At 51.6% G+C, this 57,671-nt stretch carries 49 protein-coding genes (2 of these 49 only partly in view); 25 read left to right on the top strand and 24 right to left on the bottom strand.

The window, feature by feature from the left end:
• Window positions 1–1,053, top strand: partial view of a zinc ribbon domain-containing protein gene (locus tag H8K47_RS01425; RefSeq protein ID WP_186879633.1) — the 3' portion only. It extends 33 nt beyond the left edge of the window; 1,053 of the gene's 1,086 nt are visible here — the last part of the coding sequence; the start codon falls outside the window, past its left edge; the stop codon is at window positions 1,051–1,053.
• A gap of 64 nt (window positions 1,054–1,117) precedes the next feature.
• A complete protein-coding gene (locus tag H8K47_RS01420) occupies window positions 1,118–1,540 on the top strand; it encodes a hypothetical protein (protein ID WP_186879632.1) in 423 nt (140 codons plus the stop codon).
• 53 nt (window positions 1,541–1,593) lie between these two features.
• On the opposite strand, the gene H8K47_RS01415 is transcribed toward H8K47_RS01420, so the two are convergent.
• Both H8K47_RS01415 and H8K47_RS01410 read right to left on the bottom strand, forming a co-directional pair.
• Window positions 1,594–4,542 carry a VIT domain-containing protein gene (locus H8K47_RS01415; RefSeq protein ID WP_186879631.1) on the bottom strand — a complete coding sequence of 983 codons (2,949 nt, stop codon included), beginning with the start codon at window positions 4,540–4,542 and terminating at the stop codon, window positions 1,594–1,596.
• A gap of 160 nt (window positions 4,543–4,702) precedes the next feature.
• Window positions 4,703–5,665: a D-2-hydroxyacid dehydrogenase family protein gene (locus tag H8K47_RS01410; protein WP_186879630.1), complete on the bottom strand. Its 963-nt coding sequence runs from the start codon at window positions 5,663–5,665 to the stop codon at window positions 4,703–4,705.
• Window positions 5,666–6,022: 357 nt separating this feature from the next.
• Here H8K47_RS01410 and H8K47_RS01405 point away from each other — a divergent pair, with 357 nt between their 5' ends.
• Window positions 6,023–7,873 (top strand): phosphoenolpyruvate carboxykinase (GTP), encoded by a 1,851-nt coding sequence (locus H8K47_RS01405; RefSeq protein ID WP_186879629.1) that lies wholly within the window; start codon window positions 6,023–6,025, stop codon window positions 7,871–7,873.
• A 178-nt stretch (window positions 7,874–8,051) separates the two neighbouring features.
• On the opposite strand, the gene H8K47_RS01400 is transcribed toward H8K47_RS01405, so the two are convergent.
• Together H8K47_RS01400 and H8K47_RS01395 are read right to left on the bottom strand one after the other, a co-directional pair.
• Window positions 8,052–8,381 carry a DUF2798 domain-containing protein gene (locus tag H8K47_RS01400; protein ID WP_186879628.1) on the bottom strand — a complete coding sequence of 110 codons (330 nt, stop codon included), beginning with the start codon at window positions 8,379–8,381 and terminating at the stop codon, window positions 8,052–8,054.
• Window positions 8,382–8,405: 24 nt separating this feature from the next.
• A complete protein-coding gene (locus tag H8K47_RS01395) occupies window positions 8,406–8,723 on the bottom strand; it encodes a hypothetical protein (RefSeq protein ID WP_186879627.1) in 318 nt (105 codons plus the stop codon).
• 142 nt (window positions 8,724–8,865) lie between these two features.
• On the opposite strand from H8K47_RS01395, the gene H8K47_RS01390 reads away from it, so the two are divergent.
• Window positions 8,866–9,837, top strand: a complete 972-nt coding sequence (locus H8K47_RS01390) for a LysR family transcriptional regulator (RefSeq protein WP_186879626.1) — start codon at window positions 8,866–8,868, stop codon at window positions 9,835–9,837.
• A 295-nt stretch (window positions 9,838–10,132) separates the two neighbouring features.
• A complete protein-coding gene (locus H8K47_RS01385; protein ID WP_186879625.1) occupies window positions 10,133–10,825 on the top strand; it encodes a riboflavin synthase subunit alpha in 693 nt (230 codons plus the stop codon).
• 31 nt (window positions 10,826–10,856) lie between these two features.
• On the opposite strand, the gene H8K47_RS01380 is transcribed toward H8K47_RS01385, so the two are convergent.
• A complete protein-coding gene (locus H8K47_RS01380; protein WP_186879624.1) occupies window positions 10,857–11,243 on the bottom strand; it encodes a carboxymuconolactone decarboxylase family protein in 387 nt (128 codons plus the stop codon).
• Window positions 11,244–11,545: 302 nt separating this feature from the next.
• On the opposite strand from H8K47_RS01380, the gene H8K47_RS01375 reads away from it, so the two are divergent.
• Window positions 11,546–13,057 (top strand): DUF3369 domain-containing protein, encoded by a 1,512-nt coding sequence (locus tag H8K47_RS01375; RefSeq protein WP_186879690.1) that lies wholly within the window; start codon window positions 11,546–11,548, stop codon window positions 13,055–13,057.
• Window positions 13,058–13,090: 33 nt separating this feature from the next.
• Here the strand turns inward: H8K47_RS01375 and H8K47_RS01370 are convergent, their stop codons facing one another.
• A complete protein-coding gene (locus tag H8K47_RS01370) occupies window positions 13,091–15,037 on the bottom strand; it encodes a sensor histidine kinase (protein WP_186879623.1) in 1,947 nt (648 codons plus the stop codon).
• Between the two features lie 11 nt (window positions 15,038–15,048).
• Window positions 15,049–15,507, bottom strand: a complete 459-nt coding sequence (locus H8K47_RS01365; protein ID WP_162019528.1) for an Lrp/AsnC ligand binding domain-containing protein — start codon at window positions 15,505–15,507, stop codon at window positions 15,049–15,051.
• 142 nt (window positions 15,508–15,649) lie between these two features.
• Here H8K47_RS01365 and putA point away from each other — a divergent pair, with 142 nt between their 5' ends.
• From putA to H8K47_RS01340, 5 genes are all read left to right on the top strand, one after another.
• Window positions 15,650–19,306 (top strand): trifunctional transcriptional regulator/proline dehydrogenase/L-glutamate gamma-semialdehyde dehydrogenase, encoded by a 3,657-nt coding sequence (gene putA / locus H8K47_RS01360; protein WP_186879622.1) that lies wholly within the window; start codon window positions 15,650–15,652, stop codon window positions 19,304–19,306.
• Between the two features lie 220 nt (window positions 19,307–19,526).
• Window positions 19,527–20,111 (top strand): OmpA family protein, encoded by a 585-nt coding sequence (locus H8K47_RS01355; protein WP_186879621.1) that lies wholly within the window; start codon window positions 19,527–19,529, stop codon window positions 20,109–20,111.
• A gap of 22 nt (window positions 20,112–20,133) precedes the next feature.
• Window positions 20,134–21,003, top strand: coding sequence for a patatin-like phospholipase family protein (locus tag H8K47_RS01350; RefSeq protein ID WP_186879620.1), 870 nt, complete (start codon window positions 20,134–20,136; stop codon window positions 21,001–21,003).
• Between the two features lie 74 nt (window positions 21,004–21,077).
• On the top strand, window positions 21,078–21,419 hold the full coding sequence (locus H8K47_RS01345) for a peroxiredoxin family protein (protein WP_186879619.1): 342 nt from the start codon (window positions 21,078–21,080) through the stop codon (window positions 21,417–21,419).
• A gap of 31 nt (window positions 21,420–21,450) precedes the next feature.
• A complete protein-coding gene (locus H8K47_RS01340; protein ID WP_186879618.1) occupies window positions 21,451–21,612 on the top strand; it encodes a hypothetical protein in 162 nt (53 codons plus the stop codon).
• Between the two features lie 19 nt (window positions 21,613–21,631).
• Here the strand turns inward: H8K47_RS01340 and H8K47_RS01335 are convergent, their stop codons facing one another.
• Window positions 21,632–22,405: an L-asparaginase gene (locus H8K47_RS01335; protein ID WP_230410132.1), complete on the bottom strand. Its 774-nt coding sequence runs from the start codon at window positions 22,403–22,405 to the stop codon at window positions 21,632–21,634.
• Window positions 22,406–22,506: 101 nt separating this feature from the next.
• Here H8K47_RS01335 and H8K47_RS01330 point away from each other — a divergent pair, with 101 nt between their 5' ends.
• The 5 genes from H8K47_RS01330 to H8K47_RS01310 all read left to right on the top strand — a co-directional run bounded on the left by H8K47_RS01330 (window position 22,507) and on the right by H8K47_RS01310 (window position 28,305).
• On the top strand, window positions 22,507–22,992 hold the full coding sequence (locus H8K47_RS01330; protein ID WP_186879617.1) for an asparaginase domain-containing protein: 486 nt from the start codon (window positions 22,507–22,509) through the stop codon (window positions 22,990–22,992).
• 57 nt (window positions 22,993–23,049) lie between these two features.
• Window positions 23,050–23,553 (top strand): hypothetical protein, encoded by a 504-nt coding sequence (locus tag H8K47_RS01325; protein ID WP_186879616.1) that lies wholly within the window; start codon window positions 23,050–23,052, stop codon window positions 23,551–23,553.
• Between the two features lie 335 nt (window positions 23,554–23,888).
• Window positions 23,889–24,743, top strand: coding sequence for a substrate-binding periplasmic protein (locus H8K47_RS01320; protein WP_212680875.1), 855 nt, complete (start codon window positions 23,889–23,891; stop codon window positions 24,741–24,743).
• Between the two features lie 444 nt (window positions 24,744–25,187).
• On the top strand, window positions 25,188–27,212 hold the full coding sequence (locus tag H8K47_RS01315) for a sensor domain-containing diguanylate cyclase (protein WP_186879615.1): 2,025 nt from the start codon (window positions 25,188–25,190) through the stop codon (window positions 27,210–27,212).
• 223 nt (window positions 27,213–27,435) lie between these two features.
• Window positions 27,436–28,305, top strand: a complete 870-nt coding sequence (locus H8K47_RS01310; RefSeq protein WP_186879614.1) for a Dyp-type peroxidase — start codon at window positions 27,436–27,438, stop codon at window positions 28,303–28,305.
• 15 nt (window positions 28,306–28,320) lie between these two features.
• Here the strand turns inward: H8K47_RS01310 and H8K47_RS01305 are convergent, their stop codons facing one another.
• From H8K47_RS01305 to H8K47_RS01285, 5 genes are all read right to left on the bottom strand, one after another.
• On the bottom strand, window positions 28,321–31,239 hold the full coding sequence (locus H8K47_RS01305) for a bifunctional diguanylate cyclase/phosphodiesterase (protein WP_186879613.1): 2,919 nt from the start codon (window positions 31,237–31,239) through the stop codon (window positions 28,321–28,323).
• 222 nt (window positions 31,240–31,461) lie between these two features.
• Complete coding sequence (locus H8K47_RS01300) at window positions 31,462–32,526, bottom strand: ABC transporter ATP-binding protein (RefSeq protein ID WP_186879612.1); 1,065 nt, start codon at window positions 32,524–32,526, stop codon at window positions 31,462–31,464.
• A 66-nt stretch (window positions 32,527–32,592) separates the two neighbouring features.
• Window positions 32,593–34,371, bottom strand: a complete 1,779-nt coding sequence (locus H8K47_RS01295) for an ABC transporter permease (protein ID WP_186879611.1) — start codon at window positions 34,369–34,371, stop codon at window positions 32,593–32,595.
• A gap of 110 nt (window positions 34,372–34,481) precedes the next feature.
• Window positions 34,482–35,573 carry an ABC transporter substrate-binding protein gene (locus H8K47_RS01290; RefSeq protein WP_186879610.1) on the bottom strand — a complete coding sequence of 364 codons (1,092 nt, stop codon included), beginning with the start codon at window positions 35,571–35,573 and terminating at the stop codon, window positions 34,482–34,484.
• Window positions 35,574–35,672: 99 nt separating this feature from the next.
• Window positions 35,673–36,644: a tripartite tricarboxylate transporter substrate binding protein gene (locus H8K47_RS01285; protein WP_408057810.1), complete on the bottom strand. Its 972-nt coding sequence runs from the start codon at window positions 36,642–36,644 to the stop codon at window positions 35,673–35,675.
• 501 nt (window positions 36,645–37,145) lie between these two features.
• Between H8K47_RS01285 and H8K47_RS01280 the strand changes: the two genes are divergently transcribed.
• From H8K47_RS01280 to H8K47_RS01270, 3 genes are all read left to right on the top strand, one after another.
• Window positions 37,146–37,820 carry a response regulator gene (locus H8K47_RS01280; RefSeq protein WP_186879609.1) on the top strand — a complete coding sequence of 225 codons (675 nt, stop codon included), beginning with the start codon at window positions 37,146–37,148 and terminating at the stop codon, window positions 37,818–37,820.
• A complete protein-coding gene (locus H8K47_RS01275) occupies window positions 37,820–39,271 on the top strand; it encodes a sensor histidine kinase (RefSeq protein WP_186879608.1) in 1,452 nt (483 codons plus the stop codon). Before H8K47_RS01280 ends, H8K47_RS01275 begins: the two co-directional genes overlap by 1 nt.
• 136 nt (window positions 39,272–39,407) lie before the next feature.
• Complete coding sequence (locus H8K47_RS01270) at window positions 39,408–40,220, top strand: substrate-binding periplasmic protein (RefSeq protein ID WP_186879607.1); 813 nt, start codon at window positions 39,408–39,410, stop codon at window positions 40,218–40,220.
• Window positions 40,221–40,240: 20 nt separating this feature from the next.
• On the opposite strand, the gene H8K47_RS01265 is transcribed toward H8K47_RS01270, so the two are convergent.
• The 3 genes from H8K47_RS01265 to H8K47_RS01255 all read right to left on the bottom strand — a co-directional run bounded on the left by H8K47_RS01265 (window position 40,241) and on the right by H8K47_RS01255 (window position 44,672).
• A complete protein-coding gene (locus H8K47_RS01265) occupies window positions 40,241–41,764 on the bottom strand; it encodes a B12-binding domain-containing radical SAM protein (RefSeq protein ID WP_186879606.1) in 1,524 nt (507 codons plus the stop codon).
• A 669-nt stretch (window positions 41,765–42,433) separates the two neighbouring features.
• Window positions 42,434–44,134 (bottom strand): methyl-accepting chemotaxis protein, encoded by a 1,701-nt coding sequence (locus tag H8K47_RS01260; protein ID WP_186879605.1) that lies wholly within the window; start codon window positions 44,132–44,134, stop codon window positions 42,434–42,436.
• A gap of 34 nt (window positions 44,135–44,168) precedes the next feature.
• On the bottom strand, window positions 44,169–44,672 hold the full coding sequence (locus H8K47_RS01255) for a chemotaxis protein CheW (protein WP_186879687.1): 504 nt from the start codon (window positions 44,670–44,672) through the stop codon (window positions 44,169–44,171).
• A 333-nt stretch (window positions 44,673–45,005) separates the two neighbouring features.
• Here H8K47_RS01255 and H8K47_RS01250 point away from each other — a divergent pair, with 333 nt between their 5' ends.
• On the top strand, window positions 45,006–45,308 hold the full coding sequence (locus tag H8K47_RS01250; protein ID WP_186879604.1) for a hypothetical protein: 303 nt from the start codon (window positions 45,006–45,008) through the stop codon (window positions 45,306–45,308).
• A 245-nt stretch (window positions 45,309–45,553) separates the two neighbouring features.
• Here the strand turns inward: H8K47_RS01250 and H8K47_RS01245 are convergent, their stop codons facing one another.
• Together H8K47_RS01245 and H8K47_RS01240 are read right to left on the bottom strand one after the other, a co-directional pair.
• Window positions 45,554–46,591 carry an HDOD domain-containing protein gene (locus tag H8K47_RS01245; protein ID WP_186879603.1) on the bottom strand — a complete coding sequence of 346 codons (1,038 nt, stop codon included), beginning with the start codon at window positions 46,589–46,591 and terminating at the stop codon, window positions 45,554–45,556.
• Between the two features lie 107 nt (window positions 46,592–46,698).
• Entirely contained in the window at window positions 46,699–48,171 is a 1,473-nt protein-coding gene (locus tag H8K47_RS01240) for a glycoside hydrolase family 18 protein (protein WP_186879602.1), read from the bottom strand.
• Between H8K47_RS01240 and H8K47_RS01235 the strand changes: the two genes are divergently transcribed.
• Complete coding sequence (locus H8K47_RS01235) at window positions 48,170–48,334, top strand: hypothetical protein (RefSeq protein WP_186879601.1); 165 nt, start codon at window positions 48,170–48,172, stop codon at window positions 48,332–48,334. The two genes, H8K47_RS01240 and H8K47_RS01235, sit on opposite strands and share 2 nt — an antisense overlap.
• Window positions 48,335–48,351: 17 nt before the next feature.
• Window positions 48,352–48,564 carry a SlyX family protein gene (locus H8K47_RS01230; protein WP_186879600.1) on the top strand — a complete coding sequence of 71 codons (213 nt, stop codon included), beginning with the start codon at window positions 48,352–48,354 and terminating at the stop codon, window positions 48,562–48,564.
• A 17-nt stretch (window positions 48,565–48,581) separates the two neighbouring features.
• Here the strand turns inward: H8K47_RS01230 and H8K47_RS01225 are convergent, their stop codons facing one another.
• The 4 genes from H8K47_RS01225 to H8K47_RS01210 form a co-directional block, all read right to left on the bottom strand.
• Entirely contained in the window at window positions 48,582–49,547 is a 966-nt protein-coding gene (locus H8K47_RS01225) for an MBL fold metallo-hydrolase (RefSeq protein WP_186879599.1), read from the bottom strand.
• A gap of 260 nt (window positions 49,548–49,807) precedes the next feature.
• Window positions 49,808–50,656, bottom strand: coding sequence for an HDOD domain-containing protein (locus H8K47_RS01220; protein ID WP_186879598.1), 849 nt, complete (start codon window positions 50,654–50,656; stop codon window positions 49,808–49,810).
• 119 nt (window positions 50,657–50,775) lie between these two features.
• Complete coding sequence (locus H8K47_RS01215; protein ID WP_186879597.1) at window positions 50,776–52,455, bottom strand: methyl-accepting chemotaxis protein; 1,680 nt, start codon at window positions 52,453–52,455, stop codon at window positions 50,776–50,778.
• A 164-nt stretch (window positions 52,456–52,619) separates the two neighbouring features.
• Window positions 52,620–53,630, bottom strand: coding sequence for a GlxA family transcriptional regulator (locus H8K47_RS01210; protein WP_186879596.1), 1,011 nt, complete (start codon window positions 53,628–53,630; stop codon window positions 52,620–52,622).
• A gap of 131 nt (window positions 53,631–53,761) precedes the next feature.
• Here H8K47_RS01210 and H8K47_RS01205 point away from each other — a divergent pair, with 131 nt between their 5' ends.
• Both H8K47_RS01205 and H8K47_RS01200 read left to right on the top strand, forming a co-directional pair.
• A complete protein-coding gene (locus H8K47_RS01205) occupies window positions 53,762–54,190 on the top strand; it encodes a PaaI family thioesterase (protein WP_186879595.1) in 429 nt (142 codons plus the stop codon).
• 193 nt (window positions 54,191–54,383) lie between these two features.
• The gene (locus H8K47_RS01200) at window positions 54,384–55,784 is read left to right on the top strand and encodes a hypothetical protein (RefSeq protein WP_186879594.1); all 1,401 of its coding nucleotides are present in this window, start codon (window positions 54,384–54,386) and stop codon (window positions 55,782–55,784) included.
• A 69-nt stretch (window positions 55,785–55,853) separates the two neighbouring features.
• On the opposite strand, the gene H8K47_RS01195 is transcribed toward H8K47_RS01200, so the two are convergent.
• Window positions 55,854–56,318 (bottom strand): DUF2721 domain-containing protein, encoded by a 465-nt coding sequence (locus tag H8K47_RS01195; protein ID WP_186879686.1) that lies wholly within the window; start codon window positions 56,316–56,318, stop codon window positions 55,854–55,856.
• Between the two features lie 325 nt (window positions 56,319–56,643).
• Here H8K47_RS01195 and ygiD point away from each other — a divergent pair, with 325 nt between their 5' ends.
• Complete coding sequence (gene ygiD, locus H8K47_RS01190; protein WP_186879593.1) at window positions 56,644–57,447, top strand: 4,5-DOPA-extradiol-dioxygenase; 804 nt, start codon at window positions 56,644–56,646, stop codon at window positions 57,445–57,447.
• Here ygiD and H8K47_RS01185 read toward each other — a convergent pair.
• Window positions 57,428–57,671 carry the 3' end of an ATP-binding protein gene (locus H8K47_RS01185; protein WP_230410131.1) on the bottom strand. Its footprint extends 1,094 nt past the window's final position, so 244 of the gene's 1,338 nt are visible here — the last part of the coding sequence; its start codon lies off the right edge, out of view — the gene reads right to left on this strand; its stop codon occupies window positions 57,428–57,430. The two genes, ygiD and H8K47_RS01185, sit on opposite strands and share 20 nt — an antisense overlap.

Raw genomic sequence — 57,671 nt, 5'->3', positions numbered from 1 at the left:
TTCCGGCTTGGTCAATGGGTAGTTGCATTTTTATTTGCCTTTTTCCTCATCAAAGTCGGTGCGAGCCTGATCGCTGATCTGCCCTTGTTGTCCACAGGTCCGCAGCAAAGTGATTTTTTAGATCAACGCCGGGTTCAGCAGTTACGACTACAGTTACAACCGCTGGAGCAAGAGATAGCTCAGTTGCAAAAATCGGCTGAACTAAGCCAGGAACAGTTGCTGCGTAGTCAGGATGAATATGGCAAGGATAAGCAAAGTTTTGATAACTGGCGCGCTGCACGTGGCAGCACTGAGCAGGCAGAAAACAATCCTGAAGTGATCAGCCGTGTCAGAAAACTGGATGAACAACTCAAAAAACAAACAGCAATCAGTACAGAGTTGCAACAATGGCAGCAAAAAATAGAGGCTCAGCGTGAGCGTTTGCAGCCTCTGCAGGAACAGCTCAGCGCTTTGAACTATCAAGCTGATCAAGCCTTTCAACAGGCGCTATACCAGGCTTCGTTGAAGACATTTGCAATACGCCTGTTGTTTGTCCTTCCTTTACTGATCGCTGCCATTTGGTTATTCCGCCGTCATCGTAATAGTCAGCACTGGCCTTTTGCCTGGGGCTTCATCTTTTTTGCCTTATTCGCCTTCTTTTTTGAGTTGGTCCCGTATTTGCCCAGCTTTGGCGGCTATATTCGTTATGGCGTCGGCGCCATATTGACCTTTCTTGGCGGAAAAGCCTTAATGCGCGCGCTGCAGCAGTACCTGGAAAGAAAACATCAGGAACAAACAGCACCACAAGAAGAACGCAAGCAGGAGATACGTTACGAAAAAGCGTTGGAGTCTATGGCCAAGGGACAGTGCCCAAGCTGTGAGCGCGGTATGCCTGGTATAGAGGGGGCAGTTTTGAACTATTGCATGCATTGTGGCCTGAAAACGCATGAAGTCTGCAACCAATGTGGGTTAAGACATAATGCCTTCTTCCCCTATTGTCCGGCATGTGGTGCGACAGCGGCCGCCCACCCAAGAGCTGTATCTGGCACCCAGGAAAGTAAAAATCAGGTATGAAATCATGAATGATTGACTATACTGTATAGCATTCTTGCAACAGCACCTATGAAAGGAAAATGCAATGAAACAGCGGTTCTTCGTGATATTGGGTTTTGCAGTGAATATTTTATGCCCTGTGCAGGCTTCAGCCTGTGACTTTGCACCAGGGAAATATCAACAAATTAGTGAGTCCGAATTTTCCGTTTCTCTGGAGTTAAACAAAAATGCACAGTTCGTGCTGACTCAGGAACGCTGGTTAGCCGGAGCACATGGGCAACGTGAAACACATATTTATCGCGGAACCTGGAAATGTGATCATGCGCAGCTGGAATTGCACTATTCAACGCAGACAGTACAGGGAATCTGGGCTGAAGAAGACCTCAGTCATTACGGCAAAGTCAAGTCAGCCAAGTCTTTACATTTTGCTGCACAGAAAACAGAAGACCATATATTTAATGGTGTGAGCTTTTGGCCGCAATCGGTCATTCTTAGCTTCAAATCCTAAACAAAACGCCAGCTTCGTGCTGGCGTTTTGCAATGAGATTTTCAGTGAATTTTTTAAGGCGTAGCAGAGGGAGTTCGCTCCGGAATAAAGAATTCACCGATGAGAACTTTGTCTTTTTGTTTGTTCAGCCTGACAGTGATGTATTGATCCTGCTGATCTGGCAGACCAAACTTTGTTGATAAACGCAGCATCAGGGTAATGGCACCTGCGATCAGTTGCTGATTATGTCCAAAGTACTGAGTCTCCACGCGGTAGGTACCAGGTTTAGCGATCTTCAGTGAGAATTCTTCAGGACCATAACCACCGGTAAAGTCACGCGACAAACTGCCTCCCTGATAACTGAGTGGATGGCCATAATAGGTTTTTTCCCCATTCGGATCGGTCACCCACAAATCGATATCAGTATTGTCTGCATCCCAGCTCAGTACCGCGCGTATATCCAGTGGCAGATTACGCAATAAACCTTGATCTATCCGTGAAGTATCTAGCTGCTGTCCACCGGCCTGGCTCAGGATGGCATTGAGTTCGGCCAGCGCGATCAGTTCGATATCTGCAAAGCGTTCATGCCATGGCCGGCTGACGACTTGCCACAACTGATCGATCGCAGCCTGTGACTGACCAGCCGCCGCCAGTGCCAACCCTAAATCGCGGTAGGATTGTGGTTCATCCGGACTTAAGCGTAATACGGTTTGCAATACCGGAATAGCCAGTTCTGGCCGTTTCGCCTGAACCAGCCGGTAAGCCAGCAAACGCAGCACCTGACGGTTTTCCAACTGCATTTCAGCCAGATTTGACAGCACACGCAGACCCAGATCAGTTTGACCGCGTTCCATGAAGAGATCCGCCACATCCAGGTAAAAAGCACTGCTATTCAGATAACTGGGTTTTTCATCCAGATAGATGCGATACATATCGGCGATCGGTGCAGCCTGCAAGCGCCGGTAATAGGCCGCGTCGGGTTCCCATTTTTTCAGTTGTATGGCCGCTTCTGTGCCGGAGCCTGTGGGCTGTGCGGCAAGCGATTTTGCAACAACTACACTGACTTCCGGTGGCGGGGTAAAATTCATGGCTACCGGTGCCGGTGCTGACAATACACGTGGCATCGCAATGCCACGCTCAGCGGCAGCGGGTGCCAGGCCGCTGCCAGTAACCGGAACAGGTTTCGGCAATGCAGGCGTATCTTTAGGGAAATCTTTTTCCCACCAAGTTATTTTCTTTTGAAACCTGGCTCTGACCAGATCCAGCTGATTGGTGTTTTCCCTCAGTTGAGCCGTCGCTTTTTGAGCCAGTAATTTGTCGTAACTGGCGCGTAATTCATCCGGTGGGATAATTTCGTAACGCACATAGTCCGCTACAGTATCGAGCACTATCAGCGAGGTTTCTGCAGTCGGAATATTGAATTGCTGACCCAGACGGCGTATTGCAGCACGCTGTGTTTCGCTATCCTGCATCAGTTGTGCTAATTGTAGTTCTGCCCAGCGGCGCGCTGCGATACCGGCGTTGGTCGCTTTGGCAGCAGCGTCCAGCTTCACGACGCTGCTGCGTCGTTTGCCATCAGGTTGCTGCCACTCTACTCGTACGTCTGCCTGTGGCGAAGACAGGATACCGGCAATACGCCAGCGTCCCTGCTCCGGATAGACCGATGCTGTGACGATTTGTGTAGCCGAATTGCTGACTATCTGGTGCAAGCGTAAAGCCTGCGTATTTAAGGCAAGTACGGCTTGCGACGTCGAGGTTTGCTGTAAGTCCAGCACTTGCGCTCCGCTGGTTTCAGCAATGCCGCGTAATGCAGGAAAATCACAGAGCGGGCTGGCCACAATGCTATACACAGGAATGCGGGCTGAGCCCAGCACTTGGCGCAGGCTATCTTTGCCCCAGTTCATGATACCGTCGCTGAATAACAAAGCCAGCTGACTACCAGCCGGTATTGCATATGCGGCGGCATTGCTGGCGCCGTCATACACGACTTGTTGTAAGGTTGAACGCAAACCATCCCACTGACCACCACGTACCTGGAATTGCAGTGCGTCTTCTGCTTGGTCACGCAGCAATTTTAATTCCACGTCGACATTACCCAACTGACGCAAATACTGATCCAGCACCGCGAATTCTTTTTCATGCTGGCGCTGGGCACCGGAGCCGGAGGCGTCCCACAGGATAAGAATTTTTTTGGGCGCGGGACGCGGGCTCTTCATTGGTGCCACCGGAACTTCAGCGTAGAAATACTGCTGGTTCTGAAAGCTTGTATAGCTGCTTACAGCTTCGCTCTTTGCCGGGATGAGTAATTCCAGTATTCCGTTTTGCGGATGCACATCCTTCGCCTGCCAGCTGATCACACTTTGACTATTTTCATCCAGTTTATGAATATCGTTTTGCACACTGCGTAACTGAATTTGGCGCGCATTGATTCCTTCTATCTGTATGCGCGCATCCAGCTTCCCAGCCAGCATACCGAACTGTAGAGGCGCACGGAATGAATATTGCCCGGTTTGATTCGATATCAAAGTCTGGTCTATATGCAGTTGTACGGTACGCTTAGCTTTTGCCGGTAAAGGATAAATGCGCAAGCGGTATTGATTCCCGCGTGTTACTTCCAGTAAAGCAGGATCTACCCGGGTGCGGCTGAGGTCTTCAAATATCTTTTGGCCACGGTCTTTTTCCACGACCACCGCTTGCCGCAATTTGCCATCGATATCCAGTGCAAAACCACTCACTGTCTGGCCTTGAGTAAGCGGGAATTCCAACTGACCTTCCAGAACTCTTTCATTCGGATTATAAAAACTGAGTTCAATGACACTATGTGCCTGGCTGCCACTGATGTCAGTCTTCAGGCTGACTTGTTCCAGTCTGACTGGAATTTTTGCTTCGGGTATCCGCAACACTGGCGGAAAAGGCAGGATGCGGTTTGTATCCGGCGGCAGTGTATTGGTTTGAGCGGTTAGCTGTGAGGAAAATAAGCTTGCCAGTAACAGCATGCTCAGGCGGAAGGGCGGCTGCGTCATGATCATGATCCTGAATGAAAGTACCTTACTGTAACGGTAATTTCATCTGCCGCGCTGACAAAGCACATGAGATATTTTTCCGGCACCTAAGCCACCGCGTTATTCAGGAAAAGCCGGCCCTGCCGGATAAGGAGTAAGGACTAATTTGTGATTGGTGATGTCAATTCTGATTCTGTGCTGGGATCGCAGAGAGCAGATTTTCAAAGGCAGCACGGAAATACAATTCATAGCTATCCTGTTCCACATAACCCAGATGCGGCGTGGCAAGCACATTATCTCTGTGTAGCAAAGGATGGTAGGGTGTGATGGGTTCGCTTTCAAATACGTCGATCGCAGCAAAGCCAGGGCGGCCACTGTCTAAGGCCAGACTCAGCGCATTTGCCTGTACTAATTCCGCCCGGCTGGTATTCACGAACAGTGCGTCGGCTTTCATTTGTTGCAAATCATTCAAAGTGACGATGCCGCGTGTGGCGTCATTCAGACGTAAGTGCAAACTGATTACATCACAGTCACGAAAAAACTGCTCCTGACTGTCCGCCGCCTGAAAGCCATCAGCGCGTGCCTTGTCGCGACTTGCTTCTCTGCCCCACACGACAACTTGCATACCGAAAGCGTGTGCATAAGTCGCGATACGCTGCCCGATTTTGCCGTAGCCCCAGATGCCCAGGCTCCGTTTTTTGAGCACGCGTCCCAGACCATTGTGTTCTGCACGTAAAGAAGAAGTTTGCCAGCAACCTTGCTGTAACAGGGATGCATAAGAATATAGCCGGCGTGATGCCATCATGATCAATGCCCAGGTCAGCTCCGCCGGTGCGGTCGGATCACCGATGCCCTCCACGACCCGGATCCCTAGTTCTTCTGCAGCCTCCAGATCGATGTTGCCCGATACTTTTCCTGTCTGAGAAATGATGCGCAGGTTGGGTAATTTTTGCAGCAGGGCCCGGCTTAGATGGGTGCGTTCCCGTATCAGAACCAGCGCCTCAAAGGGGGCAAGTCGTATGGCCAACTGACCAATACCAGCGGCGCTGTGATGAAAGACTTTCACTTCATGTCCATTGAGTAAAGCAAAACATGGCAGTTGACGCACTGCATCCTGATAGTCGTCAAGTATCGCGATTTTCATAGGAGACTCCTGATAGGAAAGTGAAGAAACATCGTAGTCAGTACTGATGAAAGAGTTTCACTTTCATATTCAGTATTACTATGATAATAATTTTGACGCAAAATTCGCCCCAAAGCGTAGGCGGGTGTACAATAGTCGGCTAAGTAGCTTTTTGATTCTGACGCCTTCTTAACAGTTGGCGCTAGCTGGGGCCCGGACTATCCGCCGGAGCACCTATTATCCGACAGAACCGCCGCCATGGTGTTTGCTTCGCTTGAGCTGGGACCTGATCCGCTGTGCTCGCGGGCTACAAATGTCAACGACGATCCTGCCGTGCCGCTACACCGGTTTTTTTATTGAAATGGCATTGGAGGTAGTATGAATCAACCCATCATGAAGGGCGTTGCTGAAATCAACGCACCCGCACATGTAAAACATCAGAAACTGATTAGCTGGATTGCTGAAATTGCAGCACTGACTAAGCCAGATAATATCTACTGGTGCGATGGTTCCCAGGAAGAATACGATCGTCTGTGTGCACAGATGGTTGCTGCCGGAACCATGAAAAAACTCAGTCAGGAAAAACGTCCGAACAGCTATCTGGCTTGTTCCGATCCGACTGACGTTGCTCGCGTAGAAGACCGTACTTACATTTGTTCCGCTAAAAAAGAAGACGCAGGTCCCACCAATAACTGGATGGATCCGGCTGAGATGCGTGCCACCCTGAATCCACTGTTTGATGGCTGCATGAAGGGCCGTACCATGTACGTCGTGCCCTTCTCTATGGGCCCGCTGGGTTCCCCGATTGCGCACATAGGCGTCGAATTGTCTGACTCCCCTTATGTTGCAGTCAATATGCGCATCATGACGCGTATGGGTAAAGCCGTGTATGACGTGTTGGGTGCAGACGGTGATTTCGTGCCTTGCGTACACACTGTCGGCAAGCCGCTGGCATCGGGCGAGCAGGATGTGGCCTGGCCTTGCAACGAGACCAAGTACATTGTGCATTACCCTGAAACCCGCGAAATCTGGTCCTTTGGTTCCGGTTACGGTGGCAACGCGCTGCTGGGCAAAAAATGCTTCGCGCTGCGTATCGCTTCCACCATGGGCCGCGATCAGGGCTGGCTGGCAGAACACATGCTGATTCTGGGTGTGGAGTCTCCTGAAGGTAAAAAACACTATGTCGCGGCAGCCTTCCCGTCTGCTTGCGGTAAAACCAACTTTGCGATGTTGATTCCTGCCATTAAAGGCTGGAAAGTCACCACGATCGGTGACGATATCGCCTGGATTAAGCCTGGTAAAGATGGCCGTTTGTACGCCATTAATCCTGAAGCCGGTTATTTCGGTGTGGCGCCAGGTACGAACACTGCCACCAACTCGAATTGCATGGCTTCCCTGACCGCCAACACGATTTTCACGAATGTCGGTTACACCGATGATGGTGATGTCTGGTGGGAAGGCATGAGCAAAGAAGCGCCAGCGCATCTGATTGACTGGCAAGGTAAGGACTGGACCCCTGAAATCGCTAAAGAGACTGGCCGCAAAGCCGCGCATCCCAATGCGCGCTTCACCGTTGCTGCAACTCAGAATCCTGTGATTGACGCAGCCTGGGATGATCCAGCTGGTGTGCCGATTTCTGCCTTTATTTTCGGCGGCCGTCGTTCCACCACCGTTCCGCTCGTTACTGAGGCACGTAACTGGGTAGAAGGCGTCTATATGGCAGCGACCATGGGTTCGGAAACTACCGCTGCGGCCGCTGGTCAGCAAGGTGTAGTGCGTCGCGATCCGTTTGCGATGTTGCCATTCATGGGTTACAACATGAGTGACTACTTCCAGCATTGGTTGAATATGGGACAGAAAATTGAACAACTGGGTGCACAGCAACCCGCTATTTTCTGTGTCAACTGGTTCCGTACCGATGCGAATGGCAAGTTTGTCTGGCCTGGTTTTGGCGACAATATGCGCGTACTGAAATGGATGCTGGAACGTATCGAAGGTCAGGCAGGCGGTCAGGACAATATCTTCGGCACGAGCCCAAGCTATAGCGATCTGACCTGGGATGGTCTGGACTTCTCGCAAGAGCAGTTCGATACCATTACATCGATCGATACAGCAGCCTGGGAAGCGGAACTGAATCTGCACACGGAATTGTTTGAAAAACTGGCATATCACTTGCCAGCTGAACTGGAAGCCACCCGCGCTTCCCTCAAACAACGTCTGTCCGCCTGATCAGACAGCCATGTAGTCCGGCTTCAACCGGACTGATAAAAAAACGCGATCTTTGTATCGCGTTTTTTTATTGGCAAGCAAAACAAAAAGCCGCCTGCAATCAGGCGGCTTATGACACAGCGGGGGGATACGTGGTGTGATCAGTGATTTAGCTTGTAGTCGCTAAGATTGACGCAGCTCAGTTTTCCTGATGATGTGACATACTGAGCTTGTGCATCAGCGTGCGTATCAAAGGCAGACTCAGATACGTCAGTGGAAAAGCAATTGGCCAGCTGGTCAGCCAGGCTTCCATCCAATGCCGTGCCAACTCAGGTTGCTGGGCATCCCAAAGCAGTTGCAGGATTCCAGTACAAAAAAAAGTGATGAAACCCGTACTGAGCAAGCTGGGCAACATCGAGGCCAGGCTGCGAGAGCCCGCAACTGTACGGACTTGTCTGGTGTACGAAGTTGTTCCGGCCGCTGTATAAACAGAAGTCGTGGCCTTGTTTATCGTAGAAATTTGTTGCATCGCAAAATCATTACAAACGATGAATTATGCGCGGCCAGCCATCGCTCGTAATTCAGCCGCCATGGCTGGTGAACACACATCGGCGTCACGTGCAATACGGTTCAGCGTCATCGCAGTACGCAAAGTACGGCGCGCCGCACGCTCTTCACGCGACAATTTAGGAAAAATACTCAGCCAGAGTGCGCGCAGCAAGCCAGACAGGATAGGACGAAACACGAGCAACATCGTGGTCAAAATACCCAAACCCAGCAAAGGGCGGGCTGCAACTGCCAAGCCGCTGATTGCAAATTGTGCGACTGGCAAGGCACTGCTGGCTGGAAATGCAATATTTAGAAACATCATGATAGAAAACCGGATTAGACGATTACAATACAGGCATAATATTGCAATGCAACATAAACTTCCAATTCCGATTTCCAATAATTACTATATTGTTTGTGAATAGTTGCTCTCAACACCATAAAAAAACAGGAGACATTCCAGTATGAATTTTTTGACTCTGGATCTGAATTTATTGCGTGTGTTCGATGCGGTCATGATCGAGCAAAACCTCACAAGAGCGGCAGATAAACTTGCCATGACACAACCTGCGGTCTCTAATGCACTGAAACGCTTGCGTCATTCCCTTAACGATGAACTCTTGATAAGAACTGCATACGGGGTTAAGCCGACTCCACGGGCTGAAGCTCTATGGCCAACGATACGTCAGGCATTGTCTACCTTGGAAGCGGCAATAGCGCCGGGTAGTTTTGATGTGTCCCACGCTGCAGTGACCTTTCGTATGGCGATGGCCGATGCGACAGCGGCACTCTGGATGCCAACTTTAGTCGGCGCCATACAGACAGAGGCACCGGGAATCAATGTGCGCATGGTGCCGCTGACCACCCGTGAGCCACGACCTATGCTGCTACGCGGCGATATCGACATTGCAGTAGGTTTTTTTCCAGGTGTCGTGGCCCAGCTGGCTGGCGGGCAGGCTGCGGGTAACAGTGCGATCCGGCATGAACGCTTGTACAGCGGTCATTATGTGTGTGTGATGCGCAAAGATCATCCGCTGGCAGCCTCTAAGCTGACGATAGATGATTATTGTTCTGCTAATCATTTGCTGGTCAGTTTTTCTGGCCGCGCACATGGTCTGGTCGACGAAGTTTTGACCCGTTATGGCAGGGAACGCCGCATCTTATTAACCATCAATCAATTTTTCACGGCCGGTCGTGTCGTCGCCCATTCTGACTTGCTGACGGTATTACCGCGTCACTTGATTTCAGCAACAGGGATGACCGACGCGCTGATCTGGAAAGAGTTGCCATTTGAGACACCTGAAGTTCATGTGGATATGCTGTGGCATGAGCGCGATGGCCGTAATCCGGCACATAAATGGCTGCGGGATAATTTGATTAATATGACCCATTCCAATTTAGTTCCTGAATTAGAGCAGGATGTAAGCCATGAATGAAGATAGTAAGTACTTGCAAAAGAGCAGTTAATCGTCTTTGTGTGCCACTTTTACACAATATATAAACAGCATATCAACAAGATATCCAGTACTTATACATAAGTTATACCGCATTTATACAGAGGTTTTCCACGGCCTGTACAAGGTTTGTGCACAGAGTTACCCACAGATCGGCTGCTGCAAATAGTGCTACGGGTTGCTAGTCTGCATCCGCTCCCTTGAGTCGTATCGGTAGAGTCCCGTTTGCCGTTTCGATTTACAATCGCAGTCTTGCTGATACAGATGGACAACATATATGTTTACAGGGATAGTTCAGGGTGTGGCTCAGATTGCCGCGATTGAGGATAAGCCGGGCTTGCGGACTTTGCGCATCGCGTTTCCCGCGGGTTTTGACAGCAATCTGGAAATTGGTGCCAGTGTTGCGGTTGATGGTGTATGCCTGACCGTGACGGAACTGCATGCAGATGCTGCCGATTTTGATGTGATGCAGCAAAGCCTGACTATCACCACGCTGGGATCTTATTCACAGGGAGCGCGTGTGAATGTGGAGCGTGCTGCCAAAGACGGTGCTGAAATCGGTGGTCATCCTTTATCAGGTCATGTCGATTTCACCGCACATATCGCGGCCATTCGTGAGTTAGAAAATAACTACGTGATACGGATTGCGGTTCCTCCGCAGTGGCTGCGCTATATTTTTGCCAAAGGTTATATCGCTATCAATGGTGCCAGTCTGACTATCGCAGAAGTCAATCGTGATGAAAGCTGGTTCGAAGTCTGGCTGATCCCTGAAACCTTGCGCATGACGGTATTTGCTGAAAAAACGCCAGGTGCCGCGCTCAATATAGAAATTGAGCGCACTACTCAGGTCATCGTTGATACGGTGCGTAACATGCTGGGTGAAACGCTGGGCCCATTGCTGCCGGCTTTGGAGGCAGTGCTGGCGCAGCAAGGTTTGTCTGCGGAAGCATTACGCTCGGCAATACGCTGATACGGATGCTTGCTGACGAATGCCAGTCAGATCAGACTGGCTCCGTCAGCCCTGCTTCCTTTAGCACCTCATGTGCAGAGCGGAAGGCGTCGATAGCGAGTGGCATACCGCAATACACGCTCGCATGTAGCAATACCTCCTGAATTTCTTTCAGGCTTGCACCATTATTCACTGCGCCGCGTACATGGCCTTTGATTTCATGTGAGCGTCCCATCGCCGTCAGCATCGCCAGCGTGATCAGACTACGCGTTTTTAACTCCAGACCATCGCGACACCAGACTGTGCCCCAGGCATTCCGATTCACAAATTCCTGCAGCGGTGCCGTGAAATTGTCCAGATTGCCGGTGGCTCTGCCGACAAATTCTTTTCCCATCACTTGCTCGCGTATCGCTAAGCCATTTTGTGTCTGCTGATCCATCGTATCTCCATGTGGTTTAATCAGAGCATCATGCTGAAAGTGTAAATGATTTCCTGAGACAATTATCTTTAAAAAATGCATGGCAGATTTTCAGTGCAGATGGGTGTTTCTGTGACTGGTGAGAATAATCCCTCCCCAACTGCGTTGTTACTGTTAAATATATTCTCAGGGAAATAAAAAGATTTAGCTTGAAGATACTATACGTACTAGAATGAATCGAACCCCTCATACCTGCCTGCAATTTTTCCTCACTTTCTGCAGGATAAACCGCTAGTAGCTGCCTAGTCTTAGGATTGCGCATGATGTCATTTCTAAAATCCGATACACCGGACTTACCTCCCTGGAGGGTTTTACTTGTTGATGATGAGCCTGACGTTCATAGCGTCACTAAGCTGACACTGAACCGTTTTCGTCTCGATGGCCGGGCCATACAATTTTTGCACGCTTACAGTGGTCAGCAAGCGAAAGCTATTTTGCAGTCTGAGGCAGACATTGCACTGGTCTTTCTGGATGTGGTGATGGAAACGGAAAATGCCGGGCTGGAGGTCGCCCGCTGGATGCGTAAGGATTTGCAAAATCAGATCACGCGTATCGTACTGCGCACCGGGCAACCCGGGCAGGCACCCGAGGAAAGTGTCATCGTCGATTATGACATCAATGATTACAAGGAAAAAACCGAGCTGGACAGGAAAAAGTTATTCACCACGACTTTTGCAGCCTTGCGTGCTTACCGCGACATCATGACGGTAGAAGAAGCACGCCGTTATCAGGCCAGTTACCGCGCTGGCCTGGAAAGAGTAATTGAAGCTTCTGCCCATATTTTTCGCCAACGTAATCTGAGTGATTTTGCCAATGGTTTGCTGCAACAAGTGGTGGCATTGCTCAGACTGGAAAAAAGTATGTTGCTCAGGGTTAAAGGCGCCAGCGCTATTCATGGTGAAGAGCGTTATGAAATTCTGGCGCGTATAGGTGAGCTGGATCTGGAGCACGACGTATTCAGCCCCACTTTGCTGGCGCGGTTGGATGAGACCTGTGTCAATAAAATATCCCGGTTATATGACGATACCTTCGTTGGGTATTTTCCTAACAATAGTGGAAAGACTTCCCTGCTGGTATTGCAGGGGGTGCACGATGTGACGGAAATGGATACCCAGCTGCTGGAAGTGTTTTCATCCGGTGTGGCGATCGCGTTCGACAACATACTGCTCAACCAGGAAATCACAGATACCCAGGGCGAACTGATTATGCGCCTGGGGGATGTCGTTGAATCACGGTCTCATGAGGCGGGCAACCATGTACGTCGTATGGCGGAAATCTGTTACCTGATCGCGATAGAGTCTGGTATGGATGCCGACGAGGCTGTGATATTAAAACAGGCTGCTCCTATGCATGACATCGGAAAAATTGCGACACCCGATGCGATTTTGCTCAAGCCTGGCAAATTGGATGCGGATGAATGGGAAACCATGAAAAAGCATCCTGAAGTCGGTATGTCTATCCTGCAAGGTTCGCAGCGCCCTATCTTGCGTGCCTCCGCGATCATCGCGCATCAGCACCATGAGCGCTATGATGGCAGCGGTTATCCTCAGGGCTTACAAGCGCAAGAGATACACCCCTATGCACGCATCGTTGCGGTGGCGGATGTGTTTGATGCTTTAATCCAGAAACGTGTATATAAACCTGCCTGGCCAGTGCCTGAAGTATTGGCACACATGGAGTCTGTTGCCGGCGCTCACCTGGATCCGTACTATGTGGCGATTCTGGTCGAAAATGTGGACAAGGCGCTGGATATCAACAGCCGCTATCCTGACTAAAATCTGCAAATTGGTGAAAGTTGCGGCCTTGGCTTAGCTCTGTATGTCGTTATCAGTGGAAGACTGATGCCGCAATGGAACACTGATTTCATAACGCAGCCCCTTGCCGACACCGCTGCTGGCGCGGATTTGTCCACCTAAGCGAACAGTCACCAGGTTATACACAATGTGTGTGCCCAACCCGCTGCCACCCTGACCGCGTTTAGTTGTATAAAACGGTTCAAATAAATGCCTGAGTTCTTCACTGGATACGCCTTTGCCATTGTCTTCAAACAGCAGCGTCAGCGTCTCTCCGTCTTGCGTTGCACAAATACTGATGCGGCCATCGTCACGCTGTTCCAGCCCATGTACCAGTGAATTCACGAGCAGATTTGTGATGATTTGCGAAATAGCGCCCGGAAAACTGTGCATATGGATATCGTCTGCACAGCTAAGTTGTACGCTGACAGATGTCCCTCTCAGCTTGGGTTGCAGTGCCTGCAGGGTTTCTTCGAGATAGCTGCGCAGATCAAACTCACGCAGCATTTCATGCGACTGATCTACCGCTACTTGTTTAAAGCTGCGCACCAGGGTGGCACCGCGCTGGCTGTTAGTCGTGAGTATGCGCAAGGATTGATCACAGATATCCAGAAACTCTGTCAGCCCTTGTTCGCTCAGTTGACCGGATGAGAATTGACTGCGCAGTAAAGCCACTTCCTCCACCAGATGGCTGGTTGCTGTGACACAGATGCCTAGCGGCGTATTGATTTCATGCGCCACACCGGCAACCAGGCGTCCTAAAGAAGCGAGTGTTTCCTGATTAATCAGTTCTGACTGCGCTGATGTCAGCGCTTTCAGCGTTTGGCTGAGCTCGAAATTTTTACTCTCCAGTTCTTGTTTGGCTCTTTGGATATCTTCGGCAGCCTGCATGCGTAACAGCGCGGCTGCAACATGGCTGGCGATGAAGCTCAGTAATTCAAGATCTGCATTGGTATACGCCAGTTCGGGGCGATAGCTCTGAACAATCATTACACCAAATAATTGCTCGTCCGCGAGCAAAGGTGCACCCATCCAGCTGTAAGAATCGAGATTGCCCAACACTTCTATCTTGCCGTCGGCAATCAATTGCTCGAGTTCTGCGCGATTGATCAGTAGCGCCTGGCGTTGTTGCACTACATAAGACGTAATCCCTTTACCCAGCGGGAAACGGGTACCGGTCGCATTACCATCAACTTCATCTGCAAAATATACGATGCTGAATTCACGGGTATCCTCGTGAAAAAATGCGACCATAAAATTCGGTACCTGCATCAGCTCGCTCATGATTTCATGCAAACGTGAAAACCGGCGTTCGTGATGCGACACAAGGATAGACAATTCCGCAATTTGATACAGGGCTCTTTGCAGATTTTCAGCTTTACGACGAATCTCGATTTCGCGCTTGAGTAACTGCGTCCGTTCGCGTACAGCCTGCTCAAGTTTGTCAAAGCTGAACAGACGCTCCAGCGCGATTGATACATGCGCAGCAATCATTCGAAACAGCGCCTGATCCTCGTCAGAGAACAGATGATTGGCGTTATAGCTTTGAATAACCATGGCTCCCAGGACATGACCTTGGTGACTGAGTAAAGGATGACCCAGCCAGTGTTCAGAGCGTGTACCACTGCCCCAACCGCGCGCCGCATCCTGCTCAGCCGTCATCGATAAGGGGCTACGGTTCAATATCACCCATGCGGTAGGTGACTCAGACGGGTCTTGCAACGGGAAAGTCTGATCGGGATCGAGAGGGGCGTCGACTTCGTCAACTTCATACACATAGCGCACGCTGTGTGATTCATCGTTATACAGAGCGACATAAAAATTGGCCGCATACATGATGCGGCCAATTGCCTGATGTACGTTGCGCAGAAAGCCGGCCAGTTCATTGCAGGAAGCGGAAAGATGGCTGATTTCCAGCACTACCTGCTGTACCGCTTCCAGCCTGTTCAGCCGTGCCTTCATGGCCAGACTGGCTATTTAATTGGCAGGCAACTGGTGTTTTTGACTTCTTCCATGACAGCATAAGTATGCGTTTCACGGACACCACTCAGTTGTAATAAGGATTTACCCAGAAAGTCACGGTAGGCATTCATGTCTTTAACACGTGCTTTGACCAGATAGTCAAAGCCACCGGCAACCATATGACATTCAAGGACTTCAGGAATAGCCTGTACCCCGCGCCGGAATGCATCAAACACATCGGGTGTAGTACGGTCTAATACCACCTCGATAAAGACCAGTAAGGCGACATCGAGCAAGTGTGGATTTAATTGTGCCGTGTAACCAAGGATGTAGCCGGATTCTTGCAGTTTACGCACACGTTCCAGGCAAGCTGCCGGGGACAAATTGACACGGGTCGCCAATTCAACATTACTGATACGGCCATCATTTTGTAATTCGGCCAGAATTCTTTTACTGATTTTGTCTAGCATAAGAAGTCAAAAAAAACGGGTTAATAAAATTCGGGATAATTTTCTCATGAAATAGAAAATTTTGATATATCCAAGTATTTCCAGAATTAATAATCAGGGAGCATCTATACAATGAAATCATATTCGTTCTCATTCATCCTATATGATCGCCACTCATTTGCCTGATTCATCTTCTCCGTTTTCAGCCTTGCAAGCAGAGCTGCTACCCAGCCAGAGTACACTCAGAACAGCCATCACTGCAGCTTACCGTCGTGACGAAACTGAGGCTGTCGAATGGCTGTTGTCACAGATTAATCCACATACCAGCTTACAACAACATGTTGCGAAACTCGCACACAAGCTGGTCAGTTCGGTGCGTACTCAACGTACCAGAGCGTCTGGTGTGGATGCTTTGATGCATGAATTTTCTTTGTCTTCCGAAGAAGGCGTAGCGCTGATGTGTCTGGCTGAGGCCTTATTGCGAATTCCGGATCATCAGACGGCAGATCGCCTGATTGCAGACAAAATCAGTAAAGGAGACTGGGCTAAGCATCTGGGCGAATCACCTTCTCTGTTCGTGAATGCCGCGACCTGGGGTTTGCTGATCACTGGCAAACTGGTCAGCACCAATAGCGAAACTGGGCTCGGTGCCGCGCTGACCCGTTTGATCGCGAAAGGTGGCGAACCGCTGATACGCAAAGGGGTAGACCTTGCGATGCGTATGCTGGGTAACCAGTTTGTGACTGGACAAACCATCGAAGAAGCGATCAGGAATAGCCAGGAAAATGAGAAACGTGGTTACCGTTATTCCTACGATATGCTGGGTGAAGCAGCACTGACTGCCAAAGATGCAGCGTATTACTATCAGGCTTATGAAACCGCAATCCATGCCATTGGTAAGGCGTCGGCAGGGCGTGGCATCAAGAATGGCCCAGGTATTTCTGTCAAATTATCTGCACTGCATCCACGCTATTCTCGGGCTCAGCGTGCGCGGACGCTGGACGAGTTACTGCCACTGCTGAAAAAGTTACTATTGCTGGCTAAACAATATAACATCGGCCTGAACATCGATGCGGAAGAAACAGATCGTCTTGAATTGTCGCTCGATCTGATGGAGGCACTGGCATTTGATGCGGATCTGAAAGGGTTTGAAGGTATCGGTTTCGTCGTACAGGGCTATCAGAAACGTTGCCCGTTTGTGATTGACTATCTGGTGGATCTGGCGCGTCGCAGTGGCAGTAAATTCATGATACGTCTGGTGAAAGGCGCTTACTGGGATGCTGAAATCAAACGCGCCCAGGTCGATGGCTTATCGGGTTATCCGGTCTATACCCGCAAGGTGTACACCGATTTGTCTTACCTGACTTGTGCGCAAAAACTGCTGGCAGCGACTGATGTAATTTACCCACAATTCGCGACGCATAATGCGCTGACTCTGTCGACCATTTACACCTGGGCGCAACAGGCGGGTGTGACCGATTACGAATTCCAGTGTCTGCATGGAATGGGTGAAACCCTGTATGACCAGGTGGTGGGTAAAGAGAATCTGGATAAACCTTGCCGTATTTATGCGCCGGTCGGTTCTCACCAGACCCTGCTGGCCTATCTGGTACGTCGCTTACTGGAAAATGGTGCGAACTCTTCTTTCGTGAATCAGATCGTCGATGAAAATGTCTCGATTGATACCCTGATTGCGGACCCAATTGCTGTTTCGCGTGAACTGGGTGGCAAGCCACACAATGGTATTGCCTTACCACGTGATCTGTTTGGAAAAGAACGTAAAAATTCTGCCGGACTGGATTTCTCCAACGAGATCACCTTGCAGGAAGTCAGTACACATTTTGAACAAAGCGTGCATCAGACCCAGATCGCAGGTCCTTTGCTGGCGGTGGATTGCAATGCCAGCAGCAGCCGGCCTGTCTTTAATCCAGCCAATCTGAAGGACAAAGTCGGCGCCGTGATTGAAGCGAACAGTACCGACGTACAACATGCCTTACATGCCGCCCACGCCTATGCGCTGGACTGGCAGACAACGGCACCTTCGGTGCGTGCAGCAGCGTTGTACCGTGCAGCAGATTTACTCGAACAACAGACTCTGGATTTCATGGCGCTCGCGATTCGCGAAGCGGGAAAATCCTTACCGAATGCGGTGGCTGAAGTGCGTGAGGCCGTGGATTTCCTGCGTTATTACGCGGCCCAGACCGAGTCGCAGCCTCAAGCTCAGGCACTGGGACCGGTCGTATGTATTAGTCCCTGGAATTTCCCGTTAGCGATTTTTATTGGTGAAGTCAGTGCAGCTTTGGCGGCAGGTAATGTCGTGCTGGCAAAACCGGCTGAACAGACGCCGTTGATTGCCTACCGTGCAGTGCAGTTAATGCACGAGGCAGGTATACCGCGTGCTGCTTTGCAATTCCTGCCTGGTAGGGGTGAAGTGGTTGGTGCTGAACTGGTCGCAGACCACCGGGTGCGTGGCGTAATTTTTACCGGCTCGACGGAGGTTGCACAGATCATCAACCGCACCCTGGCCAAGCGCGCTGTGACAGAGGGGATCGATATTCCGCTCATCGCTGAGACCGGTGGTCAGAATGCGATGATCGTCGACAGCAGTGCATTGCCTGAGCAAGTCGTGAACGATGTCCTGTCGTCTGCGTTTGACAGTGCTGGCCAGCGTTGTTCTGCCTTGCGTGTATTGTGTCTGCAGGAAGATATCGCTGATAAAACCATAGAAATGCTGCATGGTGCGATGCAGGAATTGCGTATTGGGCAGACAGACCGGCTGGCGACGGACATCGGTCCGGTGATTGATGCCGAAGCGCAGAAAAATCTGCAGATGCATATCGATCAGATGCGTCATAAAGCGAAATCGTTCTACACACTGAATTTACAAGATTCCTGTGCTGACGGTACTTTCGTCGCCCCTACTGTGCTCGAAATTGCTGATTTGTCCGATTTGAAAAAAGAAGTATTCGGCCCGGTTTTGCATGTATTGCGTTTCCAGCGCGATCAGCTCGGCAGTCTGATTGATCAGATTAATGGTACTGGCTTTGGTTTGACGCTGGGGGTACATTCCCGTATCGATGAAACCATACAATTTATCGTTGAACGCGCTCATGTCGGTAACATCTACATCAACCGTAATATTGTTGGTGCGGTAGTTGGTGTACAACCGTTTGGCGGTGAAGGGAAATCCGGTACCGGTCCGAAAGCAGGTGGTCCGCTCTATATCAAACGCCTGCAACGTCAGGCACCGGCCGGCATCACGGGTCATACTGTATTCGAACGTCAGGTACCGGCCAGCCTCAGCGCTTTCCTGGTGTGGGCTAAGGTGCAGGGCCTGAAGATCGCGGATTTGGGTGAGCAATATGCACATCACAGTCCTTACAAAGTCACGATGTTATTGCCAGGACCAACCGGTGAGCGCAATACCCTGTCTTTCGCACCGCGCGGTCAGATTTTCTGTGCTGCGACCAGCACAGCCAGCTTGCTGAACCAGATTGCGGCGACGTTGGCGACTGGCAATACACCAGCCATGCCTGCCACGGTCGCCCAGTTGTTACCGCCCGATTTTCCAACTGAGTTGAAGGCACTGATTAAGACTCAGGAAGCGGAACACACCAATGCCCAAATCGCATTGGTTGAAGGTGGCTTATTACATGAATACAAAACCCGCTTTGCGATACTGGATGGAGCGATCGTATCCGTGATAGAAACCGACGAGCACAGTGAAATTCCTCTGTGGCGCCTGGTGGCAGAACGCGCGCTGTGCGTGAACACGACTGCAGCGGGCGGCAATGCAAGTCTGATGGCGATGGCGAGTTAAGCGCATTCAGAATCGCAGCGGCAAATCGCGTAAGCTGAAGTCTGCTGTTCTTCCCCTATCCCCGGCTGTGTTCAGCCGGGGATTTTTTTTATCTGTGTGCCGGGTGAAAAATGGGAATGCAAGAAGTGTTGTCATTGATTGAAAACGATAGTTACACATTGCATTGCAGCCATGATTGTCATGGAATAATCAATGCGTTTTTATCATCAGGAATGACAGCATGAAAATCACGCACCGCCTGCTGACGGCAGCAGCACTCACCTTGGTCGTTTCCGCCTGTACAACGCCCCCAGCGCCAGTCAGCACTGTATCTCCGCCGGCTGTGTTACCGGTAGCCCAGTTAGAACGTGGCGTACAAATCGTCTTGCCCGACACCGTTTTATTTGAAACCGGTAAAGCCGACATTCATAGTGGTCAGGCGCAAGCCTATCTGGAACGCATCGCTTATCTGTTGATCACGAAAACAGAAAAAATAGTGTCGGTTGAGGGTCATACCGACAATGTGGGCAGTACATCATATAACCAGAAACTGTCTGAACAGCGTGCACTTGCAGTCAAAAAAGTGTTGCTGGATTTAAAAGTGCCGGAGCAGCGTATCGTGACGCTTGGATATGCGTATCAACATCCGGTTGCATCTAATGCGACCGAAGAAGGCCGCAAATTTAATCGTCGCACCGAACTCATCGTGTTAGACGAGAAACTGGAAAACATGACCCGCGGCGAAGCTGCAAATTCCTTTGAAGCTGCGTTCAGTCGTCTGAAAGGCCTGATAGAACAAGGTTTATTGCAAGCGCCGGACAAATAGGGAGATAGCGGTGAATCCACAGATGAAACGACGCTTAATGCTGGCAATGGGAGCAGGCCTGCCTTTGCTGAGTCATGCAGCACAAAAAAATGTCAGTGCAGTCCAGACAGCGCCCGCCCGTTCTTTGAAACTGGGACTGGCATTAGGTGGTGGATCGGCGCGTGGTTTTGCGCATATTGGCGTGATTCAGGCACTGGAAAAACATAAAATCCGACCGGATCTGGTGGTTGGCACCAGCGCAGGCAGCATTATCGGGGCATTTTACGCCGCCGGTTTTAGCGGGACACAAATGGAAGAGGTTGCGATGAAAATTCGCGATTTTGAGATTGCCGATATTTCTGCCGGCTCCAGGCGTGGCATGGTAGTCGGCAATGCCTTGCAAAATCTGGTCAACCAGTATCTGCAAAATAAACCGATAGAAAGCTTTGCGACACCATTTTATGCGGTGGCGACCAATCTGGTGAGTGGCAAGCTGCACTTATTCCGCAGTGGAAATGCCGGCTTTGCTGTGCGGGCTTCCTGCAGTATGCCGGGCATATTCATTCCGGCCAGGCTGGGTTCGGAGGAGTTTGTCGATGGCGGTCTGATCAGCCCTTTACCCGTGGCGGAGGCAAAAAAAATGGGTGCTGACTACGTGATAGCCGTTGATGTCAGCGCTTCTGCTGACAATGTGAACCTGCATGGCATGTTCGAGTTGCTGATGCAGTCGTTTGATATCATGGGCCAGTCATTGATACGCATGGAAGCCGAAAAAGCAGATGTCGTGATACATCCAGACCTCAGAAAATTTTCCAGCACTGATTTTCAGTTAAGGAAAGAGTTGATTGCAGCTGGCTATCAGGCTGGATTACAGGCTATTCCCCAAATTAAGGCGGCGCTCGCAAAAGACTGATCAAAGACGGGCTGGCGTCTGTCAGGTTTGCGTGGGAGGATACGACTAAGTTCGAACCATCACTGAGGCTTACCATGTCAACCACTTCCCTTCATCACCTCATCCGCAACAGCCTGCGTGTTATGGCACTTGCTATACTGCTGCAGGCGGTGCCAGCCGCCGCCAAAGAACCGCTGATTGCACGGTTCCAGTTACAGGATAGCTCGGGCCAGCGTATCGACAGCAGTCAGTTTGCAGGAAAAACAGTACTGGTCAGTTTTTTCACCTCGGGCTGCAATCTGTGTGCACGTGATTTTCGCTTAATGCGTGAATTTTATGTTGGCAACGCAAAGCGAAATTTTGTACAGCTAGGGATCAGCCTGGATCAGCCTGGATCAGAATCGTCAGGATTTCGATACGTATCAACAGCTGGTTAAACTGGCGGTTCCGGCTGATCAACGTTTCCCTGTGTACTGGCGCAATGCGCCGGGCCACAAGGATAATTTTGGTGTGATACAAAGTCAGCCTACCCACTTTGTGATCAACACCAAAGGACAAATCGTCTGGAAGCGCGAAGGTTCATTTCAGCCTGAAGACTGGGATAATTTATGGGAAGCGCTTGGCAATTGACGTATTTCGCTACGATCGCCTACATCTCAATCGGCAGGCTCCAGCCGCAGGGAATGACATCATGCCGCACATTGGCGCGCATTTGATGACGTCTGGCGAGACTATCCGGACTCCAGGTACTGTCCCAGCCTGGGGGATAATTGAGTTCAAAGACCTGTTCCTGCTGGCGTTCCCTGACTGGTATCACAGGAAGAAAGTAAGGCAGCGGTGCTTCCGGCGTGTCGGAACCGAGACTGTAGGCATAACCTGGCAACAGCGCATCACATATGCTGGCGAACCAGGACGTATGATCTTCATCCCTGCCCAGTGCCTGCGCCAGTCCGGCCGGATCAAAACGGGCCAGTGCGGCGATCAGTTCGGCAGTACTCGCACCTGGTACATCGCCCCAACCCATGACAGGGTTGAAAATATAATCCGCACCGGAACCATACCAGCCTTCGCGTAAAGGGCGTTGCATCCAGTTACGGTTGCCTGTGAACAAGTGCCAGCGCCAGTGCAGTCCCGATGCCTTAGGCCAGCTGTACAGATACAGGCGTTGATAACCAGCCTGATGCAATTCCCTGACCATGGCCATCAGACGTGCATGTGGCATACGTTCTGGGGGATCTCGTCGGAACAGGATAGGCTCGCCATCGGCGAACTGCACTTCGTCATGGGATAAATTCAAGTCTATCACCCTCTTCTCTGCGCCGAAACGTGCGCTGACCCAGCCAGTCAGTAAATTGACGGCTGTGAGTACGCCAAAACCACGATGGCGCTGGAAAATAACCGTTCCGGGTGCAATAACTTTCATCAGTCAGACTTTCACAACGAGCGCTTCAGTGTAGCAGCTTTCAGCGCAGGCGTTGGCAGGCTACAATGGCTACATTACTTCAACTCAACTGAACCGAGAATATGACTTTACGTATCTTAGCTACCGGTGGGACTTTTGATAAACACTACGATGAAATAGCCGGCAAACTCGGCTTTTCTGCCAGCCATTTACCCGAAGTGCTGCAACGCGCACGCCTGACCGTACCAGTTGAGCTGGAAGTCTGCATGTTGATGGATTCGCTCGATATGGATGACAATCATCGCCAGACTATCCTGACCGCTTGTCAGAATGCGACCGAAAATGCGATCGTGATCATACACGGCACCGACACTATGCGTGAAACGGCTGAAGTGCTGGGCGCCGCAAATCTGGGAAAAACTATCGTGTTCACCGGCGCGATGATTCCTTATGAAATTGCCAATTCAGATGCTTTCTTCAACCTGGGATTCGCCTGCGCGGCTGCACAGCTGCTGCCAGCTGGTGTCCATGTCGCCATGAATGGCAAAGTTTTTCCCTGGAACGATGTACAAAAAAACCGTACTGCTGGCGTGTTTGTGAATAAATAAATGGTGCTTGCGGTGTCGGGCCGGCACCGTAGCTCCGCATCCGATTTCAGGACTCGTATGAAACTGCTCAACACCTTAATCGCGTCAGCTCTGATCAGTATTTCAGCGTTGGCTGGTGCTGCTGAAACCCGTTTTGACAGCTTTTATTTTTTTCAGCCGGAATCGGTATTGCAGGAAAAAGGCGTGAATGTAGAGAGTCTGGGGCGCTATACGCGCGCAGTGCAGACACAAATTTATAAGTCACTCAAAAACGCCAAATTGCCAGCCAGCGCAGGCTATCTGGTGATTGCCATCCGTTCGGATGAGGAAGTCGCGACTTGGCTGGATATGAAGCCCGTTGTGCATGAATACTACGATAATCAGATTTATGAAGTCGTCAAAAATCTGCAGCCACCCAAAATAAATAAAGGTATTTTTGTATTTGCCATCAAGATGGCCATTGATACACCGGTACATACAAAAAAATCTATCCCGAATCCATCTGGCTGGGATGATGCACGTAAAAAACTGGCTGATCCAAACAGCATTGAACATCTGGTGTTGTCACTCTGGCCGGAATGACATAACCACGATGCAGTATTTGCCGGTATTTGCATAGCAACTCACCATGGCGGTCTTTTTTTGGCACTGATAAATCGTGCCAGTCAGAACAATACCTCTTTTAAAACAGTGTTGCTTTCACAGAGCAGGCTGTGCGTTGGAGACAACTTCGCACAGCGAGGACAAGATGGCTGATGCCAGTGTTAATGCGATCCCAATCTTGCCGAGAAGTATGATTTGATTTTTCGTTTTGCTTGACCTATGTTCAAAGTGAGAGGGGAAGCTGTGGCTCATCTATTGCTGAGCTTATTCTTCGTCCCCTCCTACTTGCTGTATCCCTTCACCAGGAGCAGAACATGACACATGCCTTTCGCTTAATGACATTGCAGTTTAAGGATGTCATGCAACATATCGTGCGGCGGGGAAAACAGCAGGGTTTGCTGGCTTTTGTGCTCGCGCTGTGGGCCGCGCAAGTGATGGCGTCGCCTGCTGCACCAGGGGAGTTGACGATTTACACAGAAGATTGGCCGCCGATCAGCTTTAAGAGTGGTGACAAGCTCGATGGTATGGCGGTGGAGCTGGTGCAAGCGCTGCAAAAAAGAATAGGCAGCAATACGGCGATACAACTGGTTCCGTGGAACCGTGGTTATAAGGCTTTGCTGGAAGATCCCAATATTTTGCTTTTTACAGTAGGGCGTTCTGAAGAGCGTGAGAAAGCCATGACTCTGGTTGGCCCGCTTGCTATTTCACGTACTGTTTTGTACACCCGCAAGGGAAACGCTGCACGCTTGCTAGGCCTGGGTGATGATCTGTATCAGGTTGCAGTCGGTGCCTACCGGGGTAGTATTTTTGCTGATGCTGCGATGAAAAAAGGATTTCAAACGCTGGATCTGGCTGCAACTTCGCAAGTAGTAGCAAAAATGCTCATGATGGGGCGGTTCGACTTATGGGCAGACGGTAATGTGGTTGTTCCCAGTGTGCTCAAAGACATCGGTTATACGATACAAGACGTGGAGCGGGTGATGGTGCTGGATAGTCTGGAACTCTATTTGGCATTTTCGCCAAAAACCCCATTAAGTACAATTAAGATCTGGGAAGATGGCCTAAGACAGATGAAAAAAGATGGTAGTTTTCAGAAGATCCACCAGAAATGGCTGCCTGGTGAAATTCCGCCCGCGGATACGTTCAGACTAGGCCTGACAGGAAATTAGATCAATTGCAGTCAGGGTTGAGCTGACAGGTAACTCACTTTGATTTTTGGGTGACAAACTGCCATGTGACAAACAGGCTGTATCAAAGATTTCTGGTTTACCATAAAATGGAAACTGAAATTCCAAATATATTTGGAATGATCAGGCGCGCCAGTCTGAACGATTTTCCGCAACATAGGCTTCATTCTTGAATTCAAATCCTAAAACAGTGAAATTTTTTAAAAAAATTCCGTCATTGTTATGGAAGCAGAGATTTTTTTATCGTAGGTGTACAGGGAACTGAGGATGAAAGACGGCTGGAAATCAATGATTAGTGAAAAATTATCGCGTTTTTTTCTCATCCTTAAATTTGGACTGTTATTCGCCACGGTACTACCCTTAATCAGTATTGGGATTCATAGCTATCGACAATATCAACAGTCGATGCAGCGGCAAGATTTGCTGATGATTTATCTCAAAGCGTTGGCAACGATGCAGGCCATTTCCGCCGAGCGCGGGCCTTCTAATATCTTAATTTCACAAGCCCCCTACTATGCATCACCGGATCAGGTGTTGCTGGAGCAAAGCAGAAAAAAGACAGATCAGCTGATACAGGAATTGTATGATCAGATCAATTTGTCATCGCACCCTACCAAACCACAATTACTAGGTTATTTAGGAAAGACTCACCGGCAACTGCGAGTAGCACGCAAGGGGATAGATTTTTTCCACGAACCACAAAATGGGCGACCTGAGCATATTGATGGCTTAATTGAAGAAATGTTCAATGCGATGCCGCCGATACAATCCGCTGTATATCTGTTAGCAGAGAATTTGATACAGAGTGCACCCGAAGCGGCCTTGTTGACGATACAAATGGCATTAACGGCAGAATTAAGAGATAACGCAGGCAAGCTGGGTTCTTTGCTAATGCCTGCACTGATTACCGGTAAGGATCTGGATACATCGAATCTGGCCCGCATTAATGAGACGCAGGGACGCATTTTGCAGATACGTGAACAGACCCGGCGTCTGACTCAGTTGCTGAGTCAATACGGACAGATTACGCAGTCATCTGAGCAGATGGAGCAGATATATTTCCAGACCGGACTAAGACAGTATCACGTGTTGATTCAGCAAATGCAATCGCATCAACAGCACGTCAATGCCAAGTCGTTTACTACGGATTATGTACAGGCAATGCAGGCGATAGTAGGATTTAGCGACGAATTTCAAAAATTAGCTAACACTTTAGCAAAAAACAAAGAAACGGAAACCTTATTATCTTTATGCTGGACTGTTTTATTGATTATCAGTTTGTTTAGCATCTCCCTGTTTTTACTCTCTTTTTTACAACGCAGGATAGTGAATCCTATCGAACAGGCCAGAACTTTGCTGGGTGAAGCAGTCTCCGGACATGCCCAATCCAGGTCAATTGCCTATCCCTATCAGGATGAAATCGGCGAATTATTTTCAGCGATACAAATCGTAAATCGTCAGCATCAGGAACGTAATCAGTTACTGACTGAACGTAGTCAGTTAGTCAGTCAGTTACAAAAAGAAAAAGAGGTTTATCAGTCGATATTGGATAACACCCGCGATGTGATCTGGTTATTTGATATGACAAGGAAAAAATTCCTGTTTGTGAGTCCGTCAATACAAACTATTAACGGTTGGCAAGTAGAAGAAGCGATGCAGGAGGATTTTTATCAGCGTGTTGAATTCGCTGAATTTTTTGCTGCACTGAATACGGTGCTGGATGAGCACATGTCAGCCGGAGCAAGGCCAGAAACAACGATACGGGTGCCAGTCTTAGAGGTGGAGATGCCGCATAAAAACGGTGAGATGATACCCATAGAAATTTCGGGTTCTATCCTGATCGGCAAAGATGGCAGCACCCACTTTCTTGGCATTAGCCGTGATATTTCTTCACGTAAGAAAAGTGAACATCTGATTAAAAAGATGGCCTTTTTTGACAAGCTTACAGATCTGCCTAACCGCAGCTATTTCGACGAAAAGATCGAGAGTATGTTGCTAAGGGCGGAGCAGGAACATACATTGTTGGGTCTGGTGTTTATTGATCTCGATGACTTTAAGCCGGTCAATGACCGCTACGGTCACGAAGTCGGCGACGAGTTGTTGAAAGCAGTTGCCGGGCGCTTGCAAGCTTGCGTGCGTCAGAACGATGTTGCTGCCCGGTTAGGGGGTGACGAATTTGTGGTCATCATGCCGGATTTACAGGATGAGCAAGCTGCACAAATCCTGAGTGAACGTTTGCGTGAAAGTATCTATCAGCCCTTCACGTTGAACTCTGTTGGTCAGTTGAAAATTTCTTGTTCTGTCGGTATTGCACTCTATCCTGATCATGGCAAAACAGTCGCAGAAATTATGCGTCACAGCGATATTGCCATGTATGCGGCTAAGCGCGCAGGCCGCAACCGGATACAGTTTTTTTCTGCCGAGATCAATGCTGCTGTGAACCGCAATTAGCATCAGCATGACCCGATATCTCAGCACATTTGCACACAAAATGGGCCCGCGGGCTGCTCGTATCAGCCGTAAAATAGCCAAACCAGGCAGCGGCACCCTGATGTAGCCGGTTCCGGTTGGTGTGACTGCAGAAATGCGCAGAATCGCTTATGCTTTGACACAAGCGGAATACTGCACCTTAGGTCAGGTCTGGATCTATGTTTAAATTTTTATGGGAGTTTGTATGTCTGTTCATCAAACCGCGATTTTGGATGCGCTGCCGGCACATGCTACTTACCTGAGTTTTGATTTGCAGGAAGAGACGGATGCCAGTGCGGTCAAAGCCGCGTTAAAACAAATACAGACACTGGTTGATGGTCAGCGTATCGTCATGGGCGTCGGTATGGCACTGGCTCAGGCACTTAAAGTGGACATTCCGGGGCTGCTTGAGTTTTCCGGTATCGCTAACAGTAAAGTGGCTCTGCCTGCTACGCCGGCTGCGCTATGGCTGTGGCTGCGTGAAAGCGAGCGTGGTGAACTGCTGCATCAGCAACAGCGTGTTGTACAGGCGCTGGGTCCCATTTTCCAGTTACAACAGGAAATCAGTGCGTTTAAATACGGTAGCGGCCGCGACCTGACAGGTTATGAGGACGGTACAGAAAATCCGCAAAATGAAGAGGCTGTGCGGGTGGCAATTGCGGCAGATGGTAGTAGTTATGTCGCGGTCCAGCAATGGGAGCACCAGTTTGCGCGTTTTCATGCATATACAGGGAGGGAGCAGGATCAGATGATAGGCCGCCGGCGTTCCGACAATGAGGAGCTGGAGGATGCGCCGGCGTCTGCCCACGTCAAGCGCACCGCGCAGGAAGACTTTGCCCCGGTAGCCTTTGTGATGCGTCGTTCCATGCCATGGACAGAAGGTGCACGCGGCGGCTTGTACTTTGTCGCATTCGCAACTTCATTTACGCCATTTGAAGCACAGCTGACGCGTATGTGCGGTGCCGAAGATGGTGTGACGGATGACTTATTTCATTTCAGTCATCCTCTGACGACGGCTTACTTTTGGTGTCCACCGCTGCAAAATGGACACTTGTCGCTGGCTTGGTGTGAGTAATCGGCTAGGCGCGGTTCAGGCGTGAGATGCGCCTGAAGGTCTGTGCTCCTGCTGGCTGGCCAGCAACAAAAAGTCATGTAGTGGCAAGGGTTTGGAATACAGGTAACCCTGGAAGGCATGGCAATGATGCGCCAGCAGGAAGTTATGCTGTGCTTCGGTTTCCACACCTTCCGCAATAACATGCAAACCCAGATTGATACCCAGTGAAATGATGGTACGTACGATGGTGGCATCATTTTCATCCTCACTCAGATCGCGTACAAAGGATTGATCGATTTTTAACTGGTTTAAAGGCAGCCGTTGCAGATAGGCGAGTGATGAGTAACCAGTACCAAAATCGTCCATAGAAAAGCCGATGCCCGATTTTCCGAGTTGCGACATTTTCTCGGTGGTGGCATCGACATTATCGAGGATAGTGCTTTCTGTGAGTTCAATTTTAAGGTGAGCAGGATTGAATGCATGACGTTTGACCATTGCTGTCACTAGCTCGACAAAGTCACTTTGCTGGAATTGTTTGGCACTGACATTGACGGCCAGACTCAGATGGGCGGTAGCGGCATTCTGTTCCCATTGCTTGAGCTGGGCACAGGCTGTTTCCAGCACCCAGTTACCGATTGCAACAATCAGGCCAGTTTCTTCGGCTAAGGGGATGAATTCGGCAGGAGAAATATAGCCACGATCCGGATGGCGCCAGCGTAGCAGGGCTTCCGCACCGATTAGCTTTCTGTCGGCATTGACCTGACATTGATAATGCAATTCAAACTGCTGCTGACTTAAGGCTATCCGTAAATTGGATTCCATCATCATCCTTACAATCAGGATGGCCTGCATCGCCGGATCAAAGAACCTTACCGCATTGCGGCCGGCTGTTTTTGCTTCATACATCGCGGTATCTGCACGTTTGAATAAATCCTTGACGGTGGTATCGCTACCGCTGAACATACAGACACCGATGCTGCTGGAACCATGATGTTCAAAGTCCGCGATTTGATACGGTTCGCTCAGGGTCTGACGGATTTTTTCTGCAATTTTATCTGCCTGATGCATCGCTTCGTCACGCTGCTCGCTGAGTTCTTCCAGCACGACCACAAATTCGTCACCACCCAACCGGGCCACCGTATCGCTGTCACGCACACAACTGCTAAGCCGGCGCGAAGTTTCGACCAGTAGTAAATCGCCCGCATCATGTCCACGGGTATCGTTGAGTGTTTTGAAATTATCCAGATCAATAAACAGGATGGCACTGTGACTTTGATTACGTTGGCTGATGGAAATCAGGTGGGATAGTCTGTCCATCAGCAGGCGGCGGTTAGGCAGCTGCGTCAGAGAGTCATAGAAGGCGAGATTACGGATTTCCGCTTCGTAGCCTTTGTTACGGCTGACGTCGGTAAATGAACCGATATAATTGGTCAGCGTGCCCCGTTCATCGAGAATCGCAGTCAAGGTAATCAACATCGGATAAACCGAGCCATCCTTGCGGATATTCCAAATTTCTCCATGCCAGTAATGCATTTCATCCAGCGTGGCCTGAATTTTCTTGAAAAATGCCAGGCTTTGCGAGGCACTGATATGCCGTGGTGGCAGTTGGCCCTGCAAGTCGGCCGGCTCAAAGCCTGAAATGCGGGTAAACGCCTGATTGATTTTCAAAATCCGCCATGTTGCATCGGTCACGAAAATACCTTCCTGAGATTCGAAGGTACAGGCCGCAATCCTGAGCTCGCTTTCAGCCTGTTTGCGCTCAGTTATATCGGTAATAAAGCAATGCCAGAGTATAGAGTCAGTTTCCATTTCCTTCTCAGGCAAGCCGTCAATATACAGCCAACGCACACTGCCATCACGCCGTACGTAGCGGAATTCATTTTGCCAGGGCGACATTTGTTGTATGGCATCCTTGAATACCTGCAATCCATGCTCTCTGTCATCGGGATGTACACGCTGGAAAATAGGCATGGCATCTGCCCTAACCTCATCATGCTGCAGTTCCAGCAAGGACCAGATCGCAGCGCTGGCAAATGGAATACTGGTACTTTTATCGGGAAGTATGCGGTATTGCAGTATCAGTCCCGGGAGGCGAGACGCAATTTTGTGCATGCGCTGATAGGCTTCTTCGACTTCTTTACCGGCACGCACACGTTCCGCCTGCAACGCTGTGGTGGTCAGGGTAATCAGCGACAGGATGCAGATATAGCCCCAGAGGGTGAACAAACTGCCGGCACCGTCATTGCCAAATGGCGTCAGGTTCTGCAAGGCTGACCAGGCGGCAAACAACGCAGCGATTAGATTCGCCATTGCGGCAACACAGATATTGAGCCTCAACGCTGGCCATATCATCAGAAATGCAGTCACGAATTTCAAAGGCAGGCGGTTGTATTCAGATAAAAAAATGAACCAGTTGGTGGCACAGAACAGCACAAAAAACAGGCTCACTTCTGTCCATTGTTCACCTAATAGCTGAAAATTCCGACGTGACAGATTCCACAGTAAAGGGGCCAGCAGTAACGTCCCCGCCAAGTCACCTGCCCACCAGGTCAGCCAGGAGATCAGTGGCGGTGCCTGATCCAGGCTGATATGAAGCCATAGCATGCCCAGTGTGGAAGACAGGCCGTTACCAACCAGAATACCAATAGTGAATCCTGCTACATCCCGGCGGCGTGAAAAGTAAGGATCAAACCCTTGCTTACGTAGCAGCCAGCAGCATAAGCCGGGGCCTGCTGTGCTGCAGGTGCTCAGGATGACGGCGCTGGAAAAAGGGTGGCCGAACTGCAGATTGAGTAACATTGCACCCAGGAAGCACGCGGAAATCATGGGTCTGCCAAAACGTTGAATTGCAAAAACAGCAATCCCGCTTGGCAGCCAGATCAGACTGAGAGCCGGTGTTTGATTGGGTATGGTCAGCCCCAATTGGCCAGACGAAAAATATAAGCCTATCATCATCGCGCTCAGTAGCCACTGTGCACGCGATGTACCTGAAAAAATGCCACGCAAATTCGACGCAGAAAACATAAATGTGAGGGCTGTTTGAGCGTAATCATTATGCGGCAAACCCCGCAGCATCTCCCCAAAATTTACTGCTTATTGCAAAAAAACAAGGCCGGATGTCTATTTTTTTTGCCACGCCGGACAGCATTGCCGCCCGGGCTCTGCACTCGGCCTGTCTTAGTAGACCCAGAGCTTGTCTGCTGGTAGTTGGAGCCAGTATTTACCGGGTTCCAGCTTAGTCGGTGAGAATGCGCGTATGCCGTGTTCTGCATGACCAAACAGGCATTCCCATTTGTCACCCAGGTACATGCAGGTACTGAGCTCCTGTTCTATGCTGTTGTCGCAACGGTTGGCGCTGATTGCGACTTTTTCCAGACGGATAATGGCGGTTGCATCTGTCGCGACCTGCTTGCCGCGCAGGCTGGCTTTCAGCGTATGACCATTGGTTTGTACCGTGGCGTAGTCACCATGGCGCTCGACCACTTTGACCGCCAACTTATTATTGCTGCCCATGAATTCCGCGGTGAACAGCGTGTCTGGTGTCTCATACATGCTTTGTGGAGTACCCTGTTGTTCGATCACGCCATTATTCAGCAGCAGGATGCGGTCAGAGATCGCCATCGCCTCTCCCTGATCATGGGTCACCATCAGCGCAGACAAACGCAAGCGCACGATCAGTTCGCGCAGGAAGGCACGTGCTTCTTCACGCAGCTTGGCATCCAGATTGGATAAGGGCTCATCCAACAGGATGACCGGTGGGTTGTACACCAATGCACGCGCTATCGCCACGCGTTGTTGCTGACCGCCGGATAACTGGTGAGGAAAGCGTTCACCCAGATGACCCAGACCCAGCTGACCCAATACTTCTTTGACTTTGACGGCGATGTCGCTGCTGTTCATTTTGCGCAGCTTGAGACCATAGCCGACATTGTCTGCTACGGTTTTATGCGGCCATAAGGCGTAAGACTGGAACACCAGACCCAGATTCCTTTGTTCAGCCGGGACTTCCAGCCCCTGTGCACCATCGAATATTGCGCGCTCACCCAGATGGATGGTACCGGTTTTAGGCGATTCCAGACCGGCCACAGCACGCAGCAATGTGGTCTTACCTGAGCCGGAAGGCCCCAGCAAGGCAACTACTTCACCGCGTTGCAAGTCCATGGAAACCCCTTTCAGAATGGGGTTGGCTGTAGCACCGGAACCGTATTCCAGCGTGAGATTTTTTACACTTAAGTCAGACATGATAATTTTCCAATGAATGTTCAATACGGGCTGTAGCAGCAAGCTCAGGGCGATTGTTGGCGTGCATCAGTGATTCAGCTTCACACCGAAACGCAGTGCCAGACCCAGGCCGATGGCAACCAGCGTGATATTGATAAAAGACAGTGCAGCGACCAGATCGACCGAGCCACCCGCCCACAAGGAGACAATTAAGGCGCCTATGACTTCCGTACCCGGCGACAGCAGATACACGCCGGTGGAATATTCACGTTCAAAAATCAGGAAGATCATCAGCCAGGCACCGAGCAGACCGTACTTCACTAAAGGCAAAGTCACATCACGCGTGACTTGTCCGCGCTGGGCACCTACGGCGCGTGCGGCTTCCTCCAGTTCCGGTCCTACCTGCAGCAAGGCACTGGAAATCAGACGCAGGCCATAGGCCATCCAGACAATGGTGTACGCCAGCCAGACTGAGAATATGGTCGAGCGCAGCGCCCGCAATTGCGGAATCAGATTCTCGATCAGCCAGCTTGCCAGCGCGTTATCCATGCCCTTCAGCCCGCCTTCCAGCCAGCTTGGTACAAACAGGAACACCCACAGAAAGGCCAGACCAGCCAATAAGCCGGGTACCGCACGTGGTACCAGTACACTGTAATCGAGCACACGGGTGATGCTGTCCGGTTTGCGGTGCATGGCCAATGCCACACCGGCATAACAAATCACCGCCAATGCACCGCCGATAATCCCGATCAGCACGGTATTGAGGATGCCGCGCATCAGTGAGGGTTGCTCGAGAATGTCACGGAAATGCTGCAGTGTGAGCACATCGGCCAGTGCCACACCCTCGCCCCAGTACGACACAAACGCGCGCAGTACGATGCCGGACAAAGGAATGATGACGGTAAACATCAGCCATGCGGCCAGCAAGCCAAAGGCCAGCCATTTCCATGGACCCAGCGGCAAGGGTTTTTGACGCGATCCCTTACCTTTGATCGATACATATTTATTGGCTGACTTCAGTAACCAGCGCTGCAGCATCACCAGCGGCATTGTCACTGCCACCAGACAGACTGCCACCGCAGCCATCAGATGGTAGGAAGGGGTACCGAGTTTATTGGTCAGCTTATACAGGTAAGTGGCTAGCACCAGATGGCCCTCCGGATCACCTAACACCAGCACCAGGCCGAATACTTCAAAGCCTAAGAAAAACACCAGTACTGCAGCAAACGACAAGGCCGGCATGATCATCGGCAGCGACACATCCAGCGCGACGCGGAATGGTGAGGCGCCAGTAACACGCGCCGCTTCCTCCACGTCCGAACCCAGACTTTTCAGCGCGGATGAGGAGTACAGGTAGACGTGTGGTACATGAGTCAGACCAGCGATCAGTACGATGCTGAAAAAGGAATAGATATTCCAGGGTTCAACGCCAGTCAGCTGGCGCAGCCAGACGGTGTAAAATCCGACCGGTCCCATCGCCACTACATAGCCAAAGGCCATCACCATCGGTGATACAAAAATAGGAATCAGTAACAGCGGTTCTATCCATTGACGGCCAGGCAGGTCGGTGCGTGTCATCAGGAAGGCCAGCATGCCACCCAGCGGTACCGCGATGACCGCCAGTCCGCTCGCCAGTATCATGCCATTGACAAAGGCTTGTCGGAAGTCGGGATCATCCAGAATAAAACGGTAGGAATCCAGGCCCAGTTCTTTGACCGGTGCAAAAAACGGCGCATTCAGAAAGCTCTGAAAAAAAATCAGGGACAGCGGAGTGAAAATCGCCAGGATAGTCAGTGTCACCACCAGACCACGTGGCCAGTTAAAACGCGACCACCAGCGCGGCGCGGGAAGGCTCAGGGTGCTCATAATTCGCCCAAAAAAGTCAGTCAGGAAGGCAGCAGAAAGTTGCTGATATCAGCGGGTAAGCCGGACGCGCCAGCGCAGAATCGCCAACGCGCCACTTGCCACTTACCGGCTTATTTTTTACCGGCAGTTTCTTTCCACTGCTTGAGGAAGGCCAGGCGCTTGGCCTGATCCAGATATTGCAGCAGCATAGGATTGACCGGCAGCGGCTTCAAGCCAGGGCCGATCAGCTTGGCCAGTTCGGAAGACGTGGTTTCGCCTTTCACGTCGGCGCGGATCGCATACAGTTTGGCTTCGTTGGCGATCATGGTCTGACCGCGTTTGGACAGCGTGTAATCCAGCCACAGCTTGGCCGAATTCGGATGTTTGGCCGCTTTACTGATGAACATGACGCGTGACAAGACCAGCGTGTAATCTCTTGGGATTTGTACGCCGATAGACGGATCTTTGGCGGCACGTACTAATGCATACGATCCCAGGATGTTATAACCGAGCAGATTCTCCCCCGAAGAAATCCTTTCCAGCATGGTTCCGGTCGAGGATTGCACACGCACACTCACATTCCCGAAGGCTTTGGCCAGATCCCAGAATGCCTGGTTTTCACGGCTGTCCTGGGTGATGAACATGAAACCGACCCCGGATTTTTCAATGTCATAGGTCGTGACTTTGTTTTTGAATTTGTCGGCTTTGGTGGTCAGCAGTTTGGCAAATTCAGCATGGGTTTTCGGTACTTCATCCGCGCTGACCAGACGCTTGTTGTAGACAAAAACAGCGGGTTCAAAAGTGGTGCCGTAAGCGGCATTATTCCAGTTCGCCCATTGTGGGATACTGGCTAATTCCGGGGATGCATATTGCATACCGTAGCCATCAGACACCAGCTTAGTCTGCAAATCCATCGCTGACGACCACATCAGATCGGCACTGTTACCACCGGCCGCCATTTCAGAAATATAGCGGTTATAGACTTCAGTGGAATTCATATCGTTATATTCCACCTGTACGTCCGGGTACATGCTGCGGAAGTCTTTGATCATAGGCTCAACGGCCTTGGTGTCGGTCGCGCTGTAAATGACCAGCTTGCCTTCTTTTTTTGCGGCATCAATAATTTTGCTGTAATCCGCCGGATAACCTGCTGGTGCCTGTGCCATGGCTGCGCTGAATGCCAGGGCTGTGACCGTGCCCAATACCAGTGATGTGGATTTCATGTGCTTATCTCCTGTATGTTTTATTGGTATGACTTACTGCCTGTATGACTTGTAATGCTAAAAAACTTCCTGTGCTGCCAGTTCTGTTTGCTCCTCGTCTTAACGTATCATGCCGAATTCATGGGCTTGTGAGCGGTAACGGATTACTGCCTGGTCTATGTAATCGCTGAGCTGTTTCCCTGTCATGGAAAAAGGATAGAGACCGGCTGCTTTACGTTGTTCAGCAAAACCGTTACTGCTCATGAGTCGTTCAAAGGTCTGCACCCATTGCTGATATTCGCGATCGCTGGTTTGCGGCCCCATGTAGACACCACGAATAATCGGCCAGGTGACGTCGAAGCCCTGTTCCCTCGCGGTTGGTATGTTTTCCAGCACACCGGGCAGACGCGCGTCGGACAGCACGGCCAGTACGCGGATATCGCCATCCTTCGCATGCAGAGCGGCTTCTGATGCATCGCCGGACACCACTTGCACATGGTTTGCCATCAGCGCGGTGAAGGACTCACCGCCGCCTTCAAAGGCCACCAGTTTCAGGGCTTTCGGATCGATGCCCGCCAGCCGGCCTATCTGGGCCATTTTCAGCCAATCCTGGCTGCCTACCGTGCCACCGGCTGCGATCGCGAAATTGGCTGGCCGCTTGCGCATGGCTTCCATCAGCTCACGCAGGGTTTTGTAGGGGGAATCCTGGCGCACCGCGATCATGCCGTAATCCGTGCCGATAGCAGCGACCCAGCGCACTTGTGAGGTATCGGCTTTGCCGAATTTACCTTCCGCGATATTAAGCAAGGAGCCACCGGAAAATGCGACCAGCGTATTGCTGGTGGGCAGACGCTGACTAAGCACGGAGGTCCAGGCCACCGCACCGACACCTCCTGGCAAATAACTGAGTTGTACGGTGCCAGGTGTCAGCGTTTTTTGTATCAGTTTGCAGGTCAGGTCCATACCACCGCCGGGCTTGGCCGGTACGACGCAGCGACTATCGGTTTCAGCCGTTTTGGTCGCAGCCATGCCTGTTCCCGCCATCCATAGCGGACTGCATAACAACAGGACGAGGCGCAGCGGCAATTTCATGGTTTATCCTTAGCTTCAGCCTGACATGATGGCTGATGGCACAAATCATAGCGGCGGATTACTTTCAGTCCGCTTTCAGCATAGCGGATGTCACCCGCTTTTGATACATTTGCGCTGAGTCTGCAGCTACAGCTTAGCAAGCGCCGACCGTGCACAGAGGTGCATAAGCTTGATAGACCGGAGTCTGCACGGCCTTACTCTGAGCAGGCTTTCAATTCGCTTACATCCCACCATATCCCTGACTCAGGCAGACTTGCTGTTTCATTCCTACAAAAAATTTGTCTGTATCCCAAGGGATAGTCGATTTTGTGCGCGATTTATGCGATTCTTCGCGCAAGGTGGTGCCCGATTCTGGCCTGCCTGACGGTTGGAGCCGGGAGACAGGCTCCGCAGATCATTACAGGATAGCCACAAAAACCATCTGCCTCTTTGCCCAGCTGCGCGTGTAGCACTGTTGCTGGGCCAGGTGGATTTTCTGCCGTCCCGCATCATAAAAATACTATGCGTATTCTGTTAGTTGAAGATCATCAGGAATTATCGCACTGGCTGGCCAAAGCCTTGCGTGATGCCCGCTTAACGGTAGAGGTGGCTCACGATGGTGCCGATGCCGATGCCTTGTTGCATACCCAGGAATATGCACTGGTGATCCTGGATTTGAGTCTGCCCAGAATGGATGGGCTGGATGTGCTGAAGCGCATGCGCGCGCGTGGCAGCAAGACGCCGGTGCTTATTCTGACCGCACGTGGTGGCTTGCAGGACCGGGTACAAGGGCTGAATCTGGGCGCAGACGATTATTTGCCTAAACCTTTCGAACTGGCCGAACTGGAGGCGCGCGTGAAAGCCTTATTGCGCCGGGCACAAGGTAATGAGGCGGTGGTGTTGCAGTGTGGTGAACTGAGTTTCGATACCGTGATCCGCCAGTTCTTTTATGCGCAGGCGCCGATGTCGCTGACGCCGCGTGAATATGCGGTGCTGGAAGTGCTGATGACGCGGCCCGGTCAAGCTGTGCCCAAGGATAAACTGTTTGATCAGGTATTTGCGCTGGACGATGATGCGAATCTGGATGCGATAGAAATTTACATACACCGCCTGCGCAAGAAGCTCGATAGCGTCAGTCAGGGCAAAGTCGGCATCGTCACGCTGCGCGGCATCGGCTATTTGCTGGAAACACGCTGATGCAGAACCTGGACCAGCTTGGCAGTCTGCGTGGCCAGTTTCTGCGCTGGTTACTGATACCGCTGGTCATCCTGGTGGCACTGAATGCGTTCTCGGTCTATAACAATGCGCTCGACGCGGCAGATCTGGCCTATGACCGCTCGCTGCTGTCGTCAGCGCGCGCGCTGGGCGAGCGTATCGCGATTGTGGATGGCAAGGTGACCGTGGACGTGCCCTATGTGGCTTTGGACAGTTTCGAAACCGACACCTTGGGGCGTCTGTATTACCGGGTGTCCGGCATCCATGGCGAATACATTTCCGGTTATGAGGATTTGCCGGGTTTACCCAAAAACGTTGCACGCTCCGATATTTACCCGGCCCTGGTCCATTTTTTTCATGCCCAATATCAGGGCCAGCCCATACGCATCGCTGCCTTGCATCAGCCCGTGTATGACGACAGGATGCGTGGCATCGCACTGGTGGAAGTGGCAGAAACACTTGATGCGAGACGCGGTATGTCGCGCAAAATTCTGCTCGATACCTTGCTGCGTCAGGCTTTGCTGGTGATTGCAGTGGCGCTGCTGGTCTGGCTTGCGCTGCGTTTTGTGTTGCATCCCTTGCTGCAGCTCAGTTACTACCTGGCTGAGCGGGAGCCCACTGACTTATCCGACTTTAGCCCGCTGATCGTGCATAAGGAGATACGGCCGCTGGTGCTGGCCATGAATGGCTATATGGCGCGGCTGGATCAGCTGATTTCGGGGCAGAAGCGTTTCATCGCTGATGCCTCCCACCAGTTACGCACACCGCTGACCGTCTTAAAAACGCAGGCTGAACTGGCTTTGCGTGAAGATGATCCGGTCGCCATGCGCCAGATCGTGCAAAGCATTGCTCAGACTACCGATACCACGGTGTATCTGGCCAATCGCCTGCTGACGCTGGCACGTACCGGGCACGGAGTCGCTGAAATGGAAATGACCGAACTCAGTCTGACTCAGCTGGCGCGCGAGGTGTGTCTGGAGCTGGCCTTGAGTGCGGTGCGCAAGCAGCAGGATCTGGCGCTGGAAGCCGATACCGAAGTCAGATTGCGCGGCCATGCCTTGCTGCTGCATGAGATGCTGACCAATCTCATCGACAATGCAATCACCTACACGCCGGCTGGCGGACAAATCGTGGTACGCGTGCTGCCCAGAGAGACCAGTGTGCTGTTGGAGGTGCAGGATAACGGGCCAGGCTTATCGGATACAGAGAAAGAGAAAGTGTTTCAGCCGTTTTATCGAGCTCTCAGCAGCAGTGCATCGCATCCAGGGGGTACCGGTCTGGGCATGAGTATAGTCAGTGAGGTTGTGCAATTACATCAGGGACGTATTACCCTGGAAGATGTGCGGAGGGGAGCGGCGCTCGCAGGCGGAACAAGCCCAACACCGGGCATATCCGGTTTGCTGGTGCGGGTGCAATTGTCTTGTCTGGTGTAAGCTGGCAGCGCATACTCAGCCGAATACACATGGAATGGCGGCGACCGGAAATCAGAGCAATCCAGAGCTGGTGCGGTTCTTAGCCATCAAGAAAACCGGTATTGAAACAGCTTGTTGAAAAAGCCTGAATGTCGCTATGCGTAATTTTATTCTGCTGCCACCAGATCCGTCACGACGTCAGCTGCTACGTTGCAGTCTGGCCGTGGCAGGCTGTCTGGCTACAGCGCCGTTGATGGCACAAACCCGTCTGACACTGTATATCCGTGAGAACCGCAACGAAGCGGGCCAGATGCTGCCTTTACGTGACGAGATACGGCGCTTGCTTGACCTGTTTGAACAAAAGCTGGCGCTGCAGTTCGAGATTGAGCGTTATCCCTATCCCCGCCTGTATGAAAAGACCCGCAATCATGAAGGCATGGCCTTTGGTGTCAGCGCCGGACGCAGTCATCCGAATCTGATCCTGTCCGAGCCTTTTTTAAGTAATCAGGTTTGGCTGGTGGTGCGTAGCGATGCAGTGTTTTCTTTCCGTGGCATTGAGGATTTGCGCGGTAAAACGGTAGGCGTGGTGCGCGGCTCCGGCTACGGCGATGAATTCGAAGCACAGCGTAACAAACTGTTCAAAGTGGAAGAAGATGTGAGTTCACATACGGCGCGTTTGCGTAAGCTGATCAGCCATCGCATGGATGTGATGCTGTTTGGCGATTTTCATACGCGTGCCGAGGAAGTCAGTCAGTTTTTGCATCAGCTGATCGTCGCTGAAAAATCCTCAGGCTTATCACCTGGCGAGGATTTCGTGGTGCTGGATAAGCCTTTGCTGATCGACGAATTATGCTTTGCGGCCAGTCCCAGATACGAAGACTGGATACGCCGTATCAATACCGTGATCCAGACTACACGGCGTAACGGCGAACTGAACCGCGCTATTTTTCCGCACCGCAAAGCAAATTGAAACGAGGTGTTTTGACGATATTACGCCACCATGTGCTGGCGCTGTCTTTGTGGCGTGGCTTTGCCTTTTTCCTGGCTGAGGTTCTGGCCTTTATGGCTGCTGCCTTGCTGATGCTGGGCGTTGCCCGCGTAGTCGCTGGCCAGCAAGGTTTTGCAGTCGGCGGCGGACATGCCTTGCAATTGCAGCCATTGACCGACTAAGGCGGCCAGGCGATCCAGCGCGATTCTGTGGGTGGCATCGGTATTGGCAAATATCCAGTCAGAAAATGCCATGAAGCGCGCAAACGGATCGTCCGCCAGCATCACTGGCAGCGTGTTGGCAAAGCGCCCGGAATTGGCCACCATGTCCCAGTAACGCGCAAAGCGCACCAGCCGCTGCATATCAGTGAATGGAATATCCTGGTTCGCCAGGATGGTGTAAGGCGGCTGCGGATCAAAGCGCAACTGATAGGCCTCGGTGTGGCGGATGATAGGAGTGCCGCGCAGGCGTTTCAGAATGCCAAACTGTATCTCATGGGGTTTAAGCGACACCAGATGATTAAAGCCTTGCGCAAAACTGTCCATGGTTTCGCCGGGCAGACCGGCGATCAGATCGACGTGCAAATGCGCATGCGACTGGGTGGTCAGCCAGCGTATATTCTCAGCGGCTTTATCATTGTTTTGTTTACGGCTGATCAGGGCTTGCACCGCCGGGTTAAAACTCTGAATACCGATTTCAAATTGCAGTGTCCCGTCAGGGAATTTCTGTATGCCTTCTTTGAGCGCGTCCGGTAAATGGTCTGGTACCACTTCGAAATGTGCAAACACAGGATCATGCGGTGCCGCTTCCAGTTTATCGAGGAAGAACTGCATGATTTTCAGGCTGGTTTTGATATTCAGATTAAAGGTGCGGTCGACGAATTTGAATAAGCGTGCACCGCGCTGATACAGGCTTTCCATTTCCGCCAGAAACACATCGATATCAAAAGGCCAGGCAGTTTTATCCAGTGCTGACAGACAGAATTCGCATTTGAACGGGCAGCCACGGGATGCCTCGACATACAGGGTGCGGTGACGGATATCCTGATCGGTGTACAACTGATAAGGCAGCTTGATGTCATTCATCGGTGGCTGTTTGCCGGCGTGGACTTTCATCAGCGGCTGTGGCCCATTGAGGATTTGTGCGCACAATTCCGGAAAACTGATATCGCCCCAGCCAGTGATCACATAATCGGCCAGCCGTATGATTTCCTGGTCGCCGGTTTCATGCGATACCTCGGGCCCGCCCAGCACAATCACGACTTCGGGTGCGACCCGTTTGAGCACGGCGACGATCTGGGTAATTTCCACTACGTTCCAGATATACACACCAAAACCGACGATCAGCTTTTCGCCTTCCTGACGATAGCCCAGGATTTTTTCCACCACGTCCGTACTGCGCGCACCGATCACAAATTCATGCAACTGGGTTTGCGCCTGCAACGCGCCCATATTGGCAAGCAGGTAACGCAATCCCAATGAAGCATGGGCGTAACGGGCATTGAGCGTTGTGAGCAGAATAGTCATGGAAAGAACAAAGAAGCAGGAAATAAGCCGCTATTGTACGCGTTGCTCGCCCGGCTCAGGAAAATGCAGGCAGAAATACGCAACTGTAACGGTTCAGCCTAGCAGGACAAAACAGGAAAAAAAGGGGATGCCGGATCGGTATGTCACTGCCGCATCGTCAACGTAAGTGTATGCGGCAGGATCAGTCTGTACAGCGGCAGCTATCCGGCGTGGACTGCCTGGTGGGCGCATGGCCCGTCATGTGCGGCGATAAGACGTTCTAGCGAAAACGCGTCAGCCAGCGGGAACATCAGACGACAAGCTGAATAACAAAGTGGGTACTACGGTTTACATCAACATATTGCATTGCAACATGTGCTTGCAAAAAGCGGCAATCAGTCAGCTAAAGCGGCAGTCAGAATAGCGATAGTTGCAATAATTTGAGTCAGAATAATCAGGCTGATCATGCTATTTCCTTGTGTGGTTGAATGATGTAGCCATGATAGTCATCCGCACTGCAAGAATCCAATGACTTATTCAGATATCAAGTTATGTTATTTGTGAATGTCATTAAGATTTCATATTCTCGATTAATATTTATTGCGTCGCACAAAAAAACAGCAAAAAAAGGGGCGTCTCCGGTGTAGCCGGGACGCCCTGAGCTGAGGAGCTTAAGCGCTTACGCAGACATCAAAACTCTTCCCACTGTCCTTCATCGGCCTTGCTGGACGGGGCGGATGCGCGTTGTGAGGCAGTGCCGCTATGGCTGATGGCGGCCTGCTTTACTTTGGCTGGTGCCACGGCGGCGGGGCGGGCAGGTTTAGCAGCCGTTGACTTGGGTTTGCTGGCAACATTGTTGATGCCATTGACTTTGAATACACTGACTACTTCAGCCAGGCTGGCAGCCTGATCCTGTAGTGAAGCTGCGGCTGCAGCTGCCTGTTCCACCAGCGCTGCATTTTGCTGTGTCGTTTCATCCATCTGGGTGATGGCGATATTGATCTGATCTATGCCTGCCGTTTGTTCCTGGCTCGCAGCGCTGATTTCAGTCACGACATCGGTGACACGGCGCACGCTAGTTACCACTTCCTTGATGGTGGTACCTGCTTCACTGACTAACAATGTGCCCCGTTCGACTTTGCCGACCGAATCATCAATCAAGACTTTGATTTCCTTCGCCGCACTGGCACTACGCTGCGCCAAATTGCGCACTTCGGCTGCCACCACAGCAAAGCCACGTCCCTGTTCACCAGCACGGGCTGCCTCCACGGCAGCATTCAGCGCCAGAATATTGGTCTGAAATGCGATGCCATCGATCACACCGATGATGTCGACAATCTTACGGGCCGACTCATTGATCCCACTCATGGTATCCACCACTTGTGCCACCACGTCGCCACCTTTGATCGCGATTTCCGATGCTGAGACAGCGAGCTGATTCGCCTGGCGCGCATTGTCCGCATTCTGACGTACAGTGCTGGTCAGCTCTTCCATCGACGATGCGGTTTCTTCGAGCGAACCTGCCTGTTGTTCAGTCCGTGAAGACAAATCCATATTACCGGTTGCAATCTCAGTCGAGGCAGCGGCGATATTATCGGTACTGGCACGTACTTGTGACACGATATTGAGCAGGTTGGTATTCATCTCTTTGAGTGCGTACAAGACCTTGCCAGCTTCATCCTGGCTGTGTACTTCAATCTGGCTGGTCAGGTCTCCGCTGGACACAGTTTCAGCAACCTGAACGGCGTGTTCGAGGGAGCCGACTATCTTACGCACCAACAAAGTACCCCATACCACCATCAGGACCAGAGCCAGCACGACGAGGGAGATGGAAAACCAGGTAGCGGAATTGAGTGTAGAGATCGCATCTTCTGCGGATTTTTTACCGAGTGCTGAATTAAAATCCTTGTGCTCATCAAATGCATCCGCCATACCGATTGGTATGGCTTGGTTTGCCAATACAAAATCCCTTGCTTCTTCTCGCTTGCCTTCTGTGGATAAAGCCAGAGCCTTAGTTCGCATGCCAACAAAATTATCATAAGATTTGCGTGCCTTCTCGAGTAAGGCACGGTCTTTGTCATCAGCGACATCGTCTTTTTCATATCGGGCAAAAGAGTCCAATACTTTTTGATGGGATTCATTGATGGATTTGAATATCGCCGCTTTTTTTTCAGCATCTTCTAAAGTGATGTGTTGCCACATTTGCGCACGTGTCTGGGCAGCATACCGAAAAGAAATGCCTAGCTCCAGCAGGCTGGGGACGGTATTCATATTGGAGAAATTGGCTGCAGTATAGATTTTATTCATCTGCATAATTCCATAGCCTGATACGGCGACCAGTACCAGCGAAAAAATGCCGATTAACAGATAAAGGCGCTTGGCGATGCTCATTATTGTCTCCTAATGTATAAATGCGGCTGGGCGGCTAGTGTGTGTGTAAATCAGAGAGGCAGAGTCCCACGTCGTTTGAACTCATGAAAGCGGCAATGTCCATCAAGATCAACATACGTTCCTCTAGCGGCGCCAGCCCGATGAGGAAACTGGCGTCTATCGAAGAGCCCATTTCTGGTGCTGGCCGTATCTGATTCTGGTTCAAGGTAATTACGTCGGACACGTTGTCGACCACCATGCCTAGGGTTTGGCTCTGGATATTGATAATGATGACAACGGTGAACTGGTCATAGACCGGCTTACCCAGCGCAAATTTCATACGCATGTCGATAATTGGCACGATCACACCGCGCAGGTTCATGACCCCCTTCATGAAGTCGGGAGCATTTGCAATCCGTGTCACCGCTTCGTAGCCGCGCAATTCCTGCACTCTTTGGATATCAATACCGTATTCCTCATTGCCTAGGGTGAAGGACAGGAATTCAAGGCACGGACTGGCAGTCAGCTCGTCGGGATCCGATGCAGTTGCGGCGGGCATCGTGCTACTGTTGGCATACTCTTGTAACACAGTGTATCTCCTGTCTGAAGGCAGCATCCTGGAAGGCACTTGGGTAAATTTATACTAGTGCAGAATTCAGGTAATTTCTATGTATTAAAAGTTGATTTTGCGTAATGTCACAAAACGCAGAAAACGCCTGTTGTCTTGGGAATGGCAGTCAGACAGTGTTGTGGGGCGCATACTCAGGACACGTTCAGCGCGAAATTTTGCAGCTTCATTCCCGTCTTTTTACACTTCGTCGCAATGCCCTCGCAGCTTGACAGTGCTTCTTCTACAGTACACACATCAACCAACCACTGAAGGAGAAATAAAATGAAATCCACCATCAAAAACAGCCTGATTCTGAGCATCGCTCTGTGTGCAGGTGTTGCTGCAGTCAGTCAGGCATTTACAACAGAAGTCCGTCCGGCACAGGCTGAAATACAAACCGTGAGCATCGTCGCCAAACGTATGACAGAACAGGAAAAAATCGCTTTCGATACTGACAGCGCAGAAGTTCAGCAAGTGATTGTGGCCGCACGTCGCATGAATGCTGAAGAAAAATTCGCTTACGATCAGCAGTTTTCTGTGAATCAGAAACTGGCACAAAAAAGTGCAAACGGTAAAGCGATCTGAACAGGAACACGCATGCAGAAATTTGATGACATCATGCGCTTATGCGCTACACAAGACACTGTCAGACCCGTCGCCAGAACCCGCAAATGCTGAGTTGTTAAAACAAAGTGATTCGTCGTGCTAAATCAGCGAACAACGGCGTATTTTGCTTTAACAACTTGGCATTATTTATTCTGTTTGAAGAGGAAAATAAAGCGCTTTAAAAATCAGGAAATGCATTTATTTAAAATGCATTGTCACAGATGTCAGCTGATATCCATTGCTGACTGCAATCCGGTGCAGCATGCAAGTAATTGTGGCATTTGCGCGAACATTTTTTCTATTTCTTCAGTCGCCAGGATCTCTGCACGTTGCAGCAAATACAGCTGCGTTAATTGCAGTGCTTGCCGTACGCAGTTGCTGAGTGCTTCGCTGCCTGCCACATCGCTCGCGGCGGGTGTATCCGCTTGCAATACAGCTGCCAGCACGGTTTCAGGAAAATGCCATTGCCGACCTACATGCACAGACAATAATAAAGCCTGTTCCATCAGATTTTGTTGAAAGCGTGCAGAGGCCGGCAGTTGCTGCGTCACGCCGGTCTGGTCTATGGTGCGCAAGGCGATAATGAAACCGACATGGCGTAATAAGCCTGCCAGGAAAGCCGTAAATTCATCGAGTCCACGTTGCAAGGCCAGCAGCCGGCAGGCTTGTGCCGTTTTTTCTGTGTATTCCCAAATCAGCGGTGCCAGTGCATTGGTTAAATGACCGCTCTGAGCTTGTATCAACGGCCGGAATGCATTACGTGCGATCAGCATGCGCAGCCCATTTAAACCCAGCAGTTGTACCGCTTTATCCAGACTGTTAATTTTTTGTGAGCTTTGATAGCAGGAACTGTTCACTTCGGCCATGAGTTCAGCGACCAGTACCACATCTTTGGCAATTTGCTGTGCCAGATCACCGGCTGTGATATTTTCATCACGCAGACTTTTCAACAGTTGCGGCAACACGCTGGGAACACGTGGTATCAGCTGAGAGCCTGATAATTCACTGTGTAACACACGGTCCAGTGCCGCCAATACCGCACGCTCAGTGTAAGGGCTGGGTGCGCCCAGATGTGGACCCAGCATCCACTGGTTGAATTGCGCCAGCTGACGTGCGGGTAATTGCCATTGCAGGCTCAGATCTGGGCTGGGCAATGCAGGTTCAGTGGCGGCAGGCGTAGTCTGAACAGACGCGGTTGCCGGGGAAGTGGCCGCGTCACCCTGGGTCGGTAAGCCAAATAGTCGCAATAACAAAGCTTTCACTGAGTTGTCCGGTTGGCAGTGGGGAGAATGTATCTTAGCTGATAAGCCTTAGCATTTACAAACGCTCATTCAGCGTGCAAACCTGTTCCTGGCGATACCTGGCTGCCTTAGCGAATATCGCAACGCGGATTGCTGGCAAGCGGCCGGTATACAAGCGCTGCGGGATGCACGTGTAACTGACAGCTTTGCTGATATAGCGCGCTGTGTAGCTGGCCTAGCAGTGTTGTTTGCTGTGCGTCCTGACCCAGATGCCAGAACATGGCGCCGGCCAGACCCTGATGACGTAAATAGGCGACCTTGGCCTGGACTGCGCGCGCGTCGTCAGCACTCACAAAAATATGCTGTTGCGGATGCCACAGCCAGCTGGCATGGCTGATGTCGGAATACTGTGGCTGATAACCGTAGCCACCCGCCAGCATGGCTTGCAGATCCGCATACGCAGGCAGGCGCGGATCGCCGCGCTGTACGCAGCTTGGGCAACCGGTCAGTAAGCTGACGTCACCCTGATACTGATCGCCGGCCGGCGTCACAAAACGCTGGTGCAGTCCCTGCTTGTCAGCACCAACCTGAAACAAGGCGCGCCCGTAAAATGGAAAACCCAGCACCAGCTTATGCGCTGGCACACCTGCCACCAGATATTGCTGAACTGCGGCATCCACCGTCAAGGCAAAACGTGCCGGAAAATCCTGCTCCAGTTGCGCCGCCGTCAGCTTGTTTGCTGCCAGCGTACGCAAGGGATTGTCATACAATGCCTCAGCAGGATCACCAAACAAATGCGCCTGATGATTGCTGAGCTTTTCCCAACTGCCATTCAAATCGTAAGTCATGAGGTTGATGTAATCGACACTGGCTGCGATCGCAGGCCAGGCCGCATACGTACGCGCCATATTGAAAGCACCACCGGCCGCAGCGATGGTCAGCTGATAGGGGCGCGCGCGGTGGCGGCCAGCCTGGTTCAGCGCCTGCCGGAACTCACGTAATAAGTCGGTAAACGCAACGGCATCCTGTGCCCGTGGATATTCCCAATCAATATCCACCCCGTCAAAGCGATAGCGCTGCATCAGGCTGACGCAAGAGCGTATCAGCTTGCTGCGTGCCTCCGGCGTGGCTGCTGCCTGGCGGTAGCGTTCTACATCCGGGTTGTCATCATTGGTATGGGTCCAGCCACCGAGTGAATACAGGATGCGCAAGCCGGGCTGATGCCGTTTCAACGCCTGCAACTGGGCCAGCGCGCGTGCTGCCTGACGTACATCGGTACCGGTTTCAAAATCGCATTCGCCTTTGGCATTGATATCCATAAACGCAAAATTGATATGCGTTAGCTGCCGTGCTACTTCCGGCCGTATATCGCTGGCGCGCAGGCTGCCGTTTTGCTGCCCCGCGAGTTGCGCAGGTTCGAGTAAAAAATAGCCTATGATCACCGGCGAGCCAATGCTGCCTTGCACCTCAGTCGGGGTGTCAGTTTGCGTGCTTGCTGTGGGGCTGAGCGGCTGCGCATCAGCATAATCAGCGCTGTACAAAGCACAGCTCAACAGGGTGACCAGTAAGGACCGGCGGTGTAAGAAGGACAGGATATTCATGCGCTCAGGATGCAAGCTGGAGCGTATCCGGTCAACAGGTTTTTCCTGCTCAGGCAGCAGCGTACATCGCGCTGCCGCTTCGCACTATGACGATCAGCCAAACGCAGAACGTGTCAGCATGAACTGGTATGGCATACTGTGCGCCTTGTATCCCACTACATAGAGAGCGCAGAGAGCAATATGAGCACCGAAGAACGTTTAATCGACCTGGAAATACGCCTGTCGCGGCAGGATGATCTGGTCGATACCCTTAATACCCAAGTCTATCGTCAGCAAAAAAAGATCGATGAACTGGAAGCCCTATGCACCGCGATGGCCCAGCGCCTGCGCGAACTGGCGGTGACGGCAGCGCAGCGGCAACCGGTCATGGACGAACGGCCACCGCATTATTGATTCAGGCCTGTTAAGACTTAATTGCCCGGTGCGTAGTTGATCGGGGTGAATGCATACGCCTTGTTCTCAGCGCGTACATAACCCAGACCCGGGAAAGACAAATGCGCAGCGCCGATCAGGTCACCGGATTTAGCCGCCTGTGCATAGGCCAGTTTGCGCTGAGCCGCTGCAGCTTTGCTGTCCGTGTCAAACTGTATAGTGACGGCCGGGTTAGCAAACTGAACTGCTGCCACATGCATCAGGTCGCCCCACAACACCAGATTCTGACCTTTGCTGCTGATGGTGTAGATGGTGTGACCCGCAGTGTGACCGTGCGTGGCCGTGGCTGTGATGCCGGGCTGCAGCTCGGTATTACCTTCAAAGGCTTTGAACTTGCCCGCCTTGATATAAGGATTGATGGAAGCCATCGCACCCTGGAAAAAGCCTTTGCTGTCTTGCGGCGCCTTATCCAGATTGGCCTGGCTCAGCCAGAAATCCACATCATGTTGATCTGCGCGTACGACGGCGTTAGGAAACACCACGCTGTCACCCTGCATCAGACCACCGACATGATCCGGATGCATGTGCGTGATATAGATTTCATCGACTTGTTCCGGGCTGTAGCCTGCCGCTTTCAGATTCGCCTGCAATTTACCCAGGGTAGGACCAAACAGACTGCCGGCACCGGCATCGATCAGGATCAGCTTACTGCCGGTATTGATCAGATAGCCGTTGACCGAGGTTTCCAGCGGGCTGTGTTGATGGGACTTATGTAAGGCCTTGCTGACTTGTTCTGGGCTGGTATTGGTCAGCAGTTTTTCGACTGGCAAAGCCACTGTGCCATCGGATAAGGCGGTGACTTCAAATTCACCAACCATGGTGCGGTAGTAGCCGGGAGCCGCGGTTTTGACCTGCGGTGCGGCCGCATAACTTTGACTCGCAGGCAGCGCCAATGCGGTCAGAATGGCAAATAGGCTGGTGCGGAGTTGACGGGATACTGGCATTCTTCATCCTTCCGAAAACGAGGTTTTCAAAACGCAGCCCTGCCGGATGGGTGGGCTTGCGGTGTTCGAGCCTGCTTGAATCCGTAGGGAAAGGGGGAAAACAGTCGCATGACGTAGTTGCGTCCCGCTGTCAGTGACTACACTGCTGCATGGGTTGCGCCTGGTCCTGCAATTGTTTTGCCGCTTTCGCACACGTAATTTAAGTGCTGTCAGGCTCTGGGATTATGCCTAAGATATCAAAACTTTGCCGGCGGTGCGCTTCAGCTCAGCAGTGATTGCAGCAGGGACTGTGTTTCACTGCTGGTTTGTTGCAGTAAGTCACGCAGGCTGTGCTGCTCCAGTACGCAGTCGGCACTGATACGTGCTGCTTCTATCTGTTCCGGCGTGCGCGGATCGATGGGGGATGGTGCCGGACTCAGATCATTGGCTGCGATTAAAATTTCACCCAGATTGGCCGGTGGCAGCGCGCGTGCACCGTACCATAGTACCTCGATGGCAGACAGCACGCGTTTAGGTACCATCAGTTTATGCAGTACCGCACGACCTATGAAAATTTCATGGGACTCATCCAGCTCATGGCTGGGTGGGCATGGCGTTTCATCCAGTAAAGCCGGAAATTCTTCGGCACGTGACAGCAGATAGAAACCGCCTACCTCATGCACGATACCGGTGAACATCGCAGTTTCCGGATCGGACAGTGTGACATGCTTGGCCAGACAATAAGACAATGCCGCCACGTGTGCGCTGTGCAGCCACAGGCTTTCCATTTTGTGCCGTATCACGGGTTCGGTGATCTGATGGCTGATCTGGCGCATGATGACTGCCGCCACCACAGAGCGTAAGGTACTGAATCCTAAAATCGAGACGGCAGTACGGATGTTAGTCACGCCGCCGCCAAAGCGGCTGTAGGCAACGGAATTGGCAATTGCGACCACGCGTGCCGCCATCAGCGGTTCTCTCATGATCAGGCGAGCGGCTGCTTCTATACCGCAATCTGGATCGTCGAGTGCCTGCTGGATGTGCAGACTGGCTTGCACATGGGTGGGAAACACCAGTTCCCCGCTTTGTGTTTCGGCGATGATGTGCTTGAATGCTTGGGACTTATTCATGTTCTTTCAACAGACTCAGGCAGATATTTCCAGCTTGGCTAAATCAGGGGGCCGGCATCGCCCGATGCCGGATCTCCGCTGAGTGACTGTCTACTGGTGGCTACGCGCGCAGCGTTGGCTCAATCCTTATGAAATCCTAATACTTTTACTAATTTACCTGCAGCGCCGGATAGTACGCCTTGCTGCGCTTGTGACGTGGCATGACTGACGCGCTGCGCGGCTGCCGTGCGGATGGCAGGCCGTGTTCCCTGAGCCTGGTTCAGTTTAAATGCTGATACCACACGTGCCAGACTACCTGCCTGTTCTTCCATGCTCTCGGCAGCAGCTGCGGCTTGTTCAACCAGGGCTGCATTTTGCTGTGTCATTTCATCCATCTGCGTGATTGCGCGATTGACTTCTTCTATGCCCGCGCTTTGTTCCTGACCAGCGGCCGTGATCTCCGCCATGATGTCAGCCACGTGGCGTACCGACGTGACGATTTCATCCATGGTTTGTCCAGCCGCATCCACCAGCTTGCCACCGGCGTCGACTTTTTCGACCGAGTCTCCGATCAGGGTTTTAATTTCTTTTGCTGCACTTGCGCTGCGTTGTGCAAGATTGCGGACTTCGGAAGCAACAACGGCAAAACCTCTGCCCTGTTCTCCGGCCCTTGCAGCTTCTACGGCTGCATTTAAAGCGAGGATATTGGTTTGGAAGGCAATTCCATCAATCACACTGATGATGTCGACTATTTTACGCGAACTTTCTTTGATCGAGTTCATGGTATCGACGACTTTTCCTACCTCTTCCCCACCCTTGATAGCAAATTGAGAAGCCGAAGTGACCAGTGTGTTTGCCTGTTTTGCATTATCTGCATTTTGGCGCACGGTAGCTGTGATCTGTTCCATAGAACTGGCGGTTTCTTCGATTGCACCCGCCTGGGTTTCGGTACGCGATGACAGATCGGTATTGCCGGTAGAAATTTCACCGGAGGCCGTCGCAATGGCGTCGGTACCTTGCCGCACTTCGCTGACGATACGGAATAAATTATCGTTCATGTCTTTTAAGGCATTCAGCAATTCACTGATTTCATCACTGCCTTCGGCTATTTGATGATGTGACAATTCTCCTGCTGCGACTTGTTGTGCAATCTGCACCGCTTCCTGTAAAGGCGTGGTGATACTGCGCGTCATGAACAAAGAAAAAGCCGCTCCCAGTAATACGATCACGCCACCAAACGTGAACAAAACCAGGGTCAGTCGTTTACCGCTGGTCTCTGCGACTATGCTCAGTGCATCAGCCGCCTGATCCTGAATTTCAACCAGGCGATTGATTTCCAGCAGGGATTTTTGCTGCAAAGGATCGATCTGGGTGGCGATCACTTTAACGGCTTCTTCACCATTGAAAGACAGCAGCATTTTGAATGCTTCTTTGGTTGGTGCATCGACCTGGGTATCCAGATCTGTGACGGTTTGCAGAATTTTTTGTTCATCTGCTGAGACACCGAGTGCTGTGAATTTGTCACGTGACTCCAGGAAGCGGGTACGTTGATTTTTGACCAGCACTTTTTGTTTTTCGAGTTCGCTCAGATCACTTTGCAGACCGATATTGCGAATCGCGATACCACCTTCCAGCAAGGCAGTTTTCATGCTTGCCGCGAGCGTCGATTTGGCTTTGGCGGCGGCCAGTCCCTGCGACATTTGCTGACGATTGCGCGAACTCAATACATTATCAACCACCAGTATCAGAACCAGACTGGCGAGAATGACACTAAAACCGATCGCGAGCCGGGTACCGATGCGCAAATGACGTAAATTCATACTGACTCCTGGTGAAGGTAAATCCGGCCCCGTGTTCCTCCATCCTGACTAAGTTCGGACAGTGGTCTGGTGTAATGTCTTCATAATATGCCATAAGAATCACGATGCAATACTGCAATTGTTGCGCAAGGTTAACGCAACTTGCAGCAATCATGACGAAGTGTTCAGGCTTTGTTGTTGGCAAGGTGGCGCCAGGCTGACGGGCTGCAGTCATAGCTGCGGCGAAACAGACGACGGAATGCGCTGCTGTCCTGGTAACCGATGCGCAATGCGATGTCATCCAGGCTCAGATCGGTTTGCTCTAACAAGCGGCGCGCCACTTCGAGCTTGAGCCTTTGTGCATACTTGCCGGGAGTGGTATTGAGCAGCTGAGAAAAACGGCGGATGACCGTTCTTTCACTAACCGCCAGATGCTGCGCCAGCGCGGTCAGGCTAAATGCTTGTTTCTGGTGTCGGGTCAGCCACAGGTGCGCACGTTGTATCAGTGCATCCTCCGGTACATTGTCGACGGGATAGTGCTGCTGCGTCTGTACATAGGGAAGCTGTGACTGCCGTTGCGCATCGATCAGCAAAGTGCTGGCCAGTTGTGTCGCCAGTTCCACACCGCCAAACTGTACGATCAAATGATGTGCCAGCTGCAGATAGGCCGTTGCAGCACCGGTAGTGATCAGACCTGCATCATTGACCAGCATGTCAGCAACCTGCAGCGTGGTATCCGGAAATTCCTGATGAAACTGATATTCCAGCCACCAGGGGACGGTCGCTTTACGCTGTTGTAGTAAGCCGGCATCCGCCAGTAAAAAAACGGCGCTGCAGTGCGCTGCGATCAGACAGGATTCGGCATGGCGTTCGCGTAGCATGCTGTGTAAAGGCTGCAACTGCTGGCGCACATCGCGAAAAGCCCGCATACCATGGCCGACAAACAGCCCCGGCAGCAACACCAGATCCGGCGGCGGTCCGCTGCCTATGCGGCCATCACAGTTGAGCCGCAAGCCGGACGAGCATTGAACGGCTTGTCCATCCAGCGAATGCAGTGACCAGCTGAACAGCGTGGCGCGCGGCGTTGTATGGCCTGCCTGCGCCATCGCATTGGCGATATGCAGCAGATCGGTCATACCGGTGACGGCAGAACCCATGCACTGAGGGTAGAGCCAGAATTCGATGTGTGTCGTCATAGGCTGTTTTTTGTGTACAATTTTTGGCGGTTTGAGCACGATAATAGTCAATACTGACACTTCAAAGCCATACACACAATGTTTACAATGCGCTTCAGGCATTTTCGCCAGCAAACACCGAAGGAATCCGCATGTCCGCTCAAGTTACTTTGTCCTCCGAACAATTAAATCAAATCGGTGCCGCTTACTTGCCCGGTCATCTGGGCATACGGATTTTGTCGGTCAGTCCAGGTGCGGTCAGCGCAGAGCTGGATGTATTGCCACACCTGATGGCGCCGAACGGCTTTCTACATGCCGGCAGTGTGGTGACGCTGGCTGATACTGCCTGTGGCTACGGCTGTATGGCAACGTTGCCGGAAGGCGCGACCAGCTTCACCACGATAGAACTGAAGTCGAATCATTTGGGTACGGCCCGCAGTGGCCGTATTCAGGTCAGCGCCAAAGCTACGCATTTGGGACGCACGACCCAGTTGTGGGATGCAGAAGTCAGCTACGAAGGAAAAGTCATTGCCTTGTTTCGCTGCACCCAGATGATTCTGTACCCAAAACCAAGTAAATAAGCATTGACCGGGCCAGTCTGAAACCGCCTGCGGCGGATTTGCGGCAGACTTACGACGAATTAACAGTTTGCAAACGCCAGCCGGGGGCTTGCTCTATTACAATGGGGATTTCCGCAGCGAGATTGGCTATACATGCCATCGGTGCCGTCTGCGTGTATCCTGTAACGTGATTTGCAACCTCCCCGGAGCCAGCGTGAACCCTAAAAATCGTCTCGCCAGTATTGCCTTATCGACTCTCAGCACACTGACCCTGTGTGCTTGTGGCGGCAGCAGTGGCAGCAGTTCCGCTGCGGCGGATAACAGCGCTGTGAGCGTCACTGTGCCCGTGCCAGCCACAGTCTCAGTGGGTGATCCTTTGAGCTTCACCGGTAAAGCGGCCAGCAGCGCCGGAGCTATCACTAAGTTGTACTGGCAAATCGAAACCCTGACCCTGGGTGCTGATTCCGTCACAGGTGTCAGTAATGCGGATTGTAAAACCGTGACCACAGACAGCAATGGCACCAACTGCGTGCTGAGTCTGACGCCACCGGCCAAACTGATTTCGGATGTCACGTATAAGCTGAGTTTTTTCGCGGTCGATGCCAAGGGCAATCAAAGCAATAGCTTTACCACGCTCAAAGTCTTGCAGGCTGCCTCTGTCACCAATAATCCCAGCGTCAAAGTCGGTGCCGATACCACGGTGACTTCGGGCGACAAAGTCAGCCTGAGCTGTAGCGGCAGCGGTGGTACACCGGCAACCAGCGGTAATGCCTACGCCTATCAGTGGGTGGTCAGTGATGCCGCTGGCCTGACAATGAGCCTGACCAATCCTGCCACGGCAACGGCCAGTTTTGTCGCGCCGGTAGTGACTCAAAGCACCACGGTGAAACTGCAATGCCGCGTCACTGATGACAAACAGCGTACCGGCACAGCCACGCAGAGCATTACGATTAATCCTGTCGTTAAACCCACCGTAGTGGCGATCTCCACCAGCGGTGGCAATGTACAGCCGGGTGCCAGCGCCAGCCTGGATGGCAGCAAATCCACCATGTACGATGTGAATGGCAAGGAAGTGACTGGCCAGGCCATGTATTTCCTGTGGCAGTATAAATCCGGCCCGACCGGCGCTACCCCGCTGACCATTTACAATGCGGGTTCCAGCGTTGCCAGTGTGGTGTTCCCGGCTGTGGTGACGACACCGACTTCGTACACCTTCACCCTGAATGTTTCAACCGCACCGATCGCCGCCGATGGCAGTTCGGCTGATCCGGTCAAACAACGTGATGTGGCTTTCTTTGTGAGCGCCTTGCCGGCCATTAATGTGACTTCCTACAATCTGGTGCAGTCCGTCAATAGCGGTGCCAGTGTGCAGCTGAAAGCAGAAACGCCGTCTAATACTAACTCAACGGTGCCAATTTATTTTGGCTGGACCCAGATCAGCGGTCCCACTGTGGCATTGGCCGGTTCCGGATCGCAGATTGCAGCTTTTTTTGCCCCCACAGTGACAGCGCCGACGACGTTGCAGTTCCGTGTCTCAGCCGGTTATTATCCGGTGACGGTGGCCAATCCGGGTAGCGCCAGTGCAGATCTGATCGTGCAGGTGTTACCGAATTAAACGCTATCTGATCTATAAAAAACAACGGGCAGCCTCTTGGCTGCCCGTTGTTTTTTGATGATATCGCGATCAGGTCTGACGTGACAGACGGCGGATTTTATCGCGCTGATGCTGGCGCGAGAGTGTTTTGGTCGCAACAAAAATCTCGCGCATGAAATAAATAAAACTACCGATCAACGAAAAAATTCCGCCAACGAATAAAGCCGCAATCCACTTATCCAGCGCCAGTCCGGTCGCATCGCCTGTGAATAACAAGGCAATCACCAGACAGACCAGCAATCCGGTGGTGGTGCTCAGGGTAATCGCACGGTTGATCAGGTGTGAACGCTGGTATAACTCTTCGAGCTCGGTTTCCAGATCTTCCGCATGGTCAGGATTCTTTTGCAGTAACTCCTCCACTACCCTGGCCCGGTCGATGATGCGTGCCAGCCGGCTGGTCAGCACGCCCAGCTTGGTACCCACACCGGTCAGCAGGAAAACCGGCGCAATCGCCAGCTGAATAATATGGCTGACATCACCGAGTTGCAGATTGATCATAAACACGTATCCTTTCTTTCTTGTATATAGTGCTTGCCTAGGGCCTGTTAACATTTAAATTATGTGTGCGAAAGGGGTAAAACGATGCAGGGCGAGGCGCAGCCCGCGCAGCAGTGTGATCACTGTCAGCGGGTTGCAACAACGCCATGTGGTTGTTTTCTCCCTTTCCCTCCGGGTTCAAGCCAAAACCCGCGCGGGATTGGGTTGCGTGTCTTGCCAGCCCACGTTTTGGCTTGAACGCATCTCGCAATTTAAATGTTAACAGGCCCTAGACCGCAGTTTGCAATTTGATCTGCATCTTAACGCAATTCAGGAGAATTGGATGTCCGTTCCATCCCGTATGCCCGTCATGTTTATCGGTCATGGCAGCCCGATGAATGCACTCGAGCACAATCGTTTTACCGCCAGCTGGCAAGCCTTAGGCCAGCGCTTTCCGGCACCGCGTGCCATTCTGATGATTTCTGCGCACTGGATGACCCAGGGCCTGGCGATCACGGCGATGCCAGCGCCGCGTACCATCCATGATTTTGGCGGTTTCCCGCCCGAGTTATTTGCGGCACGCTATCCGGCTCCGGGTGATCCGCTGCTGGCGCAGCAGATCGCTGAACAGTTAGCGCCGTTTGTCAGGCCAGCGGTGGTAACGCTGGATCAGGAATGGGGACTGGATCATGGCGCCTGGTCGGTGCTGTTGCCTATGTATCCGGCAGCGCAAATCCCAGTGTTGCAGCTGAGTCTGGATCTGTCGCAGCCTGCGGCTTGGCATTTCGCTCTCGGCAAACAACTGGCTGCTTTACGTGATCAGGGCGTACTGCTGATGGGTAGCGGTAATGTGGTACACAATTTGCGCCGGCTGGTGATGCAGGATGCCGGATATGACTGGGCACAGCAATTCGAAAACACGGTAGAGCAGGCAATAGTGCAGCGTGACTGGGACGCGTTAATCCATTACGAACAGCATGGCAATCCGGCCTTGTGGTCGATACCGACCAGCGAACATTACCTGCCTTTGCTCAGCATACTGGGTGCAGTTGCTGACGATGATGTGCTGGAGATCGTGAATCAGGGTGTCACGATGGGCGCGATCAGCATGTTGTCGCTGATCGCTGTCACTGCAAAGGCAGACTGAGCCTGACTTCCAGCCCCTGTGGCGAGAGATTGCGTAATTGCAGGGTGCCCTGATGTTGCTGCGCGATATTCTGGGCAATGGTCATGCCCAGACCGGTACCGCCGGAGTCGCGTGAGCGTGAAGTCTCTAGCCGGAAGAAAGGTTCAAACACCTGCTGTTGGTATTCTTCCGGTATGCCCGGTCCACCATCACGGACCAGCACATGCACCTGGTGCTGTTGCTGG

The organism is Cognatundibacterium rugosum (assembly GCF_014284365.1).
Taxonomy (GTDB): domain Bacteria; phylum Pseudomonadota; class Gammaproteobacteria; order Burkholderiales; family Burkholderiaceae_D; genus Undibacterium; species Undibacterium rugosum.
Note: the sequence above shows the minus strand (reverse complement) of the source record. Positions and strands in the feature narration are given on the sequence as shown.

Excerpts from the sequence above, each read along its gene's own strand:
- H8K47_RS01260 (WP_186879605.1), bottom strand. The coding sequence starts at position 44,134 with ATGAGCATCGCCAAGCGCCTTTATCTGTTAATCGGCATTTTTTCGCTG.
- H8K47_RS01295 (WP_186879611.1), bottom strand. The coding sequence starts at position 34,371 with ATGAGCACCCTGAGCCTTCCCGCGCCGCGCTGGTGGTCGCGTTTTAAC.
- H8K47_RS01315 (WP_186879615.1), top strand. The coding sequence starts at position 25,188 with ATGATTTATCTCAAAGCGTTGGCAACGATGCAGGCCATTTCCGCCGAG.
- H8K47_RS01320 (WP_212680875.1), top strand. The coding sequence starts at position 23,889 with ATGACACATGCCTTTCGCTTAATGACATTGCAGTTTAAGGATGTCATG.
- H8K47_RS01265 (WP_186879606.1), bottom strand. The coding sequence starts at position 41,764 with ATGACTATTCTGCTCACAACGCTCAATGCCCGTTACGCCCATGCTTCA.
- H8K47_RS01215 (WP_186879597.1), bottom strand. The coding sequence starts at position 52,455 with ATGAATTTACGTCATTTGCGCATCGGTACCCGGCTCGCGATCGGTTTT.
- H8K47_RS01280 (WP_186879609.1), top strand. The coding sequence starts at position 37,146 with ATGCGTATTCTGTTAGTTGAAGATCATCAGGAATTATCGCACTGGCTG.
- H8K47_RS01415 (WP_186879631.1), bottom strand. The coding sequence starts at position 4,542 with ATGACGCAGCCGCCCTTCCGCCTGAGCATGCTGTTACTGGCAAGCTTA.
- H8K47_RS01205 (WP_186879595.1), top strand. The coding sequence starts at position 53,762 with ATGTCCGCTCAAGTTACTTTGTCCTCCGAACAATTAAATCAAATCGGT.
- H8K47_RS01290 (WP_186879610.1), bottom strand. The coding sequence starts at position 35,573 with ATGAAATCCACATCACTGGTATTGGGCACGGTCACAGCCCTGGCATTC.
- H8K47_RS01380 (WP_186879624.1), bottom strand. The coding sequence starts at position 11,243 with ATGGATCAGCAGACACAAAATGGCTTAGCGATACGCGAGCAAGTGATG.
- H8K47_RS01400 (WP_186879628.1), bottom strand. The coding sequence starts at position 8,381 with ATGCAACAAATTTCTACGATAAACAAGGCCACGACTTCTGTTTATACA.
- H8K47_RS01230 (WP_186879600.1), top strand. The coding sequence starts at position 48,352 with ATGAGCACCGAAGAACGTTTAATCGACCTGGAAATACGCCTGTCGCGG.
- H8K47_RS01365 (WP_162019528.1), bottom strand. The coding sequence starts at position 15,507 with ATGCTAGACAAAATCAGTAAAAGAATTCTGGCCGAATTACAAAATGAT.
- H8K47_RS01335 (WP_230410132.1), bottom strand. The coding sequence starts at position 22,405 with ATGAAAGTTATTGCACCCGGAACGGTTATTTTCCAGCGCCATCGTGGT.
- H8K47_RS01390 (WP_186879626.1), top strand. The coding sequence starts at position 8,866 with ATGAATTTTTTGACTCTGGATCTGAATTTATTGCGTGTGTTCGATGCG.
- H8K47_RS01250 (WP_186879604.1), top strand. The coding sequence starts at position 45,006 with ATGAAATCCACCATCAAAAACAGCCTGATTCTGAGCATCGCTCTGTGT.
- H8K47_RS01235 (WP_186879601.1), top strand. The coding sequence starts at position 48,170 with ATGCGCTCAGGATGCAAGCTGGAGCGTATCCGGTCAACAGGTTTTTCC.
- H8K47_RS01350 (WP_186879620.1), top strand. The coding sequence starts at position 20,134 with ATGAAACGACGCTTAATGCTGGCAATGGGAGCAGGCCTGCCTTTGCTG.
- H8K47_RS01405 (WP_186879629.1), top strand. The coding sequence starts at position 6,023 with ATGAATCAACCCATCATGAAGGGCGTTGCTGAAATCAACGCACCCGCA.
- ygiD (WP_186879593.1), top strand. The coding sequence starts at position 56,644 with ATGTCCGTTCCATCCCGTATGCCCGTCATGTTTATCGGTCATGGCAGC.
- H8K47_RS01285 (WP_408057810.1), bottom strand. The coding sequence starts at position 36,644 with ATGAAATTGCCGCTGCGCCTCGTCCTGTTGTTATGCAGTCCGCTATGG.
- H8K47_RS01275 (WP_186879608.1), top strand. The coding sequence starts at position 37,820 with ATGCAGAACCTGGACCAGCTTGGCAGTCTGCGTGGCCAGTTTCTGCGC.
- H8K47_RS01355 (WP_186879621.1), top strand. The coding sequence starts at position 19,527 with ATGAAAATCACGCACCGCCTGCTGACGGCAGCAGCACTCACCTTGGTC.
- H8K47_RS01410 (WP_186879630.1), bottom strand. The coding sequence starts at position 5,665 with ATGAAAATCGCGATACTTGACGACTATCAGGATGCAGTGCGTCAACTG.
- H8K47_RS01395 (WP_186879627.1), bottom strand. The coding sequence starts at position 8,723 with ATGATGTTTCTAAATATTGCATTTCCAGCCAGCAGTGCCTTGCCAGTC.
- H8K47_RS01210 (WP_186879596.1), bottom strand. The coding sequence starts at position 53,630 with ATGACGACACACATCGAATTCTGGCTCTACCCTCAGTGCATGGGTTCT.
- H8K47_RS01220 (WP_186879598.1), bottom strand. The coding sequence starts at position 50,656 with ATGAATAAGTCCCAAGCATTCAAGCACATCATCGCCGAAACACAAAGC.
- H8K47_RS01310 (WP_186879614.1), top strand. The coding sequence starts at position 27,436 with ATGTCTGTTCATCAAACCGCGATTTTGGATGCGCTGCCGGCACATGCT.
- H8K47_RS01225 (WP_186879599.1), bottom strand. The coding sequence starts at position 49,547 with ATGCCAGTATCCCGTCAACTCCGCACCAGCCTATTTGCCATTCTGACC.
- H8K47_RS01255 (WP_186879687.1), bottom strand. The coding sequence starts at position 44,672 with ATGCCCGCCGCAACTGCATCGGATCCCGACGAGCTGACTGCCAGTCCG.
- H8K47_RS01375 (WP_186879690.1), top strand. The coding sequence starts at position 11,546 with ATGTCATTTCTAAAATCCGATACACCGGACTTACCTCCCTGGAGGGTT.
- H8K47_RS01345 (WP_186879619.1), top strand. The coding sequence starts at position 21,078 with ATGTCAACCACTTCCCTTCATCACCTCATCCGCAACAGCCTGCGTGTT.
- H8K47_RS01305 (WP_186879613.1), bottom strand. The coding sequence starts at position 31,239 with ATGATGATAGGCTTATATTTTTCGTCTGGCCAATTGGGGCTGACCATA.
- H8K47_RS01330 (WP_186879617.1), top strand. The coding sequence starts at position 22,507 with ATGACTTTACGTATCTTAGCTACCGGTGGGACTTTTGATAAACACTAC.
- H8K47_RS01325 (WP_186879616.1), top strand. The coding sequence starts at position 23,050 with ATGAAACTGCTCAACACCTTAATCGCGTCAGCTCTGATCAGTATTTCA.
- H8K47_RS01300 (WP_186879612.1), bottom strand. The coding sequence starts at position 32,526 with ATGTCTGACTTAAGTGTAAAAAATCTCACGCTGGAATACGGTTCCGGT.
- H8K47_RS01240 (WP_186879602.1), bottom strand. The coding sequence starts at position 48,171 with ATGAATATCCTGTCCTTCTTACACCGCCGGTCCTTACTGGTCACCCTG.
- H8K47_RS01270 (WP_186879607.1), top strand. The coding sequence starts at position 39,408 with ATGCGTAATTTTATTCTGCTGCCACCAGATCCGTCACGACGTCAGCTG.
- H8K47_RS01420 (WP_186879632.1), top strand. The coding sequence starts at position 1,118 with ATGAAACAGCGGTTCTTCGTGATATTGGGTTTTGCAGTGAATATTTTA.
- H8K47_RS01370 (WP_186879623.1), bottom strand. The coding sequence starts at position 15,037 with ATGAAGGCACGGCTGAACAGGCTGGAAGCGGTACAGCAGGTAGTGCTG.
- H8K47_RS01385 (WP_186879625.1), top strand. The coding sequence starts at position 10,133 with ATGTTTACAGGGATAGTTCAGGGTGTGGCTCAGATTGCCGCGATTGAG.
- putA (WP_186879622.1), top strand. The coding sequence starts at position 15,650 with ATGATCGCCACTCATTTGCCTGATTCATCTTCTCCGTTTTCAGCCTTG.